We start from the raw sequence: 57,671 nt of genomic DNA, 5'->3' as shown, positions 1-57,671 counted from the left end.
ACTGCTACCTGGAAAATAAATTTGGAACAGACACACTGAAAGCCGGCATGCGGAAAGACAGGACCCAGGTCATCTCCTTCGAAAAAAAGAGATGGTCACCGGTGGTGGACACCTCCGTCAAAGATGACTATATGCAGCTGCTCAATCCCAACAGCTACCAGAAAGGTAGCTGGGTCCTCCACATGCTGCGGAGAAAAATAGGCGACTCGCTTTTCTGGAAAGGTATCTCCGCCTATTACAATGCATATCGCAACAAAAATGCTTCCTCGGATGACTTCGAAAAGATCATGGAGTCCGTCAGCGGTCAGGACCTCCGCTCCTTCTTTCATCAATGGCTCTATATCCCGGGTCACCCCTCCATCCATCTCATCTGGCATTACGACACCGCCAACGCTTCACTCATCCTCGAATCTACCCAACTACAATCCTATATCTATCATTTCACCTTGAACCTCTCCATAGACGGAGCCCCCTATTCCATGGAGATAACGGACAAAAAAAACCAGGTCCGGATACCGCTGGTGGCTGAACCAACAACGATCCTCCCGGACCCGGATATAAATGTATTGGCTGAATTCACCTACTAAACAGCATCCGACAACGACGTAAACGTAAAATCCCTTGCCTTGATAGCCGGCACCAGGTAGCTCCTGTATGATTCCACGCTGATGCTCCGCTCCTGTTTACCCAGCGCTTCCACATTGTTCAGCATGATAACAGGGCTTTCATTGAACCGGAAGTTCTTGATAGGGAATTTCACCTCGCCATTCTCGATATAGAATGTACCGTCCCGGGTAAGCCCCGTGAGCAACAAGGTTTGCGGGTCCACCATCCGGATATACCAAAGCCTCGAGACCAGGATGCCTTTTTCCGTGCTTTTGATCAACTCTTCCAATGAAGCGCTCCCCCCTTCCATAATGATATTCGAAGGCGGAGGCACGGGATCGACCTTTTTCTTATCCGCCCAAAAACGCGAATAGCTGAGGTTCTTCACCACTCCCTTTTCGATCCAGTTCCTCTTCTGCAGCAGCTGCCCCTCCCTGCTCCAGGTAGACGAAGGCAGCTCCGGGTTAAAAGGATCGGAATAAATATTGACCTTCGTATCCATCAGTTGCTCCCCCAGGCGATTGCCCCCTCCCGCCTTGCTCATAAAGCTCCTGCCCTCATCCGCATTGCGCGCATCCAGCCCAAAGAAAAGACTCTCCAGCAGGTAGGCGACAGCCACCGGCTCCAGGATCACCGTATATTTTCCCGGCTCGATCGCTTTGGCGCCGATGGATCCATTGGCCTTGCTCGCTGCGATCTTGGTAGCCGCGTAAGTATCCAGCTTGCTGATGTCATTGTAACCTCTTGCCGCATAGCCGGACCCCGTTCCCTCTTCATTACGGGTAGTCACGGAGAACACCACATCCGTGTTCTTATTGTAAGCGAAAAGCCCCTTGGAGTTCATGATGGAGCTGAAGCTCGTGGTATTCTCCAAATAGCCTGCCGCCTGTAGCTTCGCTTCTTTCGTTACCTGGATGCTCTTTGCGACAGCCTCCGCCCTTGTATCAGGCGTTACGGCGGCCGTGGCAGGCACGTAAGTAATGGGTTCCGGGAAATCCTGCGGCCCCAGCAAAGGCATGTGTTCCGGATTCTCCGGCGCCAGCTGGGCAAGCTCCTCCGCCCTGCGCACCACCTTTTCCAGGGAGGCATCATCAAACTCGTCAATAGAGGCCACACCCGTTTTCTTACCGAATGTGGAGCTGACAACAAGTGTCTGTTGGCTGATCTCGCCGGCCGTCGACACGGAATTACGTGCATAACGGATATTGCCCCCGTCGGAGCCGTTGAGCGCAACCTCGCATTCCTCCGCCTTGGAATAGCTGAGCACTTTCTTCAATAGTCGCTGAGCTTCTTCTTTACTAAAAATTGCCATATGATAAATTGCTTGTGTAGTGAAAGGTTGATTAGATTTTACGGGCCGTATTGATGACGTTGACGCCATTAAACCGGGTCGTGGAACTGCCATGACTGACGGCATTGGATTGCGAAGGCTGCCCCTTCCCGTCATTGAAGGCGCCGCCCAGCCGGTAGTCGCGCTCATCCGCAATGGCCGCACAGGAATTCCAGAACTCCCGTGTATTGGCCTGGTACGCTACATCCTTCAACATACCGACGATCTTCCCCTCTTTGATTTCGTAAAAGGTCTGCCCGCCAAACTGAAAATTATAGCGCTGCTGGTCAATGGAGAACGACCCGTTCCCGATGATATAGATCCCCTTCTGTACATTTTTGATCATATCATCCACGCTCAAGGGATCCTTCCCCGGACGAAGAGAAACATTTGGCATCCGCTGGAATTGAACGTCCGACCAGCTCTGTGAATAACAGCACCCCTGGGATTCCTTCAGCCCGATGATATGCGCCTGGTCCCGGATTGCCTGGTAGTTCACCAAAACCCCTTCCTTGATAAGGTCCCATTGCTTGCACTTCACACCCTCGTCATCATAACCCACTGCCCCCAGGCTGCCCGTCTGCAGCTTGTCGGCGACTATATTCACCAGCTTGCTGCCGAATTGGAAATTTCCGGCCTTCCACTTGTCTAATGTAAGGAAGCTCGTTCCGGCAAAGTTAGCCTCATACCCCAACACCCGGTCCAGCTCCGTGGGATGCGCCACCGATTCATGAATGGTAAGCCAGAGATGGGAAGGGTCGAGGACAAGGTCATACTTACCCGGCTCCACCGACTTGGCGCTGATCTTCTGGGTGACATCAGCCGCGGCATTCTTGACATCTTCCAGCATGTCATAACGGTTCTTATATCTGGTGACGACACCCTGGACCTTATCATTTTCAGTAGCCGTCAGATACTCATAGCCCATGCCCACCGGCGAGCTAAGCGCCTGCCGTGTCTGGAATTTACCGGTCGCCTGGTCTATCCTGGTAACATTGAAGACAGGATATATGCGGTGAATGTCCTGGTCGATATACGACCCGTCCGTGGATGCAAAGTATTTCTGCTCATTCACGGCAAGAATGGCCGAGTTGACGAAGTTGGCGCCTCCTTTCATAGCAACACCATTTACATTCAACAGGAGATCCACCTTCTCTTTGATAGGGACTTCAAAAGCATTTTTTACTATAGGGGTCTTCCAGCTCACTTCTCCATACCCTTTCTGCGGAGCCAGCTGCACCGGCTCAGATATGATCTTCGCATTCGCCTTCGCCACCGCCACCGCCCTTTCGGCAATCCGGGCAACACCCTCCTTCGTGACATCATTGCCCGCGGCAAAACCCCAGCTTCCATTCGCGATGACACGGATCCCCACACCGAAAGTTTCCGTGTTGGCAATGTTCTGTATCCGGTTTTCCCGGGTCACCGTAAATTGGTTGAGATAGCGGCCAATGCGAACGTCCGCATAAGTAGCTCCCTTGGATCGTGCGGCATTCAAAGCGACGTCGGCCAGCTGCTTTTTAACAGCAACATCCATCCCGGCATTCAACGCCTCTGAAACATCGATCGTTCTTGCACCAAAGGGAAGCTTAGGCATTACCAATGAGCCAAGGCCCATTCCTGCCATGTGAATGAAATCTTTTCGTTTCAAGGTTTTCTCATTTGTTGTTAGTCTAAAAAAATATCCCAGGCAATCTAAAAAACTTTTAAATAACAATTTATCCGCTCATCCTGTCAAATCTTCCTTTCTACCCATAAAAAAACGCAGCATAGTAGGAACAAAAGGTAAAACCATCCTTTACTTATCAATACGCGCTCGATCTCCGCCTCCCTTTCTCCATGGCCGCCCCCCCTTCTACCATTTTGTGATATCCAGGCCGCAGTCTCCCGCATCCTTTCCGTCCTGCGCAGCGTATGCCAATCATCCTTCCCCCAAACATACCACCAACTGGGCGATCCCTGCGATGTACGCACAGTCTGCCAGCCCGCCTTCCGGGGCCAATAGCTCCCTTCCCAGGCAAAGGGGAGCAGGGGATCCTGCGCCAGGTATACGGCAACAGGCCTTGCGCCGGCTTGCTCGTCATCATCAGCGATCAATGCTTGAGGTAAGCTACTCCCGGCCGATTGAAGCAATACCTTCATCGGTTGATCCACCGCCGGCAGATCAGGTGTGATCTGCCAGCGCTCCGTAACAGCCGCATCACCGGCCGCCTCCTGTAAAATGGAGGTCCAAAGCGCAGAATAATCTTTTTTGTCCCCGGACAGCAGCCTGACATAAGTGCCATTCAAGGTCATAAGGATAATTTTCCCCGCGCCATACATGTTCGCACTTACCAGCGTCCGCGATTGACTATCTTTTATCATCGGCCGGTCGCCCGGCTTATCAGTAACGACCATACGCAGCACTGAATCGTTGCCTCCCAGGGCCCGTGCCCCATGCCCTAACGATGTGCTGTCTGCCTTAATGATCAACCCTAGCCCCTTCCCCGCCACCTGCCGCCGCAAAATGGCATACTCCCTACTCCCAATCGCCTTCAGTTCCGCGGCGTCCGCAACAACGACATCAAACTTGTCCAGCAGCGCGGGAGTAAGATGATCAGGCTGCTCCACAGCCATGTTGAGAGAAACATGGTCATACTTTCCTTTACTGATAGCCGTTCGGATAGTTACACCATGCCCTTTCTCCGAAAGCCAGTGGGCTAAAAACCGGTTCTCGAAATCCGGGGCAGCAGCCAGCAATAATATTTTTAGCCCCTTCCCGGGTGACACCTTCACGGAAATGGATTCCTGCTCAAGCGTGTCAGCGCCCGAAAGGGCGATCAGGTGATAAACAGCGCGACCGACCTGAACAGGCAGGGTCCTTAATTCAAAGTATCCTCCCGCACCCGAACTTATTTCTGCCGAGTCCAACATCGTCCCCATGCCCGTAAGCAATAATTTCACCGGTGTACCCTGTGCATTAAAGAACCTTCCCTGGATACGGCAAGCCTCGCCCGGCCATAACGAACGCTTCCAGTGAATAGAGACAATCCCCGCCTGCAAGGAAGAAGGATGGAATACCAACGGCACGTCAGGCAGACGGGCACATTCCTCCCTCGTCAGCCCATACCCATACACATGTAGCCTCGACAACCCTTGCCCCTTTACATCCTCCGGAGCCACCCATACGGGCGCCTTCGATTTAATACTATCCATGTTATACCCCTCCGTCAGCAAGATACCCTCCTTGCTCCCTTCCAAGGATCTTCGGGTATACCCGATCGGCAACGCGATGGCAGCCAGGGAGGCCACTAATACTATATTGGCAATTACACGCCAAAACACCCGGGCCCGGTTATCCCGCTGAACCTCCTTCACCAGCAACAATGCCAGCAAGGCCAGCGAAAGACAGAGGACTATATAGCTCCAGGACGTCATGGCTTGTTTACATTACTGAAATAAAGTTGTGAAAGACCCGCATCGGGAGGTCCCGGGCGCCTGGAGGGACTTGCCTCCGGCAGAGACACCAATTTGCGTATCGCCCGCTGAGCCAGCTGGCGGTCTCCCCCCTCCTCCTCACCCCCTGCTAAAACCCTTCTCATCGCCTGAAAACCTTTCAGATATTCTCCCGGCTTATCCATCGCCTTCTTCCCCAATTGACGGCTTGCCTCTTGCAATATCCCCATCGCCGGGCCGCTGAAAGAACCTCCGTCCAATACACTCAGTGCCATCCGCAGCTTGTCCTCCGCCGAAGGCTCCTGCCCGGATACGACATGCTGCCTGGGCGTTAAAATCTCATCCAGCTTTCCGGTCAGCCGTTTCTTCGGGTCCAATGGCGTCACGCGCACACCCGTCTTCGCCACATAAGCTCGTGACTTCTGCTGCAGGTCTTTCAGCAACCGTAAGGCCTTATACTCATACGGCAATGCCTCCAGAGGTTTAAAGGTCCGCAGCCGCAGCTCCGCATTCCACATCTCCGTCAACGTTGCCTTCAGCTGCTGCTTGATCGCCGGCTCGAAATAAGTGGCATCCTCCGCATTATCATGTTTGTCCGTAAAAGCATCCAGCACTTTCGCGGCATTGCCAAAATCCCCCGGGGCACCGCCGGCCCTGGAGAAACTTTCCCCGTTCCCGCCTTCCTCCGCTTCCTCACCCAGGAATTTTCCATACCGCAGCCGCAGCAGCTTCTGGTCTATCCCCAGGTCATTGCATTTATTGTTGAATGCCTGTACAGTCATCGTATCCTTTTCACGCAGCAGCCGCTCCGTCTCGATGATGATCTGCCGTTCGCTCCTGAAGAACTCGGGCTTGACATCCACGCCTGTCGTAAGCCCTTCCAGGCTCATCAGCTTAGCCGTATCCGGCAGCGAAATGATATACATATCGCTCCTTGCTTCCTGCCCGTGGTTATCCTTTGCCCGGCAGTAGAAATACAGCTCATCGCCCGGATGAAGCCCCAACGCATCAAGATCCAGGGTCTGCATCAGATCGACGGCAGCCCGCCCGCCCCAAAGCGCACGGCCGAATGGCAGCACCTGCTCCTTGAACCTGACAGCTTCGCCGCTGCCGCTGGCAACCGTCGCCACTATGGTGGCATCGCTGACACCATAGTCATCCTGCACCCTCACGGCCAGGGGTATTTTCCTGGACTCTCCAAAGTCCACGATCAGATATGCTTTGGGCGTCCTTATAGAGATCTTCGGCGCCTCATCTCTGACCACTTCCATCTTGTATAGCTCCGACAGCCCGTCGTTCATCTTCAGCTGATAAAATCCCGAAAGCCCCGCAACGCCCGACGTCCTCCATAAGGTGTGCCCCGTATCGGCAGCCTTCAGCCTTACCCGGATACTATCATTGAAGATCAATTGCATCGCCTCCACGGGCATATTGGTTTGTATCTCCCAGTTCACCAAGGCTCCCTCTTCCACCTGCAGATTGAGATCCTGCTGGCTCCTCACACCCCTGCCCGTATAAGCAGGTGGCATCACGCGTATGTTCACCGCCTTTACGCCTGCAACCACTTTCGCTTCCGGCATCGCCCTTACAGCAATATGCGCCTCTTTCGCCTTATCCTTTCTTACTGCCATGCTTACCCATACCATCGCCCCCACCAGACACACCCCCATGATCAATTTCTTCTGCAATGGCTGGGGCAGTCTTTGCGCATGCAACCGCTCCCTCACCCTCTCAGCCTGTAATCTTTCCAGTGCCCCTAATGCTTCCACCGGCCTTAACAGCAAACCACAGCTCTCCTCCAGGTCGGGCAATCGCTTATCCAGGATCCGCGCAATGTCTACAACCGTCACGCGCCACGAAGGAAATAGCCAAAGCGTAATACCGTACACCACTATGAAAAACACTGCCCCATACCACAGCGACCCATACCCCCACCTGGCAAGCACAGCCATCAGCAACAGGCTCACGGCAAGGGACAGCAGTCCGCAGAACACCAGTCCTTGCGTCATCCATCGCCGTTGCAATGACTTCAATATATGTTTTCCTTCACCCATTATTCCTGGATCGCTTAAAGCTCAATATCCTTTCGAACAGCAACAATAAACAGATCAGTACCCACCCGGCGGGCGCAAGATCAACAGCCGCCCCCGCGTTGACCATCGGTGCTTCGATATCCCGCCTCCCATAGGCAAGGACCATTTGCTGCGGATCTATCATTCGCCTGTCCTGGGCAGGCTGCTCTTTTCCAAACAACAGCTCCTGCAAATACAGCGGAAAACCAGCACTCCACACCAATCCGTTCCACGCAGGATCAAAACGGCTAAAAAAATGCCATCGCCTTCCATCTTCCCTTTCTTCCAGTCCCAGTAAGGGCTTTCCAAACCCGTCCACCCACACAGGTTGCAGCGTGTCCGCCTGCACAGTCTGTGCCGTCGTTTTCTCCACCCGTACACTCGTACCCCCTACCCAGGTATCCACCGGTATTTCTTTCCCGGGCTCATAAAATAGTATGTTCGCAGCCTTCAACCCCGGCGGTACCGCCCTCCCGGATAACCAAAAAACCCAATCCATCTTACCTAAACCCCGGCTCGCAGCTCGCAGCTCATAGCTCGTGGTTTGCAGCTTGCGGCTTGCAGCTTGCAGCTTGTCACTTGCAGCTTGCAGCTTGTAGCTTGTAGCTTCCAAACGTCTGTGTGTAAACTGTTGCAACGCCCTCACAGCCGCCCCCACCCACTGTCCATCGATCCCGTCAGCATATATGGCAACACGCAGCACGGAAGTATCTAAACGATCCGCCGCCCTCCTTTCCATTTCTTCATATTTGTACGTACTTCCCGTCGGCCCACTGCTCCCCGAGATCACTCCAACACTGTCATGCTCCATCGCCCACATCTTATCGACCCATTTTACAACGCTATCTCCGGCCGGGTTCACATACCATCGAACCATCCGCGTCGTCACAGGACGTGCACCCGCAAAATGCTGCAAAAGGTCATCGGAAAAAATACAAAAAGGGATCTCCGGTGCAGCCTGCCGGTCCAGCGATGAAACATCCGCCCACCGGGAAGCACCTGCCAGGTCATGCCGTTCCCAGCCAATCTTTATCAATGAGTCCATCACCGCCCGCACTTCCCCGCGCAACGGTTCCTCCCCCACTAATACCCATCCCTTCTTTCCCGCGCCATCCGTCTTCTTCCAGTAAGGCCCCGCCAGCAACAAAGCCAGCAACAGCAGCAAAAGACAACGCATCAGGAGCAGCAGCCATTCGGACACCGTCCGGCTGCGCGATTTCTTCCGGGAAGTCTTTTCCAGCAAGGCAACGCTCCCGATAGCTAATACCTTTCCCTGCTTGTTATTCCATAAATGGATCACCACCGGAAAAACGATCCCGGCCATTGCGAATAACCATATGGGTTGTAACAGCTGTAACAAGATCTATCCGATGGTTTTTTGTCTTTGCTTTAAAAAATCCCGCAGCGCATCCCCCGGAGATTGGTCCATGCGCACCATGCTGTATGCGATCTGCTTATCCAACAGCTGCATCCGCACCCCCGCCAGCCACGCTTGCAACCGTTCTTTATAAGCCGCTGGCGCCAGTAAGTCATTGAAAGGGATCTGTTCCCGCGTCTCCAGGTCCTGCACCCGGTGATATCCCTTATAGTCCATCTCCAGCTCATTCTTTCCCATAAGATGAAAGACAATGATCTCGTGACGCAATGCCGCCAGCACCTCCAGCAACCCGCTGATCTCTCCATCCCGTTCATACATATCCGTGAAAAATACCAGCAGCTCCCTTTTCTGGTCCCCTGTGAAGATGTGCTTATATTGAGTGGGCTCTCCCATACGCCCGCCTGGCCGTATATTCTCCAATTGGTAAAAAAAGCGGGCAAGATGCTGTGGGTCCTTCCGGCTGGGCAGAGAGAAGACATCGCCCTCCTGGAAAACATAAAGCCCGAAGGAATCTCCTTGCATATGGGCGAGCCAACCCAGGCTGGCAGCCAGCAGGCGGGCATAATCCAGCTTGGCGAAGGCGCCGTCCCGGTGCGCCATAGAGCTGCTGGCGTCCACCAGCAGCCGGATAGAGATACTCGTTTCTATCTCCGACTCCCGGATATAATACCGGTCGCTCCGGGCATATCGTTTCCAATCCAGCCATCGTAGATCATCCCCCGGCTGATAGCTCCGGTATTGGCTGAACTCCAAACCCGGTCCCTTGACCTTGCTTTTATTGATTCCCGCCATAAAACCGTCTATCGTCCGGCGCGCCGCCAGCGAAAGGTCCTTGATGGCCATTAAAATATGGTGGTCTTGTAATTCGCTCATCTGATGTCCCCTGTTCAGGATAAAGGTGTTGCCGGTCGCTGGATCTCCTTCAACAGCACACCAGTCACCTGGTCGGAAGTGATCGCCTCCGCCTCTGCCTTGAAGTTCATCAATATCCGGTGCCGCAGCACCGGGTAAGCCATAGCATGGATATCTTCGGGAATGACAGCATATCGTTGTTTGAACAAAGCCCTGGCCTTGGCCGTCAGGATGAGGGCCTGCCCCGCACGGGGACCCGCTCCCCATCGCACCCATTCCTTTACATACGGCTGGGAGGTAGTATCCGGCCTTGTCGCCCGGATGATCTCCGCAACATATTTCACCATGTCCTCGCTGATGCTGACTTCCCTTACCAGCTTCTGTAATTGTTGGATTTCCGGACCATTCACCACTGGATGAACGGCCGGACGCCGGGTCCCGGTAGTATGGCTGAGGATCACTGCCTCCTCTTCGGCTGTGGGATAGCCGATCTTGATGTATAAAAGGAAACGATCCAGCTGTGCTTCAGGCAAAGGATAGGTCCCCGCCTGCTCGATAGGATTTTGCGTGGCAAGAATAAAGAAGGGCCTGTCCAGCTTATACGTCTGCCCGCCGTAGGTGATCTCAAACTCCTGCATCGCCTCCAGCAATGCTGACTGGGTCTTGGGTGGCGTACGGTTGATCTCATCCGCAAGCACGATATTGGCAAACAACGGCCCCTTATTGAATTTGAAAAAACGCCTGCCCGTCGCATGGTCCTCCTCCAGGATCTCTGTCCCGAGGATATCGGTAGGCATCAGGTCCGGCGTGAATTGTATCCTGCGGAAAGAAAGGTCCAGCGCCTGCGACAAGGTCCGCACCATCAACGTCTTCGCCAGTCCGGGAACACCCTCTAACAAACAATGTCCGCCGGCCAGCAACGTTACCAGCATCTCCTCTACAATAGCATCCTGCCCGACAATAACTTTCTGTATCTCCTTTTTTAAGAGCGAGAGTTTTCCCAATAAAGACTGTACAGTGCTTTCGACAATTTCCAAACCCGTGAATTTTATAGGTTAAAAAAAATCCTAATCTTCGTATTTTTCAAAAATTCACCCCGAAAACAGGAAATTAAAGATAAAATCATCAACTTTAAAAAAATTACACCACCGGTGAATCAATTCACGTTCGCGAGGCTACGGTACAAGTCGGGAGATTGGGACACAGATCAACGTATGCCGTCTAACCTGTTGAATTCACTGATTGAATACACCACCCTGCCCGTCAACCTGCAGGAAAAGGTGGTCGACCTGGAAAGCACCGACCTCTTTCAATACCCTTTCTGCTATATCAGCGGTCATAAGCTGGTGCAGTTCAACACCCAGGAAAGCGCCCATTTCCTCCAATACGTCCGCAACGGCGGCTTCGTCTTTGCCGACGACTGCAATCACGACATCGATGGCCTCTTCGCACGGTCATTCGAAGCACAGATGCAAACGCTTTTCGGACCCGCCGCCCTGCAGAAAATACCCAATAACCACCAGATCTACCATTCCTTCTTTAAATTCGAAAAAGGCCCGCCCAACACAGCTTTCGAGCTCAACGGATGGGGCGACGACCTCGTCCACGACTACCTGAAAGCCATTACGGTCAATGGACGCATCGGCGTGCTTTACAGCAACAAGGATTATGGCTGTGAATGGGACTATGATTTTCGCAACAAGCGCTTCCTGGCGGAAGACAACACGAAGTTTGGGGTGAATATCATCATGTACGCCCTCCAAAGCTGACCGAAGGACCTCCCCAAAAAAATAGGCGGCCTCACGAAGAGGCCGCCCGTAGTCGTCAGATAAGATACTGAATCGATCAGAGTCGACAGGTGATTTATTGTTGCTCCTGTGTAGTAGATCCCCCATTGGAGGATGGACTGTTTTGATACTCCGGCTGCTCACTTTCACTTCCCGTCGCCGGCTTTTGATCTTTTTGCTGTTGCTGCGAACCATTGCCGTTATAGGGCTGCGGCCCGTTGCCATTATCCCTGCGGTAATTCCTGTAGAAATAATCTTTTCTTGCCTGGATCACGGCAGCATCCCGGTCTTGCTTCAGCTGTCTGATCTTTTCCTTTCTTTCTTTCCGGGGGACCGACTTGTCGTGACGCACGTCCTTGATCTGGGCATTGTAATCATTCTTAATGTCCTCGATCTGTAAAGCCAGCTTGGAAGGCATCGCACCATAACCATAATAGTAAGGAGGATAAGGATAACCCCAGGGGCCATATAACCCGTAAGGGTAACCAAAGGGATAGCCATAGCCAAATCCCAGCCCAAGCCCTACATACGTACGGGGATAGGCATACACAATATGGCCGCCGCCGTGGTATCCCCCACCGCCATGAAAGCCGCCTCCGCCGTGATAACTCACTCCCCGCTGGGCAGAAGCGCCCAGGGAAAGCCCGGCTGCAAATAATACGATCAGCAACCTGCGGCCAGTCCGGCCGCTCATTCGTTTTAATTGATCTTTTATTTTCGTTTCCATAACTTGATTCTCCTTGTCTATAATAGACGGCAAAAAATGGACAAGGTTGATTCGACCCGTTCGTTATAACATATCTATAACAATCTCAGAACCAGACACAAAAAAAGCACCCCGAAAGAGTGCTTTTTTGTCTTTTATGTCATTAAATTTCTGCCTGTTCTGCAAAGCCCCTGTCAGGCAGTCAGCAGCTATTTTTTCTGCACCACCAACCCCTGTCCCGGTATCCACTTATCATACTCCATATACTTAGCCACTTCCCTGGCCGTCTCTTCGCCATTAAGCTTTGCCACGAGATGAAGGGCTCCGTCGATCCCCGCGGAAATGCCGGCAGTAGTAATGACATTCCCATTATCTACAAATCTCGTATCCGATAACACCTTGGTTCCGGGCAACGCCTTGCGCAGTGATTCGATACTGGCATGAAAGGTGGTTGCTGTAAGATTATCCAATACACCCGCCTTTCCAATAATAAAGGCGCCAGTGCAGACAGAGAAAAAATAGGAAGTGGATGTCTTTCGCTTCCGGATCCAACTCAGGACAGCGCTATCCTTCGACGACGGTCCTGTATTCCCGCCAAAAAAGGCCATGATATCAGCCGGGGGCGCATCCTCGATGCTGTAGTCCGGCATGATCTTGAGTATACCCTGGGTGACGATCGGCGCTTTCGTCCGCGAGACGGTAAATACATGGAAACCGGCATACGCGAATACCTCCATAGGTCCGGCAAAATCCAGCACCTCCACACCGTCCTGCAGATAGAAGCAAATAGTCATATGTTTATTGTAGTTTTCGATCAATTCTTTTCTCACCGCCACCGATTGATGGATCAGCTCCATCCCGCAGTGAGGACAGTTCCCCGGCTTGGCGAATACTAGCGTGTCACAGCTGCCGCCACAAATGCCGCAGAGCCAGGCCATGCTGTCCTTAAGAGCAGTTCCCTGCGCCCTGAGAAAAAAAGTGCTTAACAGCAGTACAACGGTTTGACAAATGATTTTCTTTTTCATGTCCCAAAGGTAGTCTCCCCGCATCCGGAGAGGTAGGACATTCCTGCGCAGTATCAGGACAAGCGGACTTAATTGCGCTCAACAAGCCTTCTCCTGGTTCACGACACCTTCCGCAATGCCGAAGGCAGACGTCCCGTATGTTTTCTGATGATATGCCGCAGTTGATTGGCGCTTTGCAGCCCGCATTGCTGCGCGACAGCATCGATCTTATAGTGGTTGCTCAGCAGTTGTACCGCCTTTTCCACACGCAGTTTCTCCAGGTATTCCCCGATCGTAATGCCCGTGCTTGATTTGAATTGACGGGTGAGGTTCCGTGGACTCGTATACACCAACGCGGCCAGCTGCTCCACTCGTATCTTCTTCGGCAGATTATGAATGATCCAATCCTGCACGATATGGATATCATCATTGACATGCCCGCGGTATTGCAGATACACGCTGTCCTGTGATTCGCTTCCATCACGACGGATATAAACCACCATCTCTCTCGCCACCTTGAAAGCGAATTCCGCCCCATGCTTTTCCTCCAGCAGGGCAAGGGCCATATCCAATCCCGTCGTTACCCCCGCGCTGGTGTAGATATTGCCGCTCTTTACGAACAGGCGGTTGCTCAACACCTTCAATGACGGGTGATCCTGCTGCAGCCGCGCCGTATATTTCCAATGCGTGGTGCACTCCCTTCCTGCTAACAAGCCTGCGGCTGCCAGTGTAAACGCCCCTGTGCAAATAGAACAGATGGTGGCCCCCGCCTGCCCCGCCTGCCTTAGCCACGCAAAAAGCCGGTGATCATCCATAGGCGGCAGTCGACGCAGATCATATCCCGGCACAATCAGGATGTCCGATGCCCGTATCTTTACCTGGGTATATTTCTTCAGACCTGTCATCCGTAATTGCGCGGAAGTGGGCTGCATAACACGGTCGGAGACATAGAGGATCTCGTAAGGCTTCCCATAATCCCCGCTTTCATAAAATGTCTGCACCGCACCGGCCAGGTCCAGGATATGCGTTTCCTTGTTGATGTAGAAAATGACTCTGCTGTCAGGCATAATTTGGACAAGATAGGAAATCTTTAATTACTAATATTTTTAGTATATTACGCCTAAAACTATTCCACCATGCCCATCTTCACCATCGGCCACGGCACCCGCCCCATCGCCGAACTGCTGGACCTCCTCAAAAAATACGGCATCGGATACCTCGCCGACGTCCGCTCGCAGCCCTATTCGAAATTCAATCCCCAATACAACCGCGAAACCCTCCATCGCTCATTAAACCAACAAAACATAAAATATGTCTACCTCGGCGACTCCCTCGGCGGCCGCCCCGGGGACCCCTCCTGCTACAACCACGGCACAGGCCGCATCGACTACGACCTCGTCCGGCAAAAAGACTTCTTCAAAAAAGGTATTGAAAGACTCATTTCAGCCCATGAGAAAAACCTCAACGTCGTCCTGATGTGCAGTGAACGCAAACCCGAATTATGCCATAGAAGCAAGCTCATCAGTCAGACCCTTCACGAAAAAGGTATACCCATACATCACATTGACGAGACTGGCGAACAAAAAAAACACGAAGACATTACGGCACGCTGGGCAGCCATCGTGGCACGCCAGGCCCCTCCGGCACATCCGGTTTTCCATCCGGATCTAAGGATAAACACTTATGCCATTTAGAAAACCCCCAAAAGCTAAAATACCTCCCTCCCCCCACCGTTAAACCTTATTGCAATATGTAGAACAACCATTGTTACGCTCTGAAACCCAACCGCATGCTATTCCGGAAGGTTAAAACCAAGCTCCTGGCTTCCCTGCTGGTGACAGGCTTTTGTTGCCTGGCTACTGCACAGCAGCCAGGTCTTAAATTTGAACACCTGGATATAGTTGACGGCCTCTCCCAGAACAATGTCCTCAACGTGCTGCAGGACAGCCGTGGCTTCGTCTGGTTCGGCACCCGTGACGGACTCAACAAATACGATGGCTACCAGATCACCATCTACCGTAATGACCCTGCGAACAAAGGCACCATCAGCAACAACTTTATCTCCGACATCATAGAAGATCAACACGGCTATATCTGGGTCGCCACCAGGGGAGGAGGGCTTAACAGATACGATCGCGCTAAAGACCAGTTCACCGCCTTCAGGAAAGACTCCCGTGGCACGGCCATTCCCAGCGACTTCATCTCCAGCCTCGTCGAAGATGAAAAAGGCCGCCTTTGGATGGGCACCGAAGACCAGGGCCTCATATGCTTCATCCCCGATAGCAATAAGTTCTATCAATATACCCATCTCGACAAAGACACCGCCAGCCTCGGATGCGATTATATCCGCGACGTCTTTATCGACAGCCGCAAGAACCTGTGGCTGGGCACCTACGGCAATGGACTGGACCTCCTCGACAAAAAGAGTGGTGCATTTATCCACTTCCGTCACCGGAAAGATGATCCGTCCTCCCTTTGCAACGACAAGCTGATCTGCCTGTATGAGGACTGCAGCCATCGGCTCTGGATCGGCACGGATGGCGGCGGACTGGACAGGATGGACGATCCCGAAAATGGTAATACCTTTCATCACTTCCAACACAACGCCGGTGATAACAAAGGGATCTCCGGCAACACCATATTCGGATTAGGTGAAGATCCCGGCCACCACCTGTGGATAGCACTGGAAAATGCCGGTGTCAATATCTACGATCCCAACACCAATACGTTCCGGCACTACCTGCACGACGACATCGATCCCGCGAGTCTTAGCAACAACTCGGTCCATACGGCCTATATGGACAACGTCGGCAATATGTGGGTAGGCACATTCGCCGGCGGTTTGAATATCCATAAAAGATATTCCAGCCAGTTTATACATTACAGACATACGCTGGACAATAATACCCTCAGCAACAATAATGTGCTTAGCATCACCGAAACAGCTGATAAAAAATTCTGGATCGGCACGGATGGCGGCGGGCTCGATCACTTCGACCCTGCCACGGGTCGGTTCCGGCACTACCTTCATCAGGAAGGCAATCCCCGCAGCATTTGCGGCAACTATGTGCTCTGCGCCATACAAGACAGGAAAGGCAACGTCTGGGTGGGCACCTGGGCCGATGGCATTACGGTATTCAGACCAAAAGAAAATACCTGGCGCCATTTCCGGCATGATCCTTCCAATCCTTCCAGCCTCAGTAACAACAATGCCTACGCCATCCACGAAGACCGTGAAGGAAATATCTGGATCGGCACCTATGGCAATGGACTGGACCTGTACCACCCGGAGTCAGGTACTTTCAGCCATTATTCCTATGACGATAAAGACCCGGTAAATGTCAACAGCCGTAAGATCCATTCCATCTTCGAGGATAAGCAGGGCGGCATCTGGCTGGGCACAGACGGTGGAGGGATCAATTACTTTGATAAAAAGACCCGCCAGTTCACCCGCTTCATTCACAACGACGGACAAAATAGCCTCAGCGATAACAGGGTCGGCGAGATCTATGAGGACGAAAATGGTATCCTTTGGATAGGCACCATGAATGGATTGAACTATTTTGACAGGTGCACCGGCCAATTCCGGGTCTATACCACCGGCGACGGTCTTCCCAACAACGTCATCTACGGCATCCTGCCCGGAAAGAAAGATCAGCTATGGATCAGCACCAACATGGGCATTTGCCTTTTTAATACTGTTACCCTGAAGAGCAAGAACTATGGCACCTCCGATGGGCTCCAGAGCTATGAGTTCAAGGAACATGCCTATTGCAGGAGCAGCAGCGGGGCCCTGTATTTTGGCGGCGTGAATGGTTTTAATGAGTTTTTCCCCGACAGCATCAAAGAACAAACCTCGGAGCCGCCCCTGCTGATCACAGGCTTCAAGATCTTCAATAAAGAAGTGCCCATCGCAAAAGATAACGCAGACCCCTCCCCCCTGAAAAAAAACATCACAGAGACCGCTGATATAACTTTGCCTTACTCCAGCTCCGTGATCTCTTTCGAGTATGCCTCGCTCAACTACAGCTCAAATGAAAGAAGGCAATATGCCTATTTATTGGAAGGCTTCGACAAGACCTGGAACTATGTGGGCGCCAAACGCACAGCCACCTATACCAACCTGGATCCCGGAGAATACACTTTCAAGGTAAAAGGCCTGGACTACGAGGGCAAATGGTCGCCCCGCATGGCATCCGTCCACCTGATCATCACGCCCCCATTCTGGCTTACCTGGTGGTTCAGGCTGGGAGCAGCGCTGCTGCTGATTGGCGGAATCCTCGCCATCTACCTCTGGCGCATCAAAGATATTAAGGCCAGGCAACGCAGGCTGGAAAGCCTGGTGCGGGAACGCACCGATCAACTGGGACGGGCCATGGAAGACGAGCGGAAAGCCAGGCTCAACGAAGTAAAAGCCAGGCAGGAAGCAGAACAGGCCAACAAGGCCAAGAGCATCTTCCTGGCCAACATGAGCCATGAGATCCGTACCCCCATGAATGGCATGATCGGAATGGCCTCGCTGCTGGCGCAGACTCCACTGGATGAAGAACAGCGCGGCTATGCAGGCACCATTCAGCATTGTGGTGAGACCCTGCTCTCCGTCATCAACGACATACTGGACTTCTCCAAGATCGAATCGGGCAAGATGGAGCTGGATGAAAAAGAGGTAGACCTCTCGGACTGCCTGAAGGAAGTCCTGGACATGTTCAGCGTCAAAGCAGCCCAGTCCGGCATACGGCTGGAATGGGTTGTCGACGGGTCCATCCCTTCCCCAATCCTCGTTGACGGCGGCCGCCTTCGCCAGGTATTGATCAACATCGTTGGCAATGCCATCAAATTCACCCACCAGGGCGAGGTCCGCGTCCACGCCTTCCTCGCCCACGCCACCCCGGGCCAGATGGAGATTGGTTTCGAAGTGAAAGATACAGGCATCGGCATACCTCATGACAAATTGAACCAGCTCTTTAAAGCCTTCTCACAGGTGGACTCTTCCATCACCCGCAAATACGGGGGCACAGGCCTGGGACTGGTCATCTGTGATAAGCTCATCCAATTGATGGGCGGCAGGATCCGCGTGGAAAGCCAGCCCGGAAAGGGCTCGGTCTTCAGCTGGACCATCCGCTGCCAGCCCGGTACCCAAAAAATAAAAGAACCCGTGACACCTACAGCACTACCCGCTCTTCTGGCAGAGAAATATCCCCTCCGCATCCTCGTCGCGGAAGACAATCCCATCAATCAGCAATTGGCCCTGATCATCCTTACCAAAATGGGATATACACCTGAATTCGTGGAAAATGGTAAAGGGGTCCTTAGTAAGCTCCGGGAAAAAAAGATCGACCTCATCCTCATGGACATCCAAATGCCCGAAATGGACGGTCTGGAAGCCACGCGCATCATCCGCAACGGCAGTGGCCCCCAGCCTGTCATCATCGCCATGACAGCCAATGCGATGGCAGGAGATAAGGATGAATGCCTCGCGGAAGGCATGAATGACTACCTGGCAAAACCCGTCGACCTGCACCAGTTGGTCGCCATGCTGGAAAAATGGGGCGGCACGATCAATGCAAACTAAATATCATGTAGCTCGTATTTTTGCTCGTAAAGTGATTTTCCGAAAGCATCGGACGCCTTCTCCTCCGCCAGCACAAATCCATATCGCTTGTACAATGAAGCCGCCGCCGCCTGCTCATGCGTGGTCCACAAATAGCTGCTGCGATAACCCTCCTTCCGCAAATGCTCCATATAAAGGCCCAGTAGCCGCTTACCAAGCCCAAGCCCCCTGTAAGCAGGCTCCAATATGAAATACCGCAGCTGCGCAGCATCCCCCTCCCGGTGCATCAACAGAAGAAAACCGATGATCCTCCCCCGGTCCTCACAGATCCATACCCTGTCTTTTACAGGATCATACTGCCTGAGGAACTCACACATCCCCTGCGCGACATATGCCTCGAACCCAACGTCAAAAGCATATTCCTGCCCATATAACTTGCCATGCAGATGTATGATATAGCCTATATCGCCTGGCCTTAGCTCCGTACGTATCGTGATATTATGCGTGTCCATATTGGGTGATTATTTTTTGTATCTCATGCATATGCAGCACCAGCCTGCTCCTGTCCTCCTCCGCCAAAGGTGCAAGCAATCGCTTCACCTGCGCAATGGAAGCCCTGTCCAATGATTCGAACGCGGCACGACCCTTTGCTGTGAGGAAAAGATGCTGTACACGACCGTCCTCCAACGACCGCTTACGGACGATCAATGATTTCCGGGAAAATTGATCCAGCATCCTGCTCAGATACCCTTTGTCGATACCCAGCAACGCCGTCATCTCGCCCGCCTGTATGCCCTCCCTGTGATACATCTCATAAAGTACCCTCGCCTCCGGAAGACTAAAGGAACTGTCAAGGATATGACCATCCAGCAGCCCGATGATCCGGGTATACCACCTGCTAAAAGCCCTTACTTCTTCAATGATTGTCTGCTTCATGTAGGAAAGATAAGGCAATTAGTTGACAAAATCAACTAATTTCAGCAAAGCATTCTGCCAGCGCCCTCACTGCTTTACGGATCTTTTCTTCGGGAAACGCGGCATATCCCAGCAGAATGCCCGGACGATCGTAAGCCCCCAATGTATATTCCCGCAGACTGGGTAACACCAGCTTCCTGGCTGCCGCCGCCTGCATGAGCCGTACCTCATCGACTGGCGTCGAAAAATAAGCCGCCAGATGCATCCCCGCGGAAGGATCCGTGAATGAAAGGCGGTCGGAGAGATGAGCCTGCAATTCGCTTAACAGGCATTGCAATCGCTGGTTATAGATTCCTCGCATCTTACGCAGATGCCGGTGAAAGTAGCCTTCCTTGATAAAATCTGTCAGTATCAGCTGATCCGTCAACGGCGACTGCCGGTCATTCAACGCTTTCAATGATTTGAATGCCTGGAAGGTCTCCCGGTCCGGCAGCACCATATACGCAATGCGCAGGGCCGGAAAAAGGACTTTGCTGAAAGTGCCGGTGTAAATGACATTCCCATGCGTGTCCAGCCCCTGCAGGGACGGAATAGGCTTGCCCCGGTAGCGGAGCTCGCTGTCATAATCATCCTCGATCAGCCAGCACCGGTGGTCATTTGCCCATGCCAGCAGCCTGAGCCGTTGTGCCAACGGTAAAGTGCCGCCCACGGGATCCTGGTGAGATGGCGTGAGATAAGCCAGCTTCCCATCCGGATGATGTCGGATCGCATAGTCGATATTCAGCCCCTCCCCTGTCACGGGTATGGGACATGGCTCGCCGCCAAACAGTGTAAAAACGGCACGTGCATTCACATACCCGGGATTATCTATCCAGAAACGATCCCCCGGCTGCAGTAATAGCTGAGCACATAATGCAAGTGCCTGCTGCGTACCATTGACGATGAGGATCCGGTCCGCCTCGCATTGTACGCTCCGGTTCACCCGCAGATGGTCCGCGATCGCTTCCCGCAAAGGAAAATAGCCGGCCGCATCCTCATATCCCAGATGCTGAAAATCCAGGTAGCGATATACCCTGGCCGCCAGCTTGCTCCACACCGCAAACGGAAAAGCGTCATAAGCAGGCTGCCCCGTCTGAAAAGGCAATATCTCCTCCCGGAGGGTGTTACGTGGTAACACCACCCGCTGCAATGTCCGTAAAAAATCTCCCCCTAATCTCCGTTCTGCTTGAACCTCCTCACGCTCCACTTGCAGCTTGTCGCTTGAAGCTTGCAGCTCATCACTCTCCCCTCGCACCTCCTCACTCCCCGCTCGCAGCTCACGGCTCACAGCTCGAAGCTTGTAGCTTGTCGCTTGTCGCTTGTAGCTTCCAGCTCAAAGCCCGCCACAAAGCTCCCGGACCCGCTCTTTCCCCGTATATACCCCTCCATCCCCAGCTGCTCGAAAGCCATCACCACAATATTCCTCGATACCCCCAGCTCTTCCGCGATCAAACGCGTGGCAGGTAGCCTGTCCCCCGGCCGTAGCCTCCCCTCCAGGATAGCCAGGCGAATCCCATCATACAGCTGCTGATACGCTGGTCGCCGCACCTTTCGGTCGATACGAATAAATGGCAGCGATAACTGCCTGGACGCTCTGCTCATAAAGCGGTACTATTAAATTCATTTAAATTGGACCAATTCCTAGTACCAAGTTACAAATATCTTTGACTTAGCTAAACCAAAAACAATGACTACACTCACCAGTACCTACTTCAACACGAGAGGACGCATCACCCAGTACCTTCCTCAAAGCAGCGAATCCATGGTCGCCTACTTTATGCACAAACTCTGTCACGAGACAGAACCTTCCGATGTCTATGCCGACATGGAAAATGGCATCGACAACTTTGTCGTCATCGATGCCCGCTCGCATGAAAGCTTCACCAGGGAACACATCCCCGGCGCCATCAATATTCCGCACAAACACATGAACCTGGAGACCACCGCCTTCCTTCCCAAAGAAAAAATGATGGTCGTCTATTGCGACGGCATCGGGTGCAATGCTTCTACCAAGGGCAGCCTCAAACTGGCCAGCCTGGGCTTTCTCGTAAAAGAAATGATCGGCGGATTGGAATGGTGGAAATACGACGGATATACAACGGAAAAAGGTCCATTATCCTCAAATCCCCTCGTCTGTGGCTGCGAATAAACGGATCGCCTTTGCTACCTGCAGTTCCTGCCCGGACCTGGCAAAGGACGACAGCACCCTGGCAGCAGCACTGGTTGCCGCCGGCCATCAGGTAGAGGCCGCGGCCTGGGACGACATCTCCATTGACTGGGGTCGTTACGACGCAGTGATCATCCGTTCGACCTGGAACTATCACCTGCATCCCCAGGCCTTCCTTCACTGGCTCCGCCGCCTGGAAAGCTATCCATTGCAGGTAGCCAATCCCGTTGACATACTGGAATGGAATATGGATAAAAGCTACCTCGCTGACCTGCGGCACCTGGACGTACCCCTGCCTCCGACTTTGTTCCTGGATAATCACAACAACGCCTGCCTGGACAGCATCTTCCAGGACACAGGCTGGCAAAAGGCCGTGATCAAACCCTGTATCTCCGCCACCGCACACAACACCTGGATCACTACTCCAACAACCGCCGCACCGGACGCCGCCAGACTGCGCCAGCTGCTACATACAGGTAAATACATGATCCAGGAATTCATGGATGAAGTGGAGTCGGATGGAGAATATTCCCTGATCTTCTTCGGCCAGCAATATAGCCATGCGGTTAAAAAGACCGCAAAGAAAGGTGACTTCAGGGTGCAGGAGCAGTTTGGAGGACACAGCCGGCCCTCCCGGCCAGGGCCTTCCATCATTCGCCAGGCTACAGCCATCCTGGACAAAGCGGTCCCTTTCACCTCCACCCCCCGACTGCTGTATGCACGGGTGGACGGTGTCATGCACAAAAAGATCTTTACCTTAATGGAATTGGAGCTGGTAGAGCCCTCTCTTTTCATCAATGGCAATACCCTGGCTATTCAGCAGTTCGCCTATTTCTTCAACAGCTCTTTCACAGCCGCGGCTATCTGCTGATCATGACCGGCTGAAAGGACATCCGGCTCATTGCGTACAGGTATGTCCGGCTCCATCTGATGTCCCTCTTCGAAATACCCCTCCGGCGCCCGCCATCCGCCCATGGGCATGCCAAATACCAGCCCGGGATCGATCTGCGTTTCCCACCAGACAAAGGTACCCGTCCCCGGGATCGGCATGCCCAGGGTTTTTCCTATATTCTTTAGCTTATACGCCGCTGGGAAAAGATGCGCATCGGAATAGTTGGATTCGCCGATCAATACGATCGAGGGCTTCACCCATTTTTCAGATGGCTCCGACCCTACATATTGCCCATGCGGTATGATGTCGAAATACTTTTTGCCGCTGAGGAAATCCGATAATTGCTCATGGATATTGCCGCCTCCATTGAAGCGCGTATCGATGATCAGGGCTTCCTTACCGATATTGCGGCCCAATGCCTCTTCAAACACTACCCGCATGCTCGCGTCATTCATGGCCCGCACATGGATATACCCGATCTTCCCACCGGATAAAGAGTCGGTTTCCTTTCTGCGCATCCTCACCCACCGGTTGTACAGCAGCTGATTCTCCTCCCCCATGGAAATAGGTTTCGCCGTCTCTTCCCACCGCACGTGGGTGAGGGGATCATACAGCGATAATAAAGTAAGCTTATCGGCCTTTCTGTTCAACAAACTATAATGATCGATACTGTCGGAGATAGCCACTCCATCTATTTTCTCCAGGATCGTGCCGGGACGCGTCTTCGAGGCCGACTTGTCCAGTGGCCCTCCGTCGATGACCTCCGTGATCCTCAGACCCGCCCCGGTATAGCTGTAATCATACAAGATCCCCAGGGAAGCCGTCTGGTCATTCCCCCGCTGGCTGTTGCCGGAATACCGGCACCCGGTATGGCTGACATTCAGCTCACCCAGCATCTCACTGAGCATTTCCGCAAAATCATAATCATTATTGATGTACGGAAGGAACTTCTTATATGCCGTATAATAAAAATCCCAATCCACGCCATTCATATCCACGACATAATACTTCGCTTTCACCTGCCGCCAGGCATGATCGAAAATATAAGCCTTCTCTTCCGGCTCCTTCAACAACATCTCTCCATCGATGGCCACCGGCTCGGCCTTGCCGCTTTGAACGTCGATCTTCCTCACCTTGCCTTCTGCCAGTACGTAAATAAATTTCCCGTCATTCGACAGCTCCATACCTCCATAGCGAACCCCCAGCTTTGCAAATAGCTTTGTCTCATGGGTACGCAGCTCCGTCACCCACAGGTCAACACCTTTTTCAAACGCAGTAAGATAGTAGAGCTTATCCCCGTCCTTGGACAACAACCAGTCATTTGCATTCGATGTATGCGTAGTGAGCTTCAGCTTACGGTCCGTGAGGTTACCCCATTCGATCCTGATCTCTTTTGGACTATCCTTTTTCTTGTCCGCACTGTCCTTCTTCTTATCCTTATCCTTCTTTTCCTCCTGCTCTTTCAATAAGGTAAAATCCTCCTCGGAAAGCTTAAATCGGTCAAAAGCATCCTTCGTAAAGAACATTCCGAACACATCTCCAGTGATAGAGCCGCCTCCCTGTTGCAGGGCTCCATCCCGGTCCGAACCCCAGATCATCATCTTCCCACCCATGGCCCACTTGGGACTGACATCATTATATCCGCTGAGCGTGAGGTTGATCACAGGTGACTTCCCATCCGAAGCGATGAGTCCTACCTCCGGCGTCATTACCCTTTCAGGCGGGCCGAACTGCACCAGGAACCATTTTCCGTCAGGCGACCATTGATAATATTGGTCCCCGTCGGCATACGAATAGTTCCTGTCGGCAGGTAGAATGGCCCTCACCTTCTTGCTGGCCAGGTTAACCACTTTCAATGTCACCCTGTCCTCCAGGTAAGCCACTTCCTTGCCATCGGGAGAATAAGCCGGCTGAAATTCCTCCGCGCCCGTGGCGATCACCGTTTCCTCCTTCAGCACGGTAGATGCATAGAAATAAGGCTCCTCCTTACGGCTGATGGACACCGTATAGATGTTCCAGCTGCCATTCTTCTCCGCGGCAAAAACAAGATTGCGGCCGTCAGGACTAAAGCTGACACCCCGCTCCTGCCAGGGAGTGTTGGTGATCCGCTTGGTGACCCCGCCCGTTACGCTGACGACAAAGATCTCGCCCCGGAACACGAAAGCAATCTCCTTGCCATTGGGCGATAATTTCATTTCCGTCAATCCTCCATTCACCGGCAACGTTCTTTCCACTACTACCCGGCCATCTTCGGCTATCCGCACAGGCACTTTTTGCGGCTCGCCCGCCCCCCGTTTAATATAGATCTCTCCATCGAATCCAAAACACAGCGTATTGTCATTGGCCCTGGTCAAAAACCTCACCGGGTGCTTGCTGAAATGAGTAAGAGCCGTCGAAGTAGCCGGGTCCTGCACACTGCTCTTATATATATTGAATGAGCCGCTCTGCTCGCTGAGATAATAAAAATCCTTATCGTTGGAGTCGAAGACAGGATTACGATCCTCTCCGTTGAATTTGGTAAGTCGGGAATACTTACCCGCTTTCATGTCATACAACCAGATATCCCGCGCAATGGCGGAAGTATGATGCTTGCGCCAGTTGTTCTCGTAACCCTTCAGGTCCTCATATATCAACTTATCTCCCGAAGCGCTGACAGTTGCCGCTAATGCAGGTACGGGCAATACCTGGCTCACCTTACCTCCACTGACGGGTACGCTGTATAGCTCCGACATCAACGTAATAGGGAATTGCGCATCGGTGGAAATATCCTGACGGTGAGCGGAAAAGATCACCTTCTTATCATCCGCCGAAAAGCTGCTGGGTATCTCGCCCATGGAATGGTAGGTCAGCCTGCGCGCCTCTCCGCCCGTGGCCGGCATCACGAATACGTCGAAATTTCCATACCGGTCAGAGGCAAATGCAATGTATTTTCCATCATGACTCCACACCGGCGAGAACTCATACGCCTCACTGATAGTCAGCGGCACAGCCGTCCCTCCCGACACCGGCACCTTATAAATATCACCTCTATAGCTGAATAATATGGTTTGCCCATCAGGCGAAATAGCAGGATAACGCATCCATAAAGGTTCCTCTTGCGAATAACCTACCAGCCATCGGCAGCCGATGGCGAGTAGAAGCAGTAGTTTCTTCATATACTGAAAATAAGTATTTTCTCCTCATTCCCTTTCCCCACATCGCATGTTTTTCCATTTACAATGAACTTTTGCACTCTTTTCCAGCCCGGTCTTCCCCCTGAAAAACCCTTGGTAATCATATCAAAAAAATGTTAAATCCCTTGTCTGTCAAGGGTTTCAGCCGACGCAAGTCCGGTTTGGCGTAATAAAAACGGCAAAAACTAGGCTTGTATGCCCCCCTCCGCCTTCCTATTTTTGTACTGTCAAAAGAGATGATTGCTTCCCCATACGAATAGTTAACAAAATTTCGTAAATAACAAAAACAAAATATTATGAAAAGCAATCATGTAGTAAAGACCCTGACAGCAGCAGCAGTAGCAGTTGTATTCTTTGTAAGCAACCCCCTGGCCAGCCTGGCTAACGACGGCAGCAAGAAAGAAAAGCTCTCCGACGAACAGGTTTCCGTTCAATACATCGGTTCCACCGCAGACCAGGTTGCCTTCCGCGTAGAGTTCGAAAACCCTACTGCCGAAAAATTCTGGCTGATCATCAAGAACGACGCCGGTGACGTAGTTTACCGCAAACAGTTCAGCGACGTGCATTTCAGCAAATCGGTATACGTACAGAAAGAAGAAGCTGATATCCGCCCTACTTTCGTCATCCGTAACAACGCCAACGAGATCGTGCGCCAGTTCGCAGTAACCAGCACCATCACTGAAAGCACCGTTGTAACGAAGTTATAATCCGTAATTGAAGTTGTAATAGATAGGAAAAAGATCTCTCAGAAGCCATCGGTCAAAAGAGCAAAGGCTGCCCCCACGGGCAGCTTTTTTTATGCCCTTATTTCACCTATGTTATATTTTTGTTATCTAATATAGACCACTTAAATACCGATGTAGATCACACCTTAACAACAATTGCACCTATATTAAAAAAAACAATATCTATCGTTACCCATCATGTAAGAATCCATTTTAATCCATTTATTATCAATCCTTTCAACGCTAGAAATCCTCGTTTGCCATAATAAAACCACCCAAAACAAGGTTTGCAACCCCATTGATCTATTTCTATATTTGTATCATCAAGTCCAAAGAAATCCAACGATTGCCTCTCCAGCATCGAAAAACTTGCCCCTCCTGATTGCTTCCCGCTTTGCCTTCTCTCTCGATTGTTCTGCTCTCTTTCGGTTGTCAGCCTTCACAATCTTAGTAAAGACAAAATTTAAAAAATAGAGTTATGAACAACAAATTAAACAGCCGTGTAGTAAAAGCAATCTCTGTAGCAGCCGTAGCAGCTGTTATCTTTATCAGCAATCCCCTCGCCAGTCTGGCTAACGGCGGCAAGAATGATAAAGCAAAGCTCAATGACGAACAGGTCACCGTTCAATATGTCGGCGCCAACGATCAGCACGTTGTCTTTCACGTAGACTTCCAGAACCCCACAAATGAAAAATTCTGGCTGATCATCCGCAACGACGCCGGTGATGTCGTTTATCGCAAACAGTTCAGCGATGCGCATTTCAGCAAATCCATTTATTTCGAAAACGATCAGACAGAGATCCGCCCCACTTTCATCATCCGCAACAGCGCTAACGAAATAGTACGCCAGTTCGCTGTAACCCGGACGATCACTGAACAAACAGTAGTAACAAAGCTCTAAAAATATAAACCCCGTCGGCCTGCCGACGGGGTTATCCTTAATTAATTCAGAAATACTTTTATTTCCCCCTATCCTTCCCCCGTACCCACTTCACTCCGTTGATCGCATTACTGCGATTATCACAAGGATCAGTCACCATATTTAACGTCAGCCCATCCGCAAGAAAAACATAGGTATACACGCCCTCTCCGCCAGGACAGGCATATTTCCCCTCTATATCCTTTAGCGTAATGGTATCCCTGCTGATCCTGGATAGACAACGGACCACCACTTCACCACTGCCATCGGTAGTATAAGAAGTATCCGCGCCCACATGAAACGTCAGCGTGTCGTGCAATTCATCCACATATAATTTCCAGGAAGTTCCCTTCAGAGACTGGGCATGCACACCAGCTACACTAGCCAGCAGCAGGACAACGAGCAAGTAAAATATTTTGCGCATATAGTTATTATTATGCATAAAATTAACCCTTTCAGCCACCTGACCAAATTCTCTCTTTATGATAGCAAAACCTTAACCCAACTCCCTACTCCAATCCCCTTAGATATTCCTGCATATTCTCCCTTAACCCCACTCCCAACTCCCCCAGTTTTCCCACATAATACGCCCGCAGGTCCTCCCACTGGTAATAGGGCCACTGCCGGGTAGCCACAGGCAGCGCCGCCTCCCGCTCATTCAGCAGCACTTTGACCAGGTATGTCCCGCCGTCCCCGGCATACAGGATCCATTGAATATTGGCGCTTAAAGGAATAACATCCTCCGCACGCCAATGATCATGATAAAGATAGATCGATCGCGCAGAACTACTGGCCCCGCGGATACCCGACAAGGCCGCAAGTGGGGCGATCGCCTCCGCATGGGTAAACCGCAGCACGGCATCAGGAGCGTCTGCCTTCCCCACCGCCCGGTCCAGGCTGTTGATAATATCCGCCAGCAACGGCGCCGCCACCTTCACCTGGATCCCCACGGAATCAAAGCCGGGTCCCTTTTCAAGGAAATCCGCCGCCCCGTTCCTGAAATCCAGCCATTCCAGGCCGTCCTTGTCAAATGCAGCCCCCAGGCCCTCCCGGTCACCAGGATCACCGGCGGCCTTCAGTTCTCCGCTCATGGACCACCCGATCGAATACAGATCGTAAAGATCATCGACAAAAGCAATTCCTCCCCCCTCCATCAGCCGGGCAAATGCGGGACGGAACAGCCGCGCACAGACCCGCTTCGCCGTAGCCGCCGTCCTTTCATCCTTGTCCAGGCTATCCAGGCTGCGCTTTACCCCGCTGCTTTTCTTATATCGCTGATACGCAGGCGAAAGATCATAAAAGCGCAAGGCAGTATCCGCCGAATCAGGCGCCCGCTCCCACTTTAATGCCCCCTCGTACTTCCCCAATCCTTTTAAAAAAGCCGCCGCACTCTGTTGCGTCCGCAGCTTCCACGTGGTCACCACTTCCAATCCCCTGCCCGTAAAAACAGACCCGTAGTGCTGATGCATCCTTTCCCCGATAGCCGCCTGCTCTAACTCTCCCAGTAAAGTAATCCGCTCATAATTCCCTTTGCCCACACGCAGCAAATGCCGGACGATCTTAGCCACCCGCAACCCCATTTCTGTAAGCCCATCGCTTTTTTCCGCCGACTGCAGCACCCGCAAGACCTGCAGATCCGTACCTTCCTTCGTTAAGAACCTGGCGCCATGCCTGCCCGCATAGCTGATGAACACAGGCCGGAAGCCCGCCGGAGGCGGCGTAGCAGCCCCCCCGGAAAATACATACGGCGTCTTGGTCCCCAGGTAACCCGGAGAGGAAGTGCCTTCCTGCGCCCACCCCATAACGTATATGCCTAACACCATCCCTGCGCCTAAGAAGAATTTTCTCATCATCGTATGATTAATTCCATTTAACAGAAATACTGGACACTTTATGCAGGTTGCCCGGGCCATTCGTGGGATAAGCCCCCATATCCGTATTGGGGTTCAACGTGCTCGCTCCATAAGCTCCTCCCTGTGGCACCGTCCGCTGCGCCTTGAAAGCATCCGCGTCCCCTTTCAGCAATGCCGGACTGCCGGGAAGTAAGCTGAGATCATAAGCCTGCGCATTGATAATGCCGATAGGCATCTGCGAAATATCCAGCGTCAGCGTGCCGGCCGTCATATAATCGAACTGGTTGACATCATAAGTCGCAAATAAAGGGTTGTTAGCCTTAGGGGTCGCACTCCTTACGTCGGCGCCTTGAGCCACTCCCTTGCCGTCTGAAGCATAGAATTCACTGATCAGTCTTGGATCATTGGCATAAAAGAACTGATGGTTATAGGCGGTATTGATCATGTCCGCGTCCGGGGTCAGCCGCAAACCATACTTACAGTTGATGATCATATTATTGTAGATCTTTCCTTGCGCGTTCTTCTCATAATTGATGGAACCTCCGCGGCCTGTTTTCTGCTGGCGGAACCCACAGTTGAGGATGGTGTTATTGTAGAGATAAATTTTTGTCTGCACAGGACCGTCACCGCTGTTGCTGACTTTGAAGCCGTTGGTGGCCGCACCGATCACAAGGTTATAAGCTACGTCCCCAAGACAGCCGTTCTTCAGGTTGAAGGCTTCGCCGCCGGAGAGCCCGCAAGCCTCGAAGGTATTGCGCATGACGCTGACATGCCCGTGGAGTATGCGCATCCCGTCGTCCTTGGTGCCATATACCCAGCAATCCTCCATGATGAAATTACCATTGATATTGGTATAGCTCAGGCAGTTGCGCGGGTCCTTGGGCTTGAAGACACTCAGGTCGGGCGCAGCCCCCGCCGGCCCGCCTGCAAACTCGATATGCGTCCACTTGAGGATGACATCCCCGCTGGTGGCGCCGCATTGAATGCCGCCCCAGAATCCCTTGCCGATGTTCGCCGTCGTACGCAGTTCCTCCGGTACGGTAATGAAATTGTTATGCCCGGCGGTGCCCAGGCTGATAAAAGTGCCGTTACAGGTCACCTGCGGGCTGGTCTCCGCGGTCTTGCCGTCTCCGATCGCTATCAATCTGGCGCCTTCCTGCATCAGCACGGTATCACCCTCGTTGATGATTATATCCCGGGAGAAATAATAGGTCTTTCCGCCGAGCAACGTTCCCTTGATGGCGCCCGTCAGCGTATCGCTGGTAATGGGCTGGCTGATATATTCTTTCCTGGCGGATACATGCACCGTCTCTTCCTTATGGCAAGCCCCCAGCAGCACAACGGCCACCGCCATCGATATATGATAATTGAAAAGTTTCATCGTAGTTGATTTGAATGCTTACTAAAATTTAAATTTCACTCCCAGCAGATAATTGGTCCCGTAAGTGTCCTTCCGTACGAAAGTATTTTTGCCGGGGGTCTGATATTTCACATCCCCTACTACATCCACACCGGTATAGGGCTGCCGTATCTCCAATTGAAAAGGTGTATTAAGGATATTGTTCACCTTGGCATATACATACCACCGCCGCGTAACTCTTTTCTCCGCCGAAAAGTCCATTTGAGCAAACCCTTTCTGCCAGATATCATTGTCCAGGAACTGAGACACCGTATTGATCCGCGCACTGGTATACCCGAAGGCCAGCTGCGCATTCAGCCCGGCTCTGCCATCATCCTTGAAGAGCAGGCTCAGATTGGCGATATGCTTGGACTGCCCTTGTAAAGGCCTGGTCTGATCCATCATTCTGTTGGTGCTCCCGCCCGTAATGAGGTAATTTTGCTGCTTGGTGGTCGTAATGGAAGAATGGGTGTACGTATAGTTGGCCTTGATGCCAAACCACCTCCAGAATTTCGTCATATCAGCCTCCAACCCATAATTCGTGGCATTCCCGAAATTATACGCTTCGTAGTATACAAACGTGCCCTCGTTAACCAACGCATATTCGATGGGGTTTTTCAGCCGCTTGTAAAATACGCCTGCCACGAACTGATCCAGCCCCTTGGGATAGAGCTCATAACGAAGGTCCAGGTTATCCGACACCGTATGCTTCAGGTTCGGATTGCCTTTTTCGTCATAGTCCGCATCCGCGTCATTGGACACGTGCGGTATGATCTCGTAAAAATTGGGACGGCTGATGGCTGAATAGTACGATAGACGCAGGGCCTGCCTGGCATTGAGGGAATATTTGATATTGCCGCTGGGCAGCACATCATAGTAAGTTACAGAACCTGTTTTGCCCTCCGCGGTTTCCGGCAGGTTGCTGGCCCAGCTGAGATCCGTATTCTCTATACGGGTGCCGCCGGTGATCAGGAAATTATGCCAGTCGAGCTTCAACATAAGATAGGCGGCCCCTACATTCTCCTTCGCCGTGTAGTTCAGGGCATCGGAAAAAGTTCCCTGACCGTTGAATACTTCGAAATGATTGTGACGGATATCCCCGTCATACTGCTGGTTGCTCGGACTGGCGGGACGCAGCTCATAATCGTCATAAGTGCTGGTCCTCTTCTTGCTCCGGTACATACCGCCTGCCAGCCAGTCTGTCCTGACACCCCCGATCCGGGTACGATAAGTAAGATGGGCATAGCCGCTCTTATCCTCGTCCGAACTGTGGGCAAAGATCCTGTCCGATTCGAATAAGGTCGAAGGCGCATGCACCGCATGTCCCGTAGAGTCCTTACTTACGCCGGTGCTAACATTCAGGACGCCTTCGTCCGGCCTGTTCAACGTCGCTTTGGAATAAGCTCCCGTCCAGTCCAGCTTCAGCCTGTCACCTATCTGATGCTCCCCTTTCAATGTGGCATTCACCATTTGCTGCACGTCGTGCAGGGTACGGTAGGTATTGTTGATCCGGCCAAACCCCGGCCCCACCCGCCCCAGTTGAAGGTTGGTGTCGGAAGCCATCCGGAACTCATTCCGCATCAGATTGAGCCAGGCCCCATACAGGCTTATCTTATTCCTTGCATCCGGTGTAAGATCCAGCTTCGCATGCACGCCGCTCCGCTGCTGCTGAATGGAATATTTTCGGTCCTCGATGCCCGTTACCTTGGTAGCCCCATTACTGGCCATCTCCGTATTGAAAAATACCGAATTGACATTCCGGTAATTGTTCTGGTAGCTGGCCCCGATCAGGATCCCCAGCTTATCATGCCAAACCCTTCCTCCCATGGACAGCCCCCCCAGCAAGGCAAGGGGATGGTGCCGCGTGTCATGACTGAAAGCATTATCAGGGAAATCCTTCATGGTAGCCACATACGAAGGTCCGTTGATCTGACGTGGGCTCAGATCCAGACTGGGACCACTGCTGAAATGCGTATAGTCCTGGGTAAAGAACTTGCTGGCATACCCCGCAGCAACATTTGCATTGACGGAAAATCTGGCAGGCGCATCCTTCATGATCATATTCACCGCCCCGCCAATGGCATCCGATTCCATATTGGGAGTAAGCGACTTGATCACCTCCAATCTGTCCAGCATATCCGCAGGGAAAATATCCAGCGGTACATAACGGTTCTTATTGTCCGGGCTGGGGATCTTGATCCCATTCACCAATGTATAGATATACCGCTTGTCCATCCCCCGGATAATGACATACTGCCCTTCTCCATTAGAGCTCCTTTCCAGCGATACACCCGAGATCCGCTGAGCCGTATTCGCCACCGAAAGATCAGGGGAGATCTCGATACTCCGGGCAGAAAGCGAATTCTGCACGATGTCAGCCCGGCGGTCCGCCAGGAGGGAGGCCCGCTCGGAACCCCTGTCATGACGCCCCGAGACCTGCATCATCTCCAGCTCCGTTTGACGACGCTCCATATCGATCCTCATAGTACTACCACCTTCCCGCACAACAACATCCGCTTCATATTTGCCATATCCAATGGCATTCACCCTGATCTTATAATCGCCGGCCCGAAGATCCCGTAAGACAAAAGTCCCGTCCAATCCGGCCACCAGCCTTGCCCCTCCCCTGGTGCCGGAACCATCCCGGCCCTCGATCTCTACAGTTGCTCCCTGCAAAGGCTCTCCGGTCTGCCGGTCCACTACGGAACCTCGTAGGACCACTGTCTGCGACTGAGCCGCCATCGCACCCGACAGTAAGAGTAATAGGGGAAATAAATACTTCATTGTAGTTAGTTTTTTTGCGATGCAAATGTGCACAGACGCCCGGCAAAAGCGAAAAACACCGGATGAACAAAATGGGAACAGCGTAGCAAGGGACGTAGACCGGGCAGCAGCAGCATAGACAAACAGCATTCAATCGCATGGTTATCAATCATGTTCAAAGAACAAGATCCTCCATTACCAAATTGTTACCGTAACACAAAGTCGCCTGACAAAACTAAGCTTGCAGCTTGTAGCTTGTAGCTTGTAGCTTGTAGCTTACAACGATTGGACAAAAGCCGTCAGGCTTTCTCCATTATGTAAGGCCAGCTTTTTCTTCAGCCGGTACCGCGATACCCTTAAACTATCCTGGGAAATACCCAGCAGAGTGGCAATATCGCCCGAGGCGAGGTTTAGCTTGATGAGGGATAAAAGGCGGAGATCATTGCCCGTCAGCTCTTCGTTGTGACTTTTCAGGTTGTCGAAGAATTGCTGATGCACCTGCCCAAAGGTCTCGCGGAATTCATTCCAGTATTGGTCGTGGTTGAAGTTGAGGTTTATCTGCTGGATCAGCTGCTGCAGCTGTTTTTTCTGGTCGCGCTTGTCGTCCTTTACAAGAACAGCCAGGCGATCCCTGAGATTCTCCAGCAGCTGGTTCTTTTGGATCACATGCAAGGTACTGCTGGTAAGTCCCTTACGTTTTACTTCCAGCTCCTGCATCAGCTTTTCCTCCTGCAACCGGCGGTTCTGCAGCTCAGCCTGCATCAGCTCCCGCTGCGTGCGATAGATCTGCCGGTCCTGCTCGCCCGTCAGACGCTCATTCCTGATCTTCAAACGCTGCCGGCTGATGATGACAACGCCTAATACGATCAGCAGGACAACGACGATGATCACCGCAATAGTAGTGATGACAGTAATTTTGTGGGCATTTTCCAGCCGGACGATCTCGTCGTTCTTCTTATCTATATCATACAGCACGCTGAGAAAGGCCGTTTGCCGGTTGTTTTCCCCGGAATAGATATCCAGTGTGGCGCGTCGGGAAAGCTCCAGGTAATGGTAAGCACTGTCCTCCTTACCCAATAAATGGTAAGCCTTCCCAAGGTCCCGGTAAGCAGCCCCCTTCTCATAGAGGTCATTGGTCTGCATAGCCAATGCCAGCGCCTTGTTGGTCTGTACAATGGCCTCGGGATAATGCCCCGTCTTTCGGAGTACGTCGCCGAGGTTATTGACCACCTCGATGCTGGCCACCCGATCGCCGGATTGTTCATATAATTGCAGGGCAGCAGTGAAATAATAATTCGACGAGTCATAACGTTCCAGGTCCTCATAGATGCTGCCCATGTTCTCGTAGATCTTGGCCATCCCCTGCTTATGCGCTATACGCTGATATTGCGCCAGAGCCAGCCGCTGATACAGGAAAGCGCTGTCATATTTCCGTTGCTTCTCATAGAGATGACCGATCTTACCATAGGTATTCGCCAGCCCTTCGCCATTGCCCGACTGATTGTATAAAGCAAGCGCCTCGTCATATTGCTTACGCGCCAGGGGCAGCTGCCGGTTGTAATAATATAATATGCCCATATCATCCAGGTTCGCCGCCGTCTGCTCCCGGCGCCCCACTTCCCGGAAGATCTTATCCGCCTGTAAATGGTAATCCAACGCCTGGGAATAATTGCCCAGGTAATAACTGATCTGCCCCATCTGCTGAAGACAGGTTGCCGTGCTCGCCCGGTCCTTCTTGGCAATGGACTGCGTATACATCTCCTTTAATAATAAGAAGGCGCTGTCCGGAAATCGCTGGCTCAGCCGCTGCGTATACGCCAGCTCCGCACGATCATTCTCCTGCCCCCTGACTGAAATGCATAAGACCAGTCCTAACAATACATTATATAAATACTTCATCCGTGGATACAAAGAAAGGAACTTAAGATTATGTAATTGTTAAGCCCCCTCCCTCTTTACCGCCAAATCCCCTGCTTCCACCGGAAATTTCACCGGAAATCACCGGCCTTTCGTTGCCCCATCCTCTCTCTTCTCATATATTTACACCCATGAACGATCCCATAACCAACACTAACCATACGTCCCTCGTCCTCGAGGTGGAAGGCCTCAACGTTTATTATGGCGCCTTTCAGGCAGTCCGTAATGTAAGCTTCAACGTCCGGCCAGGTGAGATCTTCGGGCTCCTGGGCCCCAATGGAGCCGGCAAGACCAGCACGCTCAGCGCCGTGGAAGGTCTGCTCAAGCCTCACTCCGGCACCATCCGCGTAGCAGGCTATTCCACCCGTGAACAACCACTTTACGCCAGGGCCAGCATGGGCGTTCAATTACAGGCCACCAGCTTCCAGCCGGAGCTCACCGTCTCCGAGATCATAAGATTATACGCCGGCATTTACGGAGTCTCCTTATCAAAAGAAAGGATAGATGGCATCCTGTCCAATATCAAGCTGCTGGACGCCGCCAACAAACGCTATGGACAGCTGTCCGGAGGTCAGCAACAACGGGTATCCCTGCTCATCGCCACCATCCACGAACCCAGGCTCCTGCTGATGGACGAACCCACCACAGGCCTGGACCCCCAATCCCGCCGGCAGCTCTGGGAAAGGATCGAAGCCATGAGAGAAAAAGGTCACGGCATCCTGCTCACCACCCATTCCATGGAAGAAGCGGAATCCGTCTGCGATCGCATCGCTATCATCGACCACGGCACGATCATCGCTATCGATACGCCCCAGGCCCTCATCGACACGAACCGCGGCAACCCGGAAGTCATCCGCGCTTCACGCAAAGGAAAAATTACGCTGGAAGACGTCTTCATCGGCCTGACAGGTACCGAGATCCGTTCCTGAAACCATTCATTCAAACACCCGATAACACTTCATTCACTTAATCATACTTCATTCACCTAACCACACTCCCATGTCCACTACCACCCTCCCTTCCACCTATACTGTATTCTCCCACCTCCTGAGAGCGGACCTGACCACGCAATGGCGTAACCGCCGGGCTTCCCTGCTCGTCGTCCTGGTCCCCACCATCATCCTCATTTCCTGGAAAGGCCTCGTACCGAAATTCGGGGGCGCCTTTGTCCTCTCGAATTGCATTACTGTAGGCCTGACGGCCATCGGGCTGATGGGCTATTCCAATACGGTGGCGCGTGACAGGGACAAAGGCATATTCCAACGCCTGCGGGTAGCGCCGGCCTCCAACTGGACCATCATGGCCAGCCGCCTGACGGTACAACTGATGATGATCGTCATAACAACACTGGTGCTTTTTCTCGTCGGATATAAGTTTGACGGCATCACCATCAGCGCAGGCGGCTACTTCGGCGGCCTGTTGATAGCCATCGTTGGCGGAGCCGTTTACCTCAGCCTGGGGCAGGTCATCGTCGGATTGATCAAAAATCCCGAGACAGTGAACGTCACGACCCGCCTGGTCTATTTTGCCTTTATCATGATCGGAATGTTCGGTGAGCTGGGCGTATTGGGAAAAGAGGTCGGAGACGCCGTTAAATGGTCTCCCTATGGCACCGTCAAGCACATCGTATCGGCAGCGCTTACTCCCTCCACCTGGAATGAGCATAGCTGGATGGCCCTCCTGGTCACCCTCGGTTATACTTTTGTATTCGCCTTCCTTGGCATTAAGTGGTTCCGTTGGAATAGCCGGTGATCATATCGTGATCTTTCCTCCCACTCCATAATATCTCCGCGAGTCCAGCGCATTGGATTTATCGCTGCGGACCAGCCCCCGGCTATCGGCATAGACCTCCAGGCCGGTTATCCCGGGTAAATGCACCCGGTAACCTATATAGATATGCTGTAAAAGAAAAGTATTGGCCCGGCTATAAGAGTAAATACCGCTGAGCACGGAAGCATTGATTTCCCGGTTGAAATGATACGACATATCCACTCCTACGGATAGATCCTTGTACCGCAGCCGGTGTGTCCATCCCCCCGTCCAGGAAGGCTTGTCATTACCCTTCGCATGATCCCCCAGGGGGACATTCGCGGTACTCGCATAAACCTCAGGATAAAAATTGGTCTTATTCTGGATAGTGGTGGCCGTTAATCCCGATTCCCAGCTGAAAGCGCCCTTATCTACTATCCGCACCCGCAAAGCCAGGAAATGCCGGACGGACTTCCATTCGGGATATACACCGGTCGTGTATCCTCCCGGCAGTAAATTGGATCCCAGGGTAGCAAAATTCAGCCGTTCCAGATGGTAGCTCAACTGCCACCGGTTGTCCTTGCCGGCAAAGCTTGTCCCCGTTTGCCAAACCCAAAAATATTTTATGTTGTTGACGCCAGGGAACCCCACCGGCAGCCCCCCTCCCCACGTCACTCCTCCGTAGGTCAGGGCGTTGAAAAACACAGTGCTGTTATCGGAAAGATCCCTTAGCCTGTAGTCCGTAAAGACAAACGCATCCCGTTGAGCATAGGATCCGAACAGCTTCAGGCTGCTGTGGTGCGCCGTATTCCCCAGGCCCAGCAGATCCACCGTAGCGCTGGCAAAAGGGAACACCCGCTTAAGCCCCTGCTGGTTGCCGCTGGCATGGGAAACATTTGCCGTAAAGCCGCCCTGTACATTGATCCCCTCCTTATAACTGATCTCCACAGCCGGGATCAGGACATACAGATTGGCGCTCAGGCCACGCTCATAGCCACTGGTCGACCCCATGCCCTGATTGCCGGCGCCAGGCCCTACGTTAGGTCCCGTCTCGTTATAAGCGATCGCCGAAGATGCATACTTGAAATGTTGATACGATGCATTGAAAGCAGGTTCTATGCTCCAGCCCCCCGCCTGCAGCGTGTAACTCAGCCGGTCCCGGATATACACATGATCCGTGTGCATCGTCGCATTGACCTCTGAATAATGGCGGTCTGCGTTATTATCGGTCGCCGCCTCCAAAAACCAGCTATTCCCTTTATCCAGCCCGGTAGCAAGCCCCGCCTGCAGGTCGTTCCTTAATCCTCGCACCCACTCGCCATGCCATCTCAGCCAGGGCAGGAAGAGGTTGACAGGCTCACGTGTCTTGTAATGAGCGTTGTACCGCGTGGGGCTATAAACGATGGAACTGTCGAATTCAGCACCGATGGTTTGGCGGGTAAACCCCGCATGCACATCGATCTCATTCTTCCTGTCCGGCCGCCAGGTAAAATAACCGTTCAGCCGCCAGCGGTCCATATGTTGGGGAGTGCTGACATGAAGGTCGCTGGTCTTTGACAGCGGTTCCGCATCCCTGAGGTAATTGGCCGAAAGCCCGAAGCTCACTTTATCGAAGTTGCGATAAGCGCCTAAATAATATTGGTGATATAAGTTGGTCGTCGAACGGGGACTGTGCACCAAAAAGGTCTGCGCCGCGCCTTGTATCCCGGATCTTCCTTTGCCCTTCCGCGTAGTGATCACCACCATCTGTGGCTGACCGCCTCCCAGCCCGGTGAGAGCCGCCGCATTTTGCACCAGCACGACCTCCTCGATATCATGAATGCTGTAGCTGTTCACATCACTGAGGATATTTCCATCCACTACATAGGAGATATGGGAAGCATCGGTATAGGAGCCGTACAACCAGACATTGATAGCTTCCGACAAAGTGGCAAAAGGCATCTTTTCCAGGTCCTGGCCTTTAATGGAAATGTTTTGGGTAAATGCCCGTTTTAATACGACACCTCCGACATCCAGCCGGGTACTGTCATTCTGGGCCTGGGAACAATAAACAAAAAAGCTCAATACGGTTAACAGGATCGTTCTTCTCATAAATAGGGTTATGGTCTGCCAAAATATAATAAATAAAAGCGCCCCGGTAGAAGGCGCCTGTCTATTAATCAATTTTTAACAACTTAAGGTGAAGCGCTCCTGTCATTCGGAACGCAGGCTCCGCGCAGGATTGGCTAATGCCGCCCTGATTGCCTGCCAGCTCACTGTCATCACGGCAATCCCCATCGACAATACTCCCGCCATCACGAATACCCACCATTGAATAGATACTCGATAAGGGTAAGCCTGTAGCCACTTATGCATGGCCCACCATGCAATCGGCGCCGCAATGAAGAACGAAATGATCACGAGCCGGAGAAAATCCCTGGACAGCAGGCTGACAATACCGGAGACGGAAGCGCCCAGCACTTTGCGAACACCGATCTCCTTGACACGGTTCTCCGCCATATACGTAGCCAAACCAAACAACCCCAGGCAGGAAATGAAGATGGTCAATCCCGCGAACAAAGCCGCCAGCGTACCGGTCCGCTTCTCGTCGTCGAACTTCTGCGCATACTCCTGGTCGACAAAATTATATTGGAAAGGATACTCGGGGTTGTACCGCTTGAAAATAGCTTCAGCCTTCTTCAGGTTCTCCGCCGTCGGATGCGCGTCGTTCAGACGGATATTCACCGTGCTGAACCATCCTTTGGCGCCTTCGATGACCATGGGTCTGACGGGCGTATAAGGCGACTCCAGGATAAAATCCTTGATGACGCCGATGACATGCCAGGAGATCCCATCGTCCTTGATGATCTGTCCCAGCGGTTCCTTAAATCCCATGGCCTTGACGGCAGATTCGTTCAGCATCATGCCCGTGCTGTCCGTAATATATTCCTTGAGGGAAAAGTCCCGGCCCTTGGCCAGTTTCAGGCCCGTGGTGGCAATGAGGTTCTCGTCCGTGCAAAAGCGGGAGAAGTCCGTTTTGTCGTCCGGGGCCTTACCCACCCATTCAAATCCCCAGCTGTCACTATAGCTTTCCGTCAGGGGACTGCTGGTCTTGCAGACAGCAGTGGCAACACCCGAAGACAGCAGCTCTCCCTTGATCAGATCATAATTTTTCCGGATATCTCCGGTAATAAAATGATAGATGAGATTGCTTTTATTATATCCCGCCTCCCTGTCCCGCGCGTGATCTATTTGCTGCTTGACGATAATAGTGCAGATAATAAGGATGATGGCAAAGCTGAACTGCAGCACGACCAATACCTTCCTGGGCGTGATCAGGGCATTCACAGCCCTGAATGTTCCCTTCAGCACCTTCACAGGCTGGAAGCCGGAAAGGAAAAAAGCCGGATAACTGCCCGCCAGCAATCCCGTGAAAACGACAAATACCAGCCCCACCAGCCAGAACCAGGGATTGCCGTATTGCATGGTCAGCTTCTTATCCGTAAGGGTATTGAAGCCCGGCAAACTTAGCTGCACAATGGCAAGGGCGACCAGGCCCGCCAAAAAAGCCAGCAGGATCGACTCCCCGATGAACTGGCTCACCAGCGCCCCCCGCTGGGCGCCCACCACCTTGCGTATCCCCACCTCCTTGGCCCGCTTCTCGCTGCGGGCCGTACTGAGGTTCATAAAATTGATACAGGCGATCAGCAGGATAAAAGCCGCGATGATCCCGAATAGCCGGACAAATTCGATTTTGCCGCCGCTTTCTTCAGCCCCTTTAAAGCTGGAATAAAGCCTCCAGCGGCTGATGGGATACAGGAACATTTCCCAATGTTTCTCACTGCTGTCATACCGGGTCTTGATCCCTTTTATTTTGGCATCCGCGGCTGCCAGCGATGCATGCTCTTTCAACAGTACATAGGTTCGGGTGGAGTTATTACCCCAATTCTGGTCGTCCTCTCCGATCTTACGTATATAGCTCCAGGGGACCAGGTAATTAAATCGGAACCGGCTGTTCACCGGCGGGTTCTTTGCCACCCCTGTCACCTTGAATAGATCCTTATTGTCCACCCTCACCGTCTTTCCCATCGGGTTCTCCTCTCCAAAAAGGCTTTTGGCCAGCCCCACCGTTAGGATAATGGAAAAAGGCTCATTCAATGCGGTATTGGGATCCCCCTGTAATAAAGGAAAAGAAAACACCTGCAGAAAGTTGGAGTCCACCGCATTTCCTTGCATCATGATCCGCTTGTCGCCCAGGCTGAAAAGATAGTTCTGGCCCCAGTTGACACGACAAGCATGCTCTACTTCGGGCAGATCCCTTTTCAACGCGCCCGCCAGCACCTTGGGTGTAGTGTTCCAGCAATGCATCTCCCCGCTGAAAGCAGCCCGGTTCCATGCCTCGTAGATGCGGTCCTTCTTCTGATGGAATTGCTCATAGGTCACCTCACTCTGTATCCACAGCAGGATAAGAATGGCGCTGGCCATGCCAATAGCCAGACCGGTAATATTGATAAAGGAGAACCCCTTGTTCTTCCAGAGATTGCGGAAGGCGACTTTCAGATAATTCTTAAGCATATCTTAAAAGTACCCACCCGTAAAGAAATGTTGCGCACGCCCATCAGTTTTTTCCGCCGTTTAACGAACCGGAAGGCTTTTCCTACCATCCGATACCATAATCCTCCCCGTTATTGCTGCTGCCTCCCCACAAGGACCCATGCTTCCAGTCAAACCAGATGGCATTGATAGGGCCGCTGGTCCGGTCTCCATAGCTCGTCGTATACCCCATCCGCGTAAGGTCCTTCCTAACCCACGGCGGCGTGGTATTGCCCAGAAGGACGCGACCGGGACGTGGTCTCCTGTCCTCCAGCTTCTCGCCGCCAAGGCTGAGCCACAGCTGGTCAGTATTGATATTCGCCGCTTCCGTCGCTTCCTGTACGGTCATGCCGAACTCGACGACATTGAGAAAGAATTGCAAAAGGTTCTGGTCCTGCGTATCTCCTCCCTGCACCCCAAAACACAGGAACGGCTTGCCATCCTTCATAGCCAGGCTGGGCGTCAGCGTCACCCGGGGCCGCTTATGCGGCTCAACGACGTTGAACGGATCAATAATGCTGTCCAGGACGAAGCTCTGCATACGCTGGCTCATCCCCACCCCCGTATGTCCCGCGATACAGGCTGGATTCCATCCGCCGCTGGGCGTCACCGATACCACCCAACCCTCCTTATCAGCCGCCTCGATCGTGGTGGTGCCACGCCATTGCCGGTCATGATACAATGCCTCATCCATGCCAGGGTTCCCATTGCTCCGGTCAAATGCCAATGCCTGCTCATCCCGTTTTCCCAGCCCGTCATCTCCCGTCATCGCCGTCCCATTCATAGCCCCGCTCGTACTGGGCCCTACCCCCCCGCCCCCGCCTTGTCCCTGCCCCAAAGCTTTCCGCTGCTTCAGCAGCTCCACAAATGGATTGGTCCTCCCTTCGAAAGGATAAGGATCGCCCGGCGCAATGGCGGGATCATTCCTGTCACCGCCTATCAGCCCCGCCCGCTGCTTCGCATACTCCTTGCTCAGCAGGCCCTTCATCGGCTGCCCCTTGGCAAATGCCGGATCCCCATAATAAAAATCACGATCGGCAAAGCTAAGGCTCATCGCCTGATACAATGTATGTATATACCGCGTGCTGTTATACCCCATCCCCTTCAGGTCGAAATTCTCCAGGATATTCAGGCTTTGTAATAAAGAGGGCCCCTGCGTCCATTGCTGCAGCTTATAAACCTCGATTCCTTTGTAATTGACATGCAGCGGCTCCTCCTCGACTGGCTTCCACATGGCCAGGTCTTCCAGCGTGATCAGCCCTCCCTGCTCCTGGCACCCGCGCACGAACTCCTTCGCGATGTCTCCCTTATAGAATCGGTCATACGCGGCATAAATAGCCTCCTTCCGGCTCTTCTTATGCTTCAGCGCATCCTGCTCCGCATCCACCATTTTCGTAAGTGTTTCCAGCAGGTCCTTCTGAACGAAGATCTCTCCGGCCTCGGGCGCCTCCCGCTTCTCTCCGGGATGCGTAAGGAACACCTGCTTGCTGTAAGGCCATTCCTTCAGCCGCCTTTTCTGCGCCTCAAAGCTGTTGGCCGTCTGCGCCTCGATCGCATACCCCCTCGCCATTTCCATAGCAGGGGCCAATACCTCTTTCAGGCTCATGGTGCCATACTCCGCCAGCATATAGCAGAGCCCGCCGGGCGTGCCGGGTGTGACGGCCGCCAATGGCCCGTATTCAGGAGGAAAATTGAATCCTTTGCTCGAAAAGTAAGCCGGCGTAGCGCCGGTAGGCGCATAACCCAACGCATTGATGGAAATGACCTTGCCGGTCTTCGGGTTGTAGATGATGGCTTGCGTCTCGCCACCCCAGCTCAGCACGTCCCACATCGTGCACACAGCCCCCAGCATAGCGCAGGTGGCATCCACCGCATTGCCGCCTTTCTGGAAGATCTGCGCCCCGGCCTCCGCAGCCAGCGGCTTGCCGGTGACGGCCATCCAATGCGTACCGTGCAGCGGTGGTTTTTGTGTCAATTGTGCCAGGGAAACCTGGCAGCAGAAGATAGCAGCTGCTGGCAGCAGGTAATAATTTCTCATGTCGGGGAATTTTAGTTGCCTAAATTACTCCCCAAACTTGACAACGGCAAAACCACTTCTCCCATAATAATTATTATAAGGTATCACCACCTCATCCCATGATATCTGGCGGGCCTGCTGGAATTGCAGGATGGTCTTGAACTTCCAGAACATAGGACTGATGGCGTCGCTAAGCACATCCCCCTGGTGATCCAGCACCGTAGTGCTGCCGTACGGATTCTCATTACGGAAAAAACTGTTATATAATAAAAACAACCTGTCGCCCATAGGCACCATAAAATAAGAAAGGTTAGGCGAATTCAACTCCGTGGTCTGCTCTTTGCTCAGCACGGCGCTCCAGCAGCTATCGCCCCTTTTGCATGGGAAATAGAAAAGTCCCAGATCACCCCGTAAATGGTCCATACCCAAGCCACCCAACGAAGGAAACCGGGCATAACCGTCATGCAACGCGGGTGACCGGAGGCTCTTGGCAGGGATATTGCTCACAGGGATCAAAAGAGAAGAAGGATCCCACTGCAGATCATACGTGCTCTCGTCGTCATACCACTCCGTAAAAGGCCTGCCGTATTCCTTCAGCAGCATAAATCCGCTGCCAGGCACCGCTATAAAACTTTCCTTCGTCAGATTCTCATCCCGCACTTTGCCCGGCACCAGTGTGCTGAAACGATATGAACTGTCAAAATCAAATGCCTTTTGCCGCATGGAATAATGCACGACATGCACGTTCTTCAGCACATCGTAATGAAAGGTGGAAAGCACGGCAGCCGTGGCTTCATCCCGCATGTTATCGATGGAGAGATTCACATCCTCCATCCCGGAATTGCCAGGCAGCATGATCTCCCTGTAGGACATAGCCGTGTCCGTGGCATTGAAATGGAATAACAGGAAATTTGCGTTGGTGCGGGAAGGCGACATCATCATCCACTGTCCGTTATTACCCAGCTTCACCGGGCTATTGGTAAAATGTTCCAATGGATAGTTGGTGAAGTCATCCTGGATGAATGGCTGCGTGATAAAAGGATGCGCATACACACGCTTGTACAGCAGCCGCCAGTCCTGGTCGAACAGCAGCGCGTGCAGCTTGGGCGGATAGGAAGTGATGGACTGAAAGCCCAGTAAAAGCATCAGTCGCTGATCCTCGCTGCGGACCAGCAGCCAGCTATTGCCCGATTCATTAAAAGGAAGGGAATCCAGGATACGCCCTTTGTCGACAGGCATTCCATCCGGCGAATATCGTCGCAGGAAGAGCGAGGTCTTCTTCTGCCCGCCCAGCAGCACCAGCTGATCAAACGAAATATCGCCCGTTACTAAGTATTCCTTCAGGGTAGCATCCGTCACCGGATAGGAAGGGATGGAATTCACAGGCTTCATCCGCGCGTCATAAATATCGAAGGATTGAACCTCTGTCTCACGGGGATCTGCCGTCCGGTTGGTAGTCCGCCTTCGATGCGTGGTTTGCATCCAATAATAATCCCCTGCTTTACCCGCCAGCTCAGTACGCACCGTCCACCTGTCGCTGACAGGCTCACAGTACATCACTCGTTGTGCTGACACGCAGGGGGTTACCGCAAGCGGCATCAGGGCCGCAGTCAGGTATACCCAGTACCTCATGGGAATCTCACTTTAAGAGTCGATAAATAAATTGGAATCTGAACCTTAATTTAAGAAATGCTGCATCAAAAACAGATTTTTTATATGAAAAAAAAATCCTATATTATAGCAACGTGATACGCTACTCATAATTCCCGTAGTGCACGTCGCTTCCAGCTATTCCATATATGGAAGGGTATACCCGCCAGCAAGATAATAAACCCCCAGAATACGATGTCTTCCCCGGCGCCAATGATAGCCAGCAGTGAGAATATAAACGCCATCGTAGCGGGGACCAATACCCGGATCCATCCCCGGGCGCTCGCCGGAGGTCGCTGCCGCATCACGGTGATGACATAGGCGCTACTGACAAAAAGATAAGGCAGCAGGGCCGTGAGCGTGGCCATCAACATCATGAACTTGAACTGCTCCGCCAACCCCTTCGTATAATTCATCAACATGATCAACGAAAGGAATACGCTGGAAAGGATGGTGCCCGATGCCGGCACGCCCTTACGGTTTTTCTTTTCAAAAAATGGGGGGAACAATCCATCCTTCGCAACGGCAAAGGTGATCTGCCCCTGCGACAATATCCAACCGTTCAAAGCCCCGAATGACGCCACCGCCGCACCCGCAGAGACCCAATAACGGGCCTGGGGACCCGCTATCACCGCAGCAGCATCTGAATAAGGGGTCACGGAATGTCCCAGGTCCGCCGCAGAAAGAATGCCCATCACGCTCATAGATCCGAATACATACACCAATGTGGTGGCCAGCGTTCCTATCATGGTGGCGCGGGGAATGTTCTTCTCCGGGTTGGCAATGCTTCCCGCAGGAATAGTGGCGCATTCCACTCCCATGAAAGCAAAGAGTGCCATGGTTGCCGTACTCGTGATAGCCTGGACGGTCGTGCTTCCGCTGCGGTTGAAAGGAGTAAAATTCTCCCAGTGGATAAAAAAAACGCCCACCACGGCAACGAACAGGAGAGGTAGTAATTTTAAAATGGTGGTCACCAGCTGCATGATCCCGCCGGACCTGATGCCGCGGTTGTTCACCCACGTCAGCAGCCAGACAGCCGCCAGACCCGTAGTGGCTGCCGCAAAGGCGCTCGATGAAAGGATAGGAAAGAAAGTGCTCAGCGCGCTCACCAATGACACGGTAATGGCAGCATTGGTGCACCAGATGGAGATCCAATAACCCCATGCCGTCAGGAAGCCGATAAAATCGCCAAACCCCTGCCGCGAATAAGAATAAGGCCCCCCATCCATATTCGGCAACAGCTTGCTGGTCTCGCTGAACATATGGGCGATCGAAAGAGCGCCGACACCCGAAAGGATCCAACCCAACAGGCTTATCCCCCCGAAAGAGGCCATCGCTGTCGGTAATAAGAAAACGCCAGCCCCTATCATGCTTCCGACCACCAGCGACGTGGCAGTCCAGAAACCAAGTTTATCCTTCATAAGTACTAAATATACCGCTTTGCCGGAAGACGCAAGCGCCACAATTCCTGCCGTGGGAAAATCTTTCCGGCGCTGGGATTAAATTGAAATGGATCAGGCAAAAACCCCTCTGTTCGGAAAATACTATTAATACATAAACAATTAATTATCAACATAAATGAAAAACATTTTTGCCTGTCGCGCTTTTTCTGGCCTCCCGGCACACGGATTGTATTTACATATTCGGTTTTTCATAGGATATTGGATTTAAAGACGGGGCTGGATTTCTATCCTGGCCCTTTTTTTATTTGGTGCAATGCCGTTTTGTCGCGCTAATCTCCCTTTTCGTGTATCGTTTTTCATAACTGATCCCTCTTAAGCTTATTTTCGTCCCGGTCCCCAAAAACCACTCATCCCATGATCCTTACGTTACTATCTCATCAATGGAAGTCCTTCTGGCGTAGTCGCAATGCCGGTAGAAGCCTCGCCATTCAAATTGTGCTCGGCCTGATCATCGCCTATCTGCTGGCATCGATCCTCACCATCGGCTTTACTTTTCCGCACATGCTCCACAAGTTCTATCCGGGACAGGACATCGTCCGCATCTTCTGCAGCTTTATTTTCTATTATTATTCCTTCGACGTCGTCTTGCGCTTCACCCTGCAGGAGCTACCTGTACTGTCTACCCAACCTTACCTGGGTCAAAATATTCCCAAACGAAAGCTGGTGGCCTTCCTGAACATACGCTCCCTCTTCCATTTCCTCAACCTTGTCCCTTTGTTCCTCTTCCTGCCTTTTGCATTCATGGAGATGGCGCACGCCTATGGCGCGGCAGGAGCAGCGGGTTTCATCGCCACCATCATCTTCCTCACCATCTTCAACAACTTTCTCATCCTTTATATCAAGCGCAGGACCATCGTCAGCAGCTGGTGGCTGGTGGGGTTCTTCGCAGCGATCATGGCCTTTATTGTCCTGGATTACTTTCACATCATCTCGCTGGGGAAATGGTCATCCGCTTCTTTCATCCGCCTGCTGTCCGCACCCTCCCTTGTCCTGATCCCCGTCGCCCTGGGCCTGGCAGCATGGTTCAACAACTATCGCTTCCTCCTGGGCAACCTCTACCTGGACGAAGGCATCGCGGCCGAAAAAGAAAAGACCTCCAGGGAATATACCTGGCTCGAGCAGATGGGACTGTCAGGCGAACTGATCGCACTGGACATTAAGCTGATACTCCGTAACAAACGTCCCAAATATATCCTGCGCCTTAGCGCCCTCTTCATGGCCTACGGTCTTATCTTTTATACAAAGGATAACCTGAAGGAACCGCACATGTATATCTTCTTATTCACGGGTATCTTTGTTACAGGGATCTTCATCATCAACTACGGACAATTCCTTTTTGCCTGGCACAGCAATTATTTCGACGGGCTCATGTCTTCCAACATAAGCTTGCCCGCCTGGATACGGTCCAAGTTCATGCTGTATACAGCTGTCAGCACCATTATCTTTATCATCACCTCCTTTTACGGACTCATCAGCTGGAAGCTGCTCGTCACCCACCTGGCAGCCTGGCTGTACAACATCGGGATCAACAGCGTGATATCCGTGTACCTGGCTACCTATAACTATAAGGCCATCGACCTTAGCAAGAGCGCCACATTCAACTACCAGGGCACAGGCGCTGTACAATGGGTGTACTCGTTCGCCCTGATCCTGGCGCCCTATGTGTTCTTCTACCCGCTGGCAAGATTTGTCGATCCCTGGGTAGGCTTTGCCGCCGTTGGAGGGCTGGGCCTCATCAGCCTGCTGCTGCAAAACTGGTGGGTCGACATCCTCGTCCGGGAGTTCCGTAAGCGTAAATACCTCGTCCTCGCAGGGTTCAGAGAAAAATAATTACACATCACGATAACACATACAATACTTTATCATATGCTCTCTATCATCGACACCGTCAAATCCTATAATGGTAATATCGTCGTCAATATCCCGCAGCTGGACATTCCCACCGGCGAGATCATCGGCCTGGTCGGCAACAACGGCGCCGGCAAGACCACCCTCTTCCGCCTGCTCCTGGACCTGATCCGGGCTGACAAGGGCGAGATCCTTTCCAAAGAAAAGAACGTCGCTGTCTCGGAAGACTGGAAAGGATACACAGCCGCTTACCTTGACGAAGGCTTCCTGATCAACTACCTCACACCGGAAGAATACTTCTATTTCATCGGCAAATTACACCAACGCTCAAAAGCCGATGTAGACGAGTTCCTGCAAAATTTCGAGGCCTTCTTCGATGGCAGCATCCTCAACAGCGGAAAATACATCAGGGACCTTTCTAAAGGCAACCAGTTCAAGGTCGGCATCGCCGCCTGCCTCCTGCAGCAGCCGGAGCTGCTGACCCTGGACGAACCCTTTGCCAACCTGGACCCCTCTTCCCAATTGCGCCTGATCCGGATGCTGAAAGAGCTTCCGGCTCAACAACGGGTCACCGTACTCATCAGCAGCCATGACCTGAATCACGTCACAGAAGTATGCCACCGCATCCTACTGATGGAAAAAGGTCGCATTATTAAGGACATCGATACCACCGCCGATACCCTGCAGGAATTGGAATCTTATTTTGAAGTCTAGCTTATGAACAGGAAAAACAGGTACTCATTTAAAAAGGTTTGCTTCTGGGTCACCCTCGTTAATGGGATTATGTTGGGCCTGTCGTTGTGGATAATCTATTATGTCAAAAACCCCTACCAGAGCCTTGACCTGACGCAGTTCAGCCTTGCCCGCTATATCCTCCGGGGTGCCGTATCCATCGCCTTCCAGTGTGTATTTGATTACTTCGTGCTCAATCAATATTACAGGCTGATGGCTAAAAAGGCTGAGTGGCCTTCCTATCTGATGTGGACCTTAATTTTCCTCCTGTCCAGTCTTGCATACTACATGCTCAACGACCTCACCATCCGCAAAGAAGAATTTAAGGTGGTCTTTGACATAAGTCTGAAGCTCTTCTCCTATTCCATCGCAGCCATATTTCAAATAGCGCTCCCACTGGTCTTCGCTGCCATCACCCGGCAGCTGGACGAAAAGAAATGGCAGGCGGAAAATCAAAAAGTGCTGGAACAGCGCACCTCCCGGCTGGAAAAAGAAAAGATGCAGGCCGACTATCTCTTCCTGAAAGCACAGATCAATCCCCACTTCCTCCATAACACCCTGAACTTCCTCTACGCCCGCTCCCTCCCCTACTCATCTGAATTGTCCGAAGGCATTCTCACCCTGTCGGAGATCATGCGCTATTCGCTCGATAAAGAGGAAGACACAGATGGAAAGGTCCTGCTCACCCGCGAGATCGAGCATGTACATAATATCATTAAGATCCAGCAGCTGCGCTTCGGCAACGCCCTGCAGGTCGCCTTTACGATCCAGGGCAACCCCGAAGACCTCCGCATCCTGCCCTTCGTCCTGATCACGCTCGTGGAGAACGCTTTCAAACACGGGGACCTGAAGAACGCTGACCACCCCGTCACCATCGACCTTTGTATCGACGATGGGAAAAAGCTCCGCTTCCGTTGTGTGAACAAGAAAAAAACTGGTCCTAAAGAACTGTCCACCGGCATCGGGCTGGAAAATACCCGCAAACGCCTGGAACTGGCCTATGGAGAAAATTATTCTTTGTATATTAAAGATCAACGGGAAGCTTATATCGCTGACCTTTCCATTAACTTATAACCATGACCACCTGTATCATTGTGGACGACGAACAACATGCGATCGATGTGCTGGAGCACTATATCAAACGGATCCCCTCCCTGCAGCTGCTGGCTTCCTTTACCAATCCCCTGCAGGCGCTGGAACTGCTCAACAGCCAGAAAGTCGACCTGCTCTTCCTGGACATCCAGATGCCGGAGATCTCCGGCCTTGATTTCATCCGCGCCATCCAGGGCCGGTCGAAGGTCATCCTCACGACGGCATACAGCGAATTCGTCACCGATGGCTTCGAGCTGGAAGTAGAAGACTACCTGCTCAAGCCCATCCCCTTCCCCCGCTTCCTCAAGGCCGTTCAAAGGATCCAGCAAACCCAGCCCATCCAGCCCACCTCCGAATCATCCACCCCCGACGCCGGCTTCGACGATTACTTTTTCGTAAAAACAGAGCTGAAAGGCAAAATGCTGCGCATCAATTTTAAAGACATTGATTACATCGAAAGCATGAAGAATTACGTGGCCATCCATCACAATGGCTTGAAGACACTCGCCCTTCTCACCATGAAAGACCTGGAAGAACGCCTCCCCGCCACCCGCTTTCTCCGCATCCACCGGTCCTTCATCATCGCCGTGGACAAGATCACAGCCATCGAAGGCAATACCGTACTGCTGCGCAATGTACAGGAAGGCATCCTGCTGGGCGAGACCTATCGGCCCGCATTTCTGGAAAAGATGAGAGGGAAGATCCTCCAATGAACTACTTCCGCCGAAACACCTTCACCGGATTACTGATCGGCTTCACCGTCCCTATATACGCATAAATAGCCGCCAGATCACTCTCCGTCATCCCCGCATACATCAACCACGGCATAGGCGTATTGAAATCCCCGGCAGCGACCGTCTTCAGAACATACCCACTATCCGTATACTGCTTGAATTTTCGTATAAAAATATTCCTGTCCCAGTTCCCAATGCCCGTCGCTTTATCAAAAGTAATATTAGACGAAGTAACGACCGTCCCATTAGGAAAATCAAACTCCCTCCCACCTCCGAACTCCGTCCCCGGTATCTTCGTTCCCTTATCCACCTTGCTATGACATTCCGTACACCCCGCCATAGTGACAAGATATTTCCCATATCCTATGACATTATTGGAATCCAGTTTTTCTTCAAGCGCCGCCTTGGAAGGCATCGTATTAACAATGATATTCAAAGGGAAATCCAGCTGATGGGCGGGAACCTCATTCTTCACAGCAGGAAGGGTCCGCAAATAGGCAATGATGCACATGATATCCTCGGCATTCGTTTTGCCATAGTTGGGATAAGGCATCAGTGGAAACAGCGCCTTTCCATGCTTGTTCTCTCCCGTAGTAATGGCCCTGAACAATTCCCCATCCGTCCAGTCGCTGAGTGCTGCCGGCGTGATATTAGAAGAATAGAGCGTCCCTGGAAAACCTATCTCCTTTCCAAACTTTTCACCCCCGCCGCCAAAAATCTCTTTCTTCAATGGCCCGGCATAAAAGGACCAATCCCGCCGGCTATGACAATCCATACAGGCCGCCACATGATTGGCCAGGTACTCGCCACGCTTTACCCGCCCCGGCGTCACCTGCACCTTCATATCCGTCGGCTTGCCGACATTCGGCAATGCCGTCTTAATAAAAACAACCACGCAGACCAATCCGAGAACGATCACGCCTAAAATGATCAATACGACCTTAATTGCTTTTTTCATGCGGCCAAAATAGGAAAAAAACAGCAAAGCCCCTCCAAAGACCGCCACAGGCGGTCTGCCCGAAGGGCCATAATAAGAGTCTAAAAAAACCTAACCCTGGCCGTCAGGCCAACCTCAATAAAAACAGCAAAGCCCCTCCTGAAGGGGCTCACTGTCTCCTATGAAGGCCGTCAGGCCAACCTCAAATATGTATAATACTACTGTTTGATCAAATACCCAAACAACCCATCCTGCTCATCATTAGGCCCCGCCGTGAAATAAAGCCTGCCCTTATCTATAGTGGAAGTAGTCGGGGGGAACACCAAAGCCCACAACCCTTCGATCACGATCGTATGCTTATGCGACTGCAATTGCCCCAGGAACAGCCCCTGAAGACTATAAACATTGATCCGGCCATCGCCAAAATTACCCACGAGTATGACAGAATCCTGATGAAGCCCGCCATCCATCCCTTCATGATGGCTGTCTGAACCACTGCTATTTACACTTTTGTTATGTCCTTCATCATCACCCATATCATTTGCATCCAGGAACTTCTCGCCGGCAGCCGCAACACCCCAGGGGGAATTCAACGGACCGTTCGAAGCAAACCTGCTAACAAAAGAACCGTCCGGTTTGAAAATGCTTACAAAACCATTGCCCGGACCTTTCACATCGTCTCCATCAGGACCCACCTTGGCATAAGTCACGAACAACCAGCCCCCGATCGCCTGGATATTGAAAGGACTATACCCCGCGGGAATAGCAGGATCCTTGAATGGCATGGATACATTCGCGAAACCCGTATCCCATACGACGATCCTATTGCTTTTGAAATCAGTCGCATAGATGTAATTATTCGTACCCCAGGAAGAAATAGCCAGGCCCTTGAACGAAGCATTGGGGGAAAGATCCCTGATCTTTATGGCATTGTTGCCGGCGCCTCCATTCCATCCTGAAAGGATCCCGTTTTCAGCTACGAAAAGAAAGGCTGCAGCCGAGCCATTGGAAAGCCGGAATCCCTTCCCGCCCGCAAAGACAATGCCGGTGGGATTCCCACCCATCGTATCGGTGGAAGTAGGAATATTGACTGCCGGCCTTGCAGGGATCAAAGCTCCCTCGGCAGTATAGACCTCGCTGACCCCGCCTCCGTTGGAATTTACCCAGGGCGTTCCCCCGGAAGAAAATGCCAAACCCCAGGCATTCATCAGCGTAGTGTCCATATGGGTGGCATTATATTTACCATTGTTATCTACAAGGTTCACCTGGGTAAAATCCCGGAGATCTTTTCTTATTTCGTTCAATTTCCGGCAGCTCACCGTCAGCGCCAGCAAGGCAACTAATACAACAAGTAGTTTTTTCATACATAGCAATTTTTAGAGTTAAGGTATGCCTATGGTATGCCACAGGCGTACCGCCCGAAGGGCAATAATTAGCGTTTTAAATAAACCATCCTTGGCCCTATGAGGGCCAAACTCCTAATAAATCCAATCAAGGTCTAAAACAATCCGACTACATGCGCACGAAGCTTTCTACTGGCAAAAATGGGGGACATTCAATTCTCAAAGGGAGGAGATAGTTCCCGAGGGGCAATGAGAACAAACGGCAGTTAATCTCCAGAGGTTGCCCCTCCGTCAGACCAACCCGCAAAAATCCCAAACCCCGCAAAAACAGCAAAGCCCCCCAATACCGGGAGGCCAGCCGCCTGTGACGCGATAGCAACCTACCGCTTAATAATGTATCCAAACACTCCATCCGCCTCATTCTCAGGCCCTGCCGAAAAATACAGCTTTCCCTTGTCCCCATCAGGTGGCGCTGGCGGGAAAGACAAAGCCCAAAGCCCTTCAATCGTGATCGGATGCTTATGAGACTGCAATTGCCCGAGAAAATGTCCCTCCTGGGTGAATACATTGATCCGGCCATCCCCGAAGTTTCCAACGAGGATCACAGGATCCTTTGGATCACGCCCCCCATGATTGCTATTCCCGATCTTCTCATATCCTCCACCCCCATCTTCACCCCCGTCTACATCCTGATCTTTCAGGAACGAACCTGGCGCCATCACTACTCCCCAGGGCAGATTCAATGTACCTTTGGATGCGAAGCGTCCGACAAATGATCCATCCATGTTGAAGACACTGACATAACCCTTACCGGCGCCGGCGATCCCATGCCCCTTCGAGGGCCCACTGGTCGCAAGCTCACCATAGATCACAAAAAGCTTGTCGCCCACCGCCTGAATGTTATAAGGTGAATAGGAGGAAGGGATCCCCGGATCTTTAAAAGACATATGCACGGGCTTAAACTCCGTATTAAATACATCGATCTTCTTTTCTCCGAAATTGGCGCCATAAATATAGTTATACCCATTGCTGGTGCCGATAGCCAGCCCCGTATAGCTGGTGGCCTCATTGTACGGATGGTTCAACCGCGTTGCCACATTGCCCCCGTTCCAGGCCGACAGCACACCGTCAAAGCCATCAAAAATAAAAGCAGCCGTGCCGTCACCCAGCTTAAAGCCCATGCCCCCGCTGAATACAATACCACAGGGCAATCCGCTTACAGAATCAGTGCGGGAGGGAATGAATATGCCCGGCCTGACAGTGGACCCATCAAGATGATAAAGCTCGCTCACATGCCCGCCCACGGAATTCACCCAGGCTATATTGGTAGGGGACCAGGCGATCCCAAAGCCGTTTATCAGGGTGGCATCCAGGCCCGCCATAGGATGGTATTCCTGGGAATTAGCCCGAAGGTTCACTACATCGAAATCACGCAGATCACTATCGTGAACATTTGATTTATGACAGCCGAAGGACAATGCCATCGCAGTCACCAGCCCCGCAGCCGTTAGTTTCCTGTTGTGCATACGTAGAAAGATTTTAGGTTAACATTTTGCAAATCGCCTGCAAACCTACAATCCCTTCCCGCTGCATTTGGCCCGCAACTTCCCAACGACTTTTCTTTTCTTCCGAACGACGGCTTTCATCTCATATGCTATAATTGCAGATCCACCCGCTTCCCCGATGCAACGGAAGCATAGATCCCATCGATGACCTTCAGGTCCTTCACCGCTTCCGCCCCATCCACGGGAACAACTGGCTGCTCCCCTGCCAGGAGTATGCCCGACATTTCATCCATCTGCAAGGTCTGATGCGTGACGATAGGCTGATTTAATTCCCCCAGATGCGTACGCCCCTTGATAGGGCCATAGCCCGTTGAAGGCCACATCTCCGCCCATCCCCCCGTGCCATCCAGGAAAAACTTGTCCAGATTATTCATATTGTAAGTAGAAAGACAGGACGCCACCGCTCCGCTGGGAAAACCCAGCTGGAACTGGATGGTCTCATCCACCCCTTCCTTGAACTTCACCTTATCCGTCTTGGTCTCCTGCGCCGTCACCCACACGGGATCCTCGCCCACCATATATCGGGATCCGTTGATGGAATAGATCCCGATATCCATCAGGGAGCCACCACCAGACAGCTGCTTATTCAACCGCCACTGCGTAGGATCACCAATCGTAAAGCCGGTAAGCCCCTGGAAAAAACGGATGGTCCCGAACTGTCCCGCCTTCCGCATCCGGATAACCTCCAATGTATGCGGCTCGAAATGCATCCGGTAGCCCACCAGCAGCTTCACGCCCGCCTGCTTGCAGGCATCTACCATCTCCTGCCCCTCTTTGGCATTCACCGCCATGGGCTTTTCGCAAATGGCATGCTTGCCGGCCTTCGCCACCCGGATCACCTGGTCATGATGCAGGGCATTGGGCGTAATGACATACACGGCATCGATGTCCGGATTGTTCCTGACGGCATCGAAATTCTCGTAGTTATAACAATTCTTCTCGGGGATATTATACTTGGCCTGCCAGTTCTTGAGTTTTGCAGGCGTGCCGCTGATGGCGCCCACCAGCTTCGCCTTTTTACAGGATTGCATGGCTTCCGCCACACGGGTCCCATAGCTCCCCAGGCCCATAATGGCCACCCGTAGCACAGGCCCGTCATACGGCGTGTTGCATCCCACTACGGGTACCGTGGCTGCAGCAAAAGAGGTAATAGAAGGAAAGGCGATGGCCGAGGCGGCCAGCTTTTGAAGAAAGTCACGTCTGGTATTCATGGCAATAGATCTTTAGATGAGTGATGATCTAAATTTACTGATTTTGCCTTAAAACCTGAACTGTAGCCGTAACGTCAATACATTGTCTTTTAGATCCGACGTATAACCCGGCAGCAGCGTATGCTCATTTTTTACGAAGTCGTACCACGCCACTACTTTCATATTCTCATTACAATAATAAATATACCCCACCCCCAGTGTGCTGTATTTGATATTGGTTGCATTCAGGTTCGCACCCGCCGCACCGATATTCTCCCCGCGAACATCAGTATTGGGATCATACCAGTCATACTTGACACAAACCTGGTGCTTTACGGAAAAAATATTTTGCAGGAAATAAAGATAAGCGCCGTCAAAATGCCGTACGAACGTCGGCTCGGCCAGCAAGGTCGCCGGCGTCTCCGAGCTGGTAGCCGTAGCCGTTTGTGTACCCCGTATATACTCGCCCCTGATCTCCGTAAATCCCCATCCATGCCGGACCTTCACCTGCACGTCTGCGCCATAATACTTACGAGGCGCCTCCCGGCCTATATTCCCCAACGACGAATCCGCCACAAATGCCTTTTCACCTCCTCCAATCCTTCCCATTTTATATTGCGTTGCCGTATTTTGTAAGAACCCTCCATCCAGCATCGATATACCCGCGGAAAACGTCACCACCCGCGAAAGATTGACTGGCTTCAAAGCCACCCGGGCAATAAGGTCCTTGTAGTTATCATAATCCGCCGCGGCCGCCAGCCCCTGCCCATTGAATACACCCACATCCACTTTCAGATAACGCAAAGGATGCCCCTTTTTACGGGGCTCGAATGAGAACATCGCCCCCAGGTCACGCTCGGTCTTCATCAATATCTGCGACATCCTTCCCCGCTCCGGCGACTCCCTGTCCGAGGACGCAAGGTTGACCTCATACCCGAATGGCCGGGCAAACATCCCCATGGATAAAGAAAACAGTTCCCATTTGTTCTCAAAATAACGGCCCCAGAAATCCCGGATAAAGACGCCCCGTTCCGTACCGTCAAACTGGAACACAAACTGCACCGAAGCCTTATTCTCCTCCGTAAATCTCGCGTATTCAAAACGAAGCCGCCCCCGCCGGATCATAAATCGATTGGAAACATAAGGAGCAAAATCACCGCCGGCATAGGTCTTAGCCCCTTTTTCCTGGATCACCTGGAACTGTGGCTGGATATACCCCCCGATATTCACGCGGTCGAATTTCTTATAGATGGAAAGAAGGCCCTTGCCCATATTGGTCGTAGTGTCCACCATATC

General features: G+C 52.2%; 44 protein-coding genes (2 of these 44 running past the window's edge). 14 read left to right on the top strand and 30 right to left on the bottom strand.

Going from position 1 to position 57,671, the window contains the following annotated elements; translation table 11 throughout:
- On the top strand, positions 1-587 hold the end of the coding sequence (locus Q4E93_RS30465) for a M1 family metallopeptidase (RefSeq protein WP_303591721.1). The gene continues 958 nt to the left of window position 1, outside the view; only the last 587 of its 1,545 coding nucleotides appear in the window; its start codon lies beyond the left edge, outside the window; it ends in the stop codon at positions 585-587.
- Here the strand turns inward: Q4E93_RS30465 and Q4E93_RS30460 are convergent.
- The 7 genes from Q4E93_RS30460 to Q4E93_RS30430 form a co-directional block, all read right to left on the bottom strand.
- Positions 584-1,918: a TldD/PmbA family protein gene (locus Q4E93_RS30460; RefSeq protein ID WP_303591720.1), complete on the bottom strand. Its 1,335-nt coding sequence runs from the start codon at positions 1,916-1,918 to the stop codon at positions 584-586. The two genes, Q4E93_RS30465 and Q4E93_RS30460, sit on opposite strands and share 4 nt — an antisense overlap.
- A 31-nt stretch (positions 1,919-1,949) precedes the next feature.
- Complete coding sequence (locus tag Q4E93_RS30455; protein ID WP_303591719.1) at positions 1,950-3,587, bottom strand: TldD/PmbA family protein; 1,638 nt, start codon at positions 3,585-3,587, stop codon at positions 1,950-1,952.
- Positions 3,588-3,670: 83 nt separating this feature from the next.
- Positions 3,671-5,353, bottom strand: a complete 1,683-nt coding sequence (locus Q4E93_RS30450; RefSeq protein ID WP_303591718.1) for a hypothetical protein — start codon at positions 5,351-5,353, stop codon at positions 3,671-3,673.
- Positions 5,350-7,380 (bottom strand): DUF4175 family protein, encoded by a 2,031-nt coding sequence (locus tag Q4E93_RS30445; RefSeq protein WP_303591717.1) that lies wholly within the window; start codon positions 7,378-7,380, stop codon positions 5,350-5,352. Before Q4E93_RS30445 ends, Q4E93_RS30450 begins: the two co-directional genes overlap by 4 nt.
- Positions 7,381-7,417: 37 nt before the next feature.
- Positions 7,418-8,803 carry a BatA domain-containing protein gene (locus Q4E93_RS30440; protein WP_303591716.1) on the bottom strand — a complete coding sequence of 462 codons (1,386 nt, stop codon included), beginning with the start codon at positions 8,801-8,803 and terminating at the stop codon, positions 7,418-7,420.
- Positions 8,804-8,806: 3 nt separating this feature from the next.
- Complete coding sequence (locus Q4E93_RS30435; protein WP_303591715.1) at positions 8,807-9,694, bottom strand: DUF58 domain-containing protein; 888 nt, start codon at positions 9,692-9,694, stop codon at positions 8,807-8,809.
- A gap of 14 nt (positions 9,695-9,708) precedes the next feature.
- Complete coding sequence (locus Q4E93_RS30430; RefSeq protein ID WP_303591714.1) at positions 9,709-10,710, bottom strand: AAA family ATPase; 1,002 nt, start codon at positions 10,708-10,710, stop codon at positions 9,709-9,711.
- Between the two features lie 114 nt (positions 10,711-10,824).
- Between Q4E93_RS30430 and Q4E93_RS30425 the strand changes: the two genes are divergently transcribed.
- Positions 10,825-11,442, top strand: a complete 618-nt coding sequence (locus Q4E93_RS30425) for a DUF4159 domain-containing protein (RefSeq protein WP_303591713.1) — start codon at positions 10,825-10,827, stop codon at positions 11,440-11,442.
- A 94-nt stretch (positions 11,443-11,536) separates the two neighbouring features.
- Here the strand turns inward: Q4E93_RS30425 and Q4E93_RS30420 are convergent, their stop codons facing one another.
- From Q4E93_RS30420 to Q4E93_RS30410, 3 genes are all read right to left on the bottom strand, one after another.
- Positions 11,537-12,154, bottom strand: coding sequence for a hypothetical protein (locus tag Q4E93_RS30420; RefSeq protein ID WP_303591712.1), 618 nt, complete (start codon positions 12,152-12,154; stop codon positions 11,537-11,539).
- Positions 12,155-12,375: 221 nt separating this feature from the next.
- Positions 12,376-13,191 carry a DJ-1/PfpI family protein gene (locus Q4E93_RS30415; RefSeq protein ID WP_303591711.1) on the bottom strand — a complete coding sequence of 272 codons (816 nt, stop codon included), beginning with the start codon at positions 13,189-13,191 and terminating at the stop codon, positions 12,376-12,378.
- Between the two features lie 98 nt (positions 13,192-13,289).
- Positions 13,290-14,237 (bottom strand): GlxA family transcriptional regulator, encoded by a 948-nt coding sequence (locus tag Q4E93_RS30410; protein WP_303591710.1) that lies wholly within the window; start codon positions 14,235-14,237, stop codon positions 13,290-13,292.
- A 69-nt stretch (positions 14,238-14,306) separates the two neighbouring features.
- Between Q4E93_RS30410 and Q4E93_RS30405 the strand changes: the two genes are divergently transcribed.
- Both Q4E93_RS30405 and Q4E93_RS30400 read left to right on the top strand, forming a co-directional pair.
- The gene (locus Q4E93_RS30405; protein ID WP_303591709.1) at positions 14,307-14,864 is read left to right on the top strand and encodes a DUF488 domain-containing protein; all 558 of its coding nucleotides are present in this window, start codon (positions 14,307-14,309) and stop codon (positions 14,862-14,864) included.
- Positions 14,865-14,959: 95 nt separating this feature from the next.
- Entirely contained in the window at positions 14,960-18,742 is a 3,783-nt protein-coding gene (locus Q4E93_RS30400; protein ID WP_303591708.1) for a two-component regulator propeller domain-containing protein, read from the top strand.
- Here Q4E93_RS30400 and Q4E93_RS30395 read toward each other — a convergent pair.
- Genes Q4E93_RS30395 through Q4E93_RS30380 form a run of 4 tightly spaced genes read right to left on the bottom strand, consistent with a single transcriptional unit; the run spans position 18,739 to position 21,277 of the window.
- The gene (locus tag Q4E93_RS30395; protein ID WP_303591707.1) at positions 18,739-19,233 is read right to left on the bottom strand and encodes a GNAT family N-acetyltransferase; all 495 of its coding nucleotides are present in this window, start codon (positions 19,231-19,233) and stop codon (positions 18,739-18,741) included. The genes Q4E93_RS30400 and Q4E93_RS30395 overlap by 4 nt on opposite strands.
- Entirely contained in the window at positions 19,220-19,657 is a 438-nt protein-coding gene (locus Q4E93_RS30390) for a MarR family winged helix-turn-helix transcriptional regulator (RefSeq protein ID WP_303591706.1), read from the bottom strand. The genes Q4E93_RS30395 and Q4E93_RS30390 overlap by 14 nt, the downstream gene beginning before the upstream one ends.
- A 31-nt stretch (positions 19,658-19,688) precedes the next feature.
- Positions 19,689-20,963, bottom strand: coding sequence for a MocR-like pyridoxine biosynthesis transcription factor PdxR (gene pdxR / locus Q4E93_RS30385; RefSeq protein WP_303591705.1), 1,275 nt, complete (start codon positions 20,961-20,963; stop codon positions 19,689-19,691).
- Complete coding sequence (locus Q4E93_RS30380) at positions 20,960-21,277, bottom strand: GntR family transcriptional regulator (RefSeq protein WP_303591704.1); 318 nt, start codon at positions 21,275-21,277, stop codon at positions 20,960-20,962. The genes pdxR and Q4E93_RS30380 overlap by 4 nt, the downstream gene beginning before the upstream one ends.
- 85 nt (positions 21,278-21,362) lie before the next feature.
- Between Q4E93_RS30380 and Q4E93_RS30375 the strand changes: the two genes are divergently transcribed.
- Both Q4E93_RS30375 and Q4E93_RS30370 read left to right on the top strand, forming a co-directional pair.
- On the top strand, positions 21,363-21,824 hold the full coding sequence (locus Q4E93_RS30375) for a rhodanese-like domain-containing protein (protein ID WP_303591703.1): 462 nt from the start codon (positions 21,363-21,365) through the stop codon (positions 21,822-21,824).
- Positions 21,811-22,713, top strand: a complete 903-nt coding sequence (locus tag Q4E93_RS30370; RefSeq protein ID WP_303591702.1) for an ATP-grasp domain-containing protein — start codon at positions 21,811-21,813, stop codon at positions 22,711-22,713. The genes Q4E93_RS30375 and Q4E93_RS30370 overlap by 14 nt, the downstream gene beginning before the upstream one ends.
- Here the strand turns inward: Q4E93_RS30370 and Q4E93_RS30365 are convergent.
- On the bottom strand, positions 22,671-25,889 hold the full coding sequence (locus Q4E93_RS30365; protein ID WP_303591701.1) for a S41 family peptidase: 3,219 nt from the start codon (positions 25,887-25,889) through the stop codon (positions 22,671-22,673). The genes Q4E93_RS30370 and Q4E93_RS30365 overlap by 43 nt on opposite strands.
- A 314-nt stretch (positions 25,890-26,203) precedes the next feature.
- Between Q4E93_RS30365 and Q4E93_RS30360 the strand changes: the two genes are divergently transcribed.
- Positions 26,204-26,614 carry a hypothetical protein gene (locus tag Q4E93_RS30360; RefSeq protein ID WP_303591700.1) on the top strand — a complete coding sequence of 137 codons (411 nt, stop codon included), beginning with the start codon at positions 26,204-26,206 and terminating at the stop codon, positions 26,612-26,614.
- 496 nt (positions 26,615-27,110) lie between these two features.
- Positions 27,111-27,533 (top strand): hypothetical protein, encoded by a 423-nt coding sequence (locus Q4E93_RS30355; RefSeq protein ID WP_303591699.1) that lies wholly within the window; start codon positions 27,111-27,113, stop codon positions 27,531-27,533.
- A gap of 58 nt (positions 27,534-27,591) precedes the next feature.
- Here the strand turns inward: Q4E93_RS30355 and Q4E93_RS30350 are convergent, their stop codons facing one another.
- From Q4E93_RS30350 to Q4E93_RS30330, 5 genes are all read right to left on the bottom strand, one after another.
- Positions 27,592-27,975, bottom strand: coding sequence for a hypothetical protein (locus Q4E93_RS30350; protein ID WP_303591698.1), 384 nt, complete (start codon positions 27,973-27,975; stop codon positions 27,592-27,594).
- Positions 27,976-28,060: 85 nt separating this feature from the next.
- A complete protein-coding gene (locus Q4E93_RS30345) occupies positions 28,061-29,401 on the bottom strand; it encodes a histidine-type phosphatase (RefSeq protein WP_303591697.1) in 1,341 nt (446 codons plus the stop codon).
- Between the two features lie 10 nt (positions 29,402-29,411).
- Positions 29,412-30,785: a hypothetical protein gene (locus tag Q4E93_RS30340; RefSeq protein WP_303591696.1), complete on the bottom strand. Its 1,374-nt coding sequence runs from the start codon at positions 30,783-30,785 to the stop codon at positions 29,412-29,414.
- 21 nt (positions 30,786-30,806) lie between these two features.
- Complete coding sequence (locus tag Q4E93_RS30335) at positions 30,807-33,587, bottom strand: TonB-dependent receptor (protein WP_303591695.1); 2,781 nt, start codon at positions 33,585-33,587, stop codon at positions 30,807-30,809.
- Positions 33,588-33,842: 255 nt separating this feature from the next.
- Positions 33,843-35,465 carry a tetratricopeptide repeat protein gene (locus Q4E93_RS30330; RefSeq protein WP_303591694.1) on the bottom strand — a complete coding sequence of 541 codons (1,623 nt, stop codon included), beginning with the start codon at positions 35,463-35,465 and terminating at the stop codon, positions 33,843-33,845.
- Between the two features lie 149 nt (positions 35,466-35,614).
- On the opposite strand from Q4E93_RS30330, the gene Q4E93_RS30325 reads away from it, so the two are divergent.
- Both Q4E93_RS30325 and Q4E93_RS30320 read left to right on the top strand, forming a co-directional pair.
- Positions 35,615-36,412: an ABC transporter ATP-binding protein gene (locus Q4E93_RS30325; protein ID WP_303591693.1), complete on the top strand. Its 798-nt coding sequence runs from the start codon at positions 35,615-35,617 to the stop codon at positions 36,410-36,412.
- A gap of 70 nt (positions 36,413-36,482) precedes the next feature.
- On the top strand, positions 36,483-37,235 hold the full coding sequence (locus tag Q4E93_RS30320; RefSeq protein WP_303591692.1) for an ABC transporter permease: 753 nt from the start codon (positions 36,483-36,485) through the stop codon (positions 37,233-37,235).
- On the opposite strand, the gene Q4E93_RS30315 is transcribed toward Q4E93_RS30320, so the two are convergent.
- The 5 genes from Q4E93_RS30315 to Q4E93_RS30295 all read right to left on the bottom strand — a co-directional run bounded on the left by Q4E93_RS30315 (position 37,236) and on the right by Q4E93_RS30295 (position 46,892).
- The gene (locus Q4E93_RS30315; protein WP_303591691.1) at positions 37,236-39,323 is read right to left on the bottom strand and encodes a hypothetical protein; all 2,088 of its coding nucleotides are present in this window, start codon (positions 39,321-39,323) and stop codon (positions 37,236-37,238) included.
- 102 nt (positions 39,324-39,425) lie between these two features.
- Positions 39,426-41,786, bottom strand: coding sequence for an ABC transporter permease (locus tag Q4E93_RS30310; protein ID WP_303591690.1), 2,361 nt, complete (start codon positions 41,784-41,786; stop codon positions 39,426-39,428).
- Positions 41,787-41,868: 82 nt separating this feature from the next.
- On the bottom strand, positions 41,869-43,842 hold the full coding sequence (locus Q4E93_RS30305; protein WP_303591689.1) for a gamma-glutamyltransferase family protein: 1,974 nt from the start codon (positions 43,840-43,842) through the stop codon (positions 41,869-41,871).
- Positions 43,843-43,866: 24 nt separating this feature from the next.
- On the bottom strand, positions 43,867-45,453 hold the full coding sequence (locus tag Q4E93_RS30300; RefSeq protein ID WP_303591688.1) for a hypothetical protein: 1,587 nt from the start codon (positions 45,451-45,453) through the stop codon (positions 43,867-43,869).
- A gap of 125 nt (positions 45,454-45,578) precedes the next feature.
- Complete coding sequence (locus Q4E93_RS30295) at positions 45,579-46,892, bottom strand: amino acid permease (RefSeq protein ID WP_303591687.1); 1,314 nt, start codon at positions 46,890-46,892, stop codon at positions 45,579-45,581.
- Between the two features lie 396 nt (positions 46,893-47,288).
- Here Q4E93_RS30295 and Q4E93_RS30290 point away from each other — a divergent pair, with 396 nt between their 5' ends.
- From Q4E93_RS30290 to Q4E93_RS30275, 4 genes are read left to right on the top strand one after another with little or no spacing between them, the layout of a single operon-like run.
- Entirely contained in the window at positions 47,289-48,764 is a 1,476-nt protein-coding gene (locus Q4E93_RS30290) for a DUF5687 family protein (RefSeq protein ID WP_303591686.1), read from the top strand.
- Between the two features lie 36 nt (positions 48,765-48,800).
- Positions 48,801-49,496 carry an ABC transporter ATP-binding protein gene (locus tag Q4E93_RS30285; protein ID WP_303591685.1) on the top strand — a complete coding sequence of 232 codons (696 nt, stop codon included), beginning with the start codon at positions 48,801-48,803 and terminating at the stop codon, positions 49,494-49,496.
- Between the two features lie 3 nt (positions 49,497-49,499).
- Positions 49,500-50,588: a sensor histidine kinase gene (locus tag Q4E93_RS30280; RefSeq protein ID WP_303591684.1), complete on the top strand. Its 1,089-nt coding sequence runs from the start codon at positions 49,500-49,502 to the stop codon at positions 50,586-50,588.
- A 2-nt stretch (positions 50,589-50,590) separates the two neighbouring features.
- Positions 50,591-51,319, top strand: a complete 729-nt coding sequence (locus Q4E93_RS30275) for a LytR/AlgR family response regulator transcription factor (RefSeq protein ID WP_303591683.1) — start codon at positions 50,591-50,593, stop codon at positions 51,317-51,319.
- A 1-nt stretch (position 51,320) separates the two neighbouring features.
- Here Q4E93_RS30275 and Q4E93_RS30270 read toward each other — a convergent pair whose 3' ends face one another.
- The 5 genes from Q4E93_RS30270 to Q4E93_RS30250 all read right to left on the bottom strand — a co-directional run.
- Entirely contained in the window at positions 51,321-52,298 is a 978-nt protein-coding gene (locus Q4E93_RS30270) for a c-type cytochrome (RefSeq protein WP_303591682.1), read from the bottom strand.
- Between the two features lie 197 nt (positions 52,299-52,495).
- The gene (locus tag Q4E93_RS30265; protein ID WP_303591681.1) at positions 52,496-53,641 is read right to left on the bottom strand and encodes a TIGR03118 family protein; all 1,146 of its coding nucleotides are present in this window, start codon (positions 53,639-53,641) and stop codon (positions 52,496-52,498) included.
- A gap of 359 nt (positions 53,642-54,000) precedes the next feature.
- Entirely contained in the window at positions 54,001-55,146 is a 1,146-nt protein-coding gene (locus tag Q4E93_RS30260) for a TIGR03118 family protein (RefSeq protein WP_303591680.1), read from the bottom strand.
- A gap of 128 nt (positions 55,147-55,274) precedes the next feature.
- Complete coding sequence (locus Q4E93_RS30255; RefSeq protein WP_303591679.1) at positions 55,275-56,396, bottom strand: Gfo/Idh/MocA family protein; 1,122 nt, start codon at positions 56,394-56,396, stop codon at positions 55,275-55,277.
- 48 nt (positions 56,397-56,444) lie between these two features.
- Positions 56,445-57,671 carry the 3' portion of a porin gene (locus Q4E93_RS30250; protein WP_303591678.1) on the bottom strand. Its footprint extends 69 nt past the window's final position, so only the last 1,227 of its 1,296 coding nucleotides appear in the window; its start codon lies off the right edge, out of view — the gene reads right to left on this strand; its stop codon occupies positions 56,445-56,447.

This window comes from Flavitalea plasmicola, assembly GCF_030546645.1.
Taxonomy (GTDB): domain Bacteria; phylum Bacteroidota; class Bacteroidia; order Chitinophagales; family Chitinophagaceae; genus Puia.
Note: the sequence above shows the minus strand (reverse complement) of the source record. Positions and strands in the feature narration are given on the sequence as shown.

Bases quoted from the DNA above. Each gene is read 5' to 3' on its own strand.
- Q4E93_RS30460 (WP_303591720.1), bottom strand. From the start codon at position 1,918: ATGGCAATTTTTAGTAAAGAAGAAGCTCAGCGACTATTGAAGAAAGTG.
- Q4E93_RS30450 (WP_303591718.1), bottom strand. From the start codon at position 5,353: ATGACGTCCTGGAGCTATATAGTCCTCTGTCTTTCGCTGGCCTTGCTG.
- Q4E93_RS30445 (WP_303591717.1), bottom strand. From the start codon at position 7,380: ATGACGCAAGGACTGGTGTTCTGCGGACTGCTGTCCCTTGCCGTGAGC.
- Q4E93_RS30435 (WP_303591715.1), bottom strand. From the start codon at position 9,694: ATGAGCGAATTACAAGACCACCATATTTTAATGGCCATCAAGGACCTT.
- Q4E93_RS30420 (WP_303591712.1), bottom strand. From the start codon at position 12,154: ATGAGCGGCCGGACTGGCCGCAGGTTGCTGATCGTATTATTTGCAGCC.
- Q4E93_RS30415 (WP_303591711.1), bottom strand. From the start codon at position 13,191: ATGAAAAAGAAAATCATTTGTCAAACCGTTGTACTGCTGTTAAGCACT.
- Q4E93_RS30410 (WP_303591710.1), bottom strand. From the start codon at position 14,237: ATGCCTGACAGCAGAGTCATTTTCTACATCAACAAGGAAACGCATATC.
- Q4E93_RS30405 (WP_303591709.1), top strand. From the start codon at position 14,307: ATGCCCATCTTCACCATCGGCCACGGCACCCGCCCCATCGCCGAACTG.
- Q4E93_RS30400 (WP_303591708.1), top strand. From the start codon at position 14,960: ATGCTATTCCGGAAGGTTAAAACCAAGCTCCTGGCTTCCCTGCTGGTG.
- Q4E93_RS30395 (WP_303591707.1), bottom strand. From the start codon at position 19,233: ATGGACACGCATAATATCACGATACGTACGGAGCTAAGGCCAGGCGAT.
- Q4E93_RS30390 (WP_303591706.1), bottom strand. From the start codon at position 19,657: ATGAAGCAGACAATCATTGAAGAAGTAAGGGCTTTTAGCAGGTGGTAT.
- Q4E93_RS30380 (WP_303591704.1), bottom strand. From the start codon at position 21,277: ATGAGCAGAGCGTCCAGGCAGTTATCGCTGCCATTTATTCGTATCGAC.
- Q4E93_RS30375 (WP_303591703.1), top strand. From the start codon at position 21,363: ATGACTACACTCACCAGTACCTACTTCAACACGAGAGGACGCATCACC.
- Q4E93_RS30365 (WP_303591701.1), bottom strand. From the start codon at position 25,889: ATGAAGAAACTACTGCTTCTACTCGCCATCGGCTGCCGATGGCTGGTA.
- Q4E93_RS30360 (WP_303591700.1), top strand. From the start codon at position 26,204: ATGAAAAGCAATCATGTAGTAAAGACCCTGACAGCAGCAGCAGTAGCA.
- Q4E93_RS30355 (WP_303591699.1), top strand. From the start codon at position 27,111: ATGAACAACAAATTAAACAGCCGTGTAGTAAAAGCAATCTCTGTAGCA.
- Q4E93_RS30350 (WP_303591698.1), bottom strand. From the start codon at position 27,975: ATGCGCAAAATATTTTACTTGCTCGTTGTCCTGCTGCTGGCTAGTGTA.
- Q4E93_RS30345 (WP_303591697.1), bottom strand. From the start codon at position 29,401: ATGAGAAAATTCTTCTTAGGCGCAGGGATGGTGTTAGGCATATACGTT.
- Q4E93_RS30340 (WP_303591696.1), bottom strand. From the start codon at position 30,785: ATGAAACTTTTCAATTATCATATATCGATGGCGGTGGCCGTTGTGCTG.
- Q4E93_RS30335 (WP_303591695.1), bottom strand. From the start codon at position 33,587: ATGAAGTATTTATTTCCCCTATTACTCTTACTGTCGGGTGCGATGGCG.
- Q4E93_RS30330 (WP_303591694.1), bottom strand. From the start codon at position 35,465: ATGAAGTATTTATATAATGTATTGTTAGGACTGGTCTTATGCATTTCA.
- Q4E93_RS30325 (WP_303591693.1), top strand. From the start codon at position 35,615: ATGAACGATCCCATAACCAACACTAACCATACGTCCCTCGTCCTCGAG.
- Q4E93_RS30320 (WP_303591692.1), top strand. From the start codon at position 36,483: ATGTCCACTACCACCCTCCCTTCCACCTATACTGTATTCTCCCACCTC.
- Q4E93_RS30315 (WP_303591691.1), bottom strand. From the start codon at position 39,323: ATGAGAAGAACGATCCTGTTAACCGTATTGAGCTTTTTTGTTTATTGT.
- Q4E93_RS30310 (WP_303591690.1), bottom strand. From the start codon at position 41,786: ATGCTTAAGAATTATCTGAAAGTCGCCTTCCGCAATCTCTGGAAGAAC.
- Q4E93_RS30305 (WP_303591689.1), bottom strand. From the start codon at position 43,842: ATGAGAAATTATTACCTGCTGCCAGCAGCTGCTATCTTCTGCTGCCAG.
- Q4E93_RS30300 (WP_303591688.1), bottom strand. From the start codon at position 45,453: ATGAGGTACTGGGTATACCTGACTGCGGCCCTGATGCCGCTTGCGGTA.
- Q4E93_RS30295 (WP_303591687.1), bottom strand. From the start codon at position 46,892: ATGAAGGATAAACTTGGTTTCTGGACTGCCACGTCGCTGGTGGTCGGA.
- Q4E93_RS30290 (WP_303591686.1), top strand. From the start codon at position 47,289: ATGATCCTTACGTTACTATCTCATCAATGGAAGTCCTTCTGGCGTAGT.
- Q4E93_RS30285 (WP_303591685.1), top strand. From the start codon at position 48,801: ATGCTCTCTATCATCGACACCGTCAAATCCTATAATGGTAATATCGTC.
- Q4E93_RS30280 (WP_303591684.1), top strand. From the start codon at position 49,500: ATGAACAGGAAAAACAGGTACTCATTTAAAAAGGTTTGCTTCTGGGTC.
- Q4E93_RS30275 (WP_303591683.1), top strand. From the start codon at position 50,591: ATGACCACCTGTATCATTGTGGACGACGAACAACATGCGATCGATGTG.
- Q4E93_RS30270 (WP_303591682.1), bottom strand. From the start codon at position 52,298: ATGAAAAAAGCAATTAAGGTCGTATTGATCATTTTAGGCGTGATCGTT.
- Q4E93_RS30265 (WP_303591681.1), bottom strand. From the start codon at position 53,641: ATGAAAAAACTACTTGTTGTATTAGTTGCCTTGCTGGCGCTGACGGTG.
- Q4E93_RS30260 (WP_303591680.1), bottom strand. From the start codon at position 55,146: ATGCACAACAGGAAACTAACGGCTGCGGGGCTGGTGACTGCGATGGCA.
- Q4E93_RS30255 (WP_303591679.1), bottom strand. From the start codon at position 56,396: ATGAATACCAGACGTGACTTTCTTCAAAAGCTGGCCGCCTCGGCCATC.